Raw genomic sequence first — 57671 nt, forward strand, 5'->3', positions numbered from 1 at the left:
CGACCCACCCGGCCGACGTGGCGTTCCTGGTGCTGGTGTCCGCCTGCGGCATCTCCCCGGCCCGGCAGATGCGCTTCGGTACGGCCGAACAGCTCAGACGGGCCGGGTTCGGCGCTGCCGACGTAGCGGAGCTGCTCGACGTACGCCTGACGGTCGAGGGCTTCCTGCGGGGCGACGTCAGCCGGTCCGTCGCGCAGGCCGCGGTCGACCGGGTCGCCGGACGTGCCTGGTTCCCGCTCAGCTACCTACGCCGGACCATGCCGGACCAGCCGGGCAGCTGGGTGGACATGGACGTCGACCCAGCGGTGTTCATCGCCGGGGTGCGGTGCCCCACCCTGCTGTTCTACGGCGAGACCGACGACTGGATGCCCGTCGACGAGAGCATCGCCGCCTGGCGGCAGGCGAACACCCCCGACGGAACACCGTTGCCGGAGATCTGCCGCCTGCCCGGCTGCGGCCACCTGCCCGGCCCCGACGGGAACACGACCATCGACGGCATCAGCCCGTTGTACACCGAGACGATGTCGAGGTGGCTCGACAGTCAGCTCCCCCACCGCAACGGTAACAACCACGACTGATGTCTGGCGCTGTCGACGCGCTCGGCGACAATCATCCAATGGAGACAGTCGCGCACCCCGAGTCCGGCCTCTGGAAGGCCACCCTGACGGCTCCGGATCTGGATCTGGTGGAGACACCATGGGGACACTGCCGGATTCACGCGCTCGCCGTCACCAACGACGACGAGGGCCGGCCCTGGGACGACGAGATGGACGACCTCGACCCCACCGCGCCGTCGGCCCTGAAGCTGCATTTCGACCTCGACTACATCGTGCGTGAGGTCCAGTCGGGCCCCCCGCGGGGCATCGAATTCTGGGTAGCGCCGGCCACGCTGGTCTTCAGCTGCGTCTGGGGCATCGTCGGCAGCCTGCGCTCGGTGTGCATGCCGCTGGAGCTGACGAACCTGCGTCAGATACCCAGCTGGCACGACTGGCCCGTGGATGAGCCCTGCTGGCACCTGGAGGGGCGCGAAATGGACTTACGGTTCCAGGCCTTGACCTACACCCTGTACGTACGCAGACCCCCGCGCCTCGGCCACCGGGTGCTTTGGATGGACGAACGGGGCGGCATCAGCTTCGACCCGCACCCGTTCGCCTGATCACTGTCACCTCGTCGGGGACGATGAAGGCGTGGCGTTCATCGGACGGGGTGCACCGCGACCGACGGGCCATACTGGTGCGATGACCACGCACTTCGACCAGGCTTCAGCGGAAGCGGCCGAAGCGCGCGGTGACTGGGCCACGGCGATCGCCATCGTCAGCGAGTTCGCCGAATGTCACAGCCATGACCCCTACCGGCACAACGCACACCTCTGGCACATGGATCTGTTCGTCAAGGCCGGGCTGCTGCGTGAGTTGGCCGATCGAGCCGAGATCGACGTGAGCGCGTCCAGCGCGGCGACAAAGCCGCCCTGTACCTCCTGGTGCGCCTGCTCCGCGACCGAGGAAGGCGCGGGGCCGCCATGCAGGCGGTCACCGACATCGACAACACCTATGCCACCGAGCTGGCACATCGGCCGCTGGCGAACGAGCGGTGAGCTGTCGACTGGCGGACGTGTCCAGTGCCCCGCCCGCAGGGCGAGGTGCCCGGCCGGGGAATATTGGATGGCAGTGTCGACATCGTGTGATCGACAAGCGGCTGGGCTGAACGCTCGCGTCTGCTGAAGGATGACGCCGTGAGCTGGGTTACCAACATCCTGCTGTCGGTGGACATTACCGAGGACAGCGCGCTGGTCCACGAGTTCGACCGTTGGCTCCAGACCCTCGCTCCTCGGCGAGGGCAACCCGAGGTCAAGGGCGTCGGTTCTCTTCGATCCCTGCACGACAGCCCGGAGTCATGGGGCGGCGTGAAGGATCCGGAGGCGTTGATGTGGGCCGGCGTGTTGAACAAGGCCGACGTTGCCGCCGTTGTCCAGCGGTTCGGCGCCACCGACTGGCGCGTTCCCCACCTCGTTCAGCTCTTCGTACAGGACCAGGAACAGGGCGCGTTCCGGCTCTGGATGATCCGCGACGGAGGAGTCCGTCAGTACGCACCCCTCCCGGACTTCGACGCGGACGAGTGAGACCCACGCCGGAGACGTTGGACCGGAACTACACGTTGAAGCGGAACTCCACGACGTCGCCGTCCTGCATGACGTACTCCTTGCCCTCGATGCGGACCTTGCCCGCCGCCTTCGCCGCCGCCATCGATCCGGCCGCGACCAGGTCGCCGAAGGAGACCACCTCGGCCTTGATGAAGCCGCGCTGGAAGTCGGAGTGGATCACCCCGGCGGCCTCCGGCGCGGTCGCGCCGACCGGGATCGTCCAGGCCCGCGCCTCCTTCGGCCCGGCGGTCAGGTACGTCTGGAGCCCGAGCGTGCGGAATCCGACCCGGACGAGCTGGTCGAGGCCCGGCTCGGACTGGCCGATCGACTCCAGCAGCTCGCGGGCCTCCTCCTCGGGCAGGTCCACCAGCTCCGACTCGATCTTGGCGTCCATGAAGACCGCCTCGGCGGGAGCGACCAGGGCACGCAGCTCGTCGAGGAACGCCGCGTTGGCCAGCTCCTCCTCGTCGACGTTGAAGACGTAGAGGAACGGCTTGGTGGTGAGCAGGTGCAGCTCACGCAGGTGCTCCAGCTCGATACCGGCGTTCTTGGCGCCCGCGTAGAGCGTCGTACCGGCGTCGAGGACCTCGACCGCCTGCTTGGCGGCGGTGACGGCGGCGGCCCGGTCCTTGCGGAGCTTGGCCTCCTTCTCCAGCCGGGGCAGCGCCTTCTCCAGGGTCTGGAGGTCGGCGAGGATCAGCTCGGTGTTGATCGTCTCGATGTCGTCGGACGGGGAGACCTTGCCGTCGACGTGCACCACGTTCGGGTCGGAGAAGGCCCGCACCACCTGGCAGATCGCCGAGGCGTCCCGGATGTTCGCCAGGAACGCGTTGCCCCGGCCCTGGCCCTTGGAGGCGCCCCGGACCAGCCCGGCGATGTCGACGAACGACACCGGCGCGGGAAGCACCTTCTGCGAGTCGAAGATCTCGGCCAGCTTGGCCAGCCGCTCGTCGGGCAGACCGACGACGCCGACGTTCGGCTCGATCGTGGCGAACGGGTAGTTCGCCGCGAGCACGTCGTTCTTGGTCAGCGCGTTGAACAGGGTGCTCTTGCCGACGTTGGGCAGGCCGACGATCCCGATGGTCAGACTCACGACGAGCCAGCTTACGCCGCTGCCGCCGCCCCGGTCGCGCCGGGCGGGCCCGGACGGGGGCCGGAAATCGACGTCCGGGACGCCAGCCGCGTTGCTAGCCTGCGCTGTCGAGATCGACCGGGGAGGCACGATGGCACGGCGCGACCAGGGGGAGCCGCCCGAGCTGTACGTGGCCGTGGACGTGGAGGCCGACGGGCCGATCCCCGGCCCCTACAGCATGATCTCGCTCGGCATGGCGGTCGCCGGCCGTCCCGGGCTGACCTTCTACACGGAGCTGAAGCCGATCTCCGACGAGTACGTCCCGGAGGCGCTCGCCGTGTCCGGCCTGGACCGGGACCGACTGTTGCGGGAGGCGCCCGCCCCGGCCGTCGCGATGGCCGCCGCCGCCCGCTGGGTGGAGGGGTTACGCCGGATCGGTCGACCGGTCTTCCTCGCCGCCCCCGCCGTCTGGGACGGCATGTTCGTGCACTGGTACTTCGTCCGGTTCCTCGGCCGGAGCCCGTTCGGGGCGACCGGCTCCGGGGTCGACCTGCGCAGCTACTACATGGGGGCGACCGGTCGCCCGTGGTCGCGCAGCCACAAGAGCACGGCCAAGCGGGAGCTGGGGCTGGCCCACCTGCCACACACCCACCACGCCGGTGAGGACGCCGCCGAACTGGCCCAGGTCTTCGACGCCCTGCGCCGCTCCGGGCAACGGCGGGAGATCAGCTCAGCAGACGAGGGACGATCGGGGTCTCGGTGACCGTGCCCTCGGCGTCGCGGCGCACCTCGTACGCGAGCGCCCCCTCGCGGTCGGCGACCGCCTCGACCAGCGTGGTTCCCCGGTAGACCAGCCCGACTCCGTCGTCGGTGCAGTGGGCGACGGGCGGCAGGGTGCCGTCGGCGACCAACTGCTGGACCAGCGGCCGGCGCTGTTCCTCGCTGTCGTAGTGCACCCCGTTGCCGTACGGCAGGAAGCCCAGCCCGGCGGTGAACGGACGCAGCGTCGGCCCGTAGCTGTCGGTGGCTCCGCCCACATGCCAGCAGACCGACCCGGCGGAGACCCCGCCCAGCACCACCCCGGCCTCCCAGCACTCGCGCAGGATCTCGTCGAGCCCGTGCACCCGCCAGACGGCGAGCAGGTTGGCGACGCTGCCGCCGCCGACCCAGACGACGTCCTGGGCGAGCAGGTGGGCGCGGATGTCCTCGACGTTGGGCATCGGGAAGAGGTTGAGGTGGGACAGGCGGAACGGGGTGCCGGCGAACGCCCCGTAGAGGGCGGTCAAGGTGGTCGGCTGGTCTCCCTCGGCCTGGCCGAGGAAGCACATTCTCGGTTCCGGTCCCGCCCCGGCCAGCTCGGCCGCGAGGTCGAAGACCGGTCCGGGTCGCCAGTCCCAGGGGCCCCGGCGACGGCTGAAGAAGCCGATGCTGGTGGCGAGGATGGTGGGTTCGCTGGCGGGCACGGGCTCCCCCTTCGCTCCGGATTACCGGGACCCGCTCATCCTGCCGTACCACGACCGGTCCGTGTCGTCCGCGCCGAAGGCGTCGAACTCGGGAAGGTCGACGTCGTCCAGTTCGGCTGCGGCGGCACGGGGCAGGGTGAGCCGGTCACCGGCGGTCGGCGGGGCCGCGTACGACTCACCGAGCATCCAGCGCACCTCGTCGACCGTCCAGCCGAGCCCGGCGCGACCGGCGATCTCCCCGATCAACCGGCGACCGACCCGGGTGTCGTCGTCGTAGAACCGCAGGCACCAGTGGTGCGTCCACATGCCCAGCGCCCGCAGCGCGGCGTCGTCGAGCGACCGGACGAGCCGTCCGCACGCCGTGTCGGCGAACCCGCGCCCCGGATCGTCGGCGCGGTCCCGCTCGATCGCGCCGACCGCCGCCGGGGCGACCGCCCGCATCCGGTCGTAGAACCCCTGAACCACCGCCAAATCGAGCCCGGGACGCGCCGACCGCGCCTCCACCCGCCCCGGCCCGGCCACGCTCCCCATCGACGCACCCCTTCTTGAGTTGGCCCCGGACGGTACCCGCCCCCTCCGACACTTTCGACGCGGACGGGTCGCGGGCGGGCTGAGGTGGTTGCAAGGGCACCTTGCACGACAAAAAGCGGTAACAGGGGACCCCTGCTACCAACAACAGCGGGCGAGGTCCGATTTCCGCGAGCCGTGGGGCCGGACGTCGGGGCAGGATCGGTGGCGTGGAGTTGGACTTCGAGCGGTGCTACCGGGCGGTCGACAGCCGTGACCAGCGGTTCGACGGCTGGTTCTACACCGGCGTGACCTCGACCGGGATCTACTGCCGGCCGTCCTGCCCGGCGACCACCCCGAAACGGGAGAACGTCCGGTTCTTCCCGTCGGCCGCCGCCGCACAGGGCGCCGGGCTGCGCGCCTGCCGCCGGTGCCGGCCGGACGCCGCGCCGGGCTCACCGGAGTGGGACGTCCGGGCCGACGTGGTGGGGCGGGCGATGCGGCTGATCGCCGACGGGGTGGTGGACCGGGACGGCGTGCCCGGGCTGGCGTCCCGACTGGGCTACACGGAACGGCACCTGCACCGGATGCTCCGCGCCGAGCTGGGCGCCGGCCCGCTCGCCCTGGCCCGCGCGCAACGTGCGCAGACCGCCCGGGTGCTGATCGAGACGACCGGGCTGGGTATGACCGAGGTCGCCTTCGCCGCCGGCTTCGGCAGCGTCCGGCAGTTCAACGACACGGTGCGGGAGGTCTTCGCGCTCGCCCCGTCCGAGTTGCGGGCCCAGAAGCGGGGACCGGTCTCCGGTGGCGCGGGCACCATCACGGTACGGCTGGCGTACCGGCCGCCGCTGCACGTCGGGGCGTTGCTGGAGTTCCTGGCGCTGCGGGCGGTCCCCGGCGTCGAGGAGGTGCGCGACGGGACGTACCACCGGGGGTTGTCCCTGCCGCACGGCCCCGGTGAGGTGGCTTTGACCCCGGCGGCCGGGTACGTCTCGGCCACGCTCCGCCTGGCCGACCTGCGTGACCTGGCCCCGGCGGTGGCCCGTTGCCGCCGCCTGCTGGACCTCGACGCCGACCCGGTGGCGGTGGACGCCGCCCTGGCGGCGGATCCGGCGCTGGCCGCAGCGGTCGCGGCGGAGCCCGGCGTCCGACTCCCCCGCACCCCGGACCATCCGTTCGAGGCGGCCGTGCGGGCCGTCCTCACCCAGCAGGTCTCGCTGCGCAGCGCCATCCCGCTGCTCGCCCGCCTGGTCGCCCACTGTCCGTCCCGTCCGGCGGGGGCCGACGCCGACGTCCCCGGGAGGCACCGACAGGACCGCGACGGAGGCGACGGCGGCCGGAAACTGCGGGGGTTCCCGCAGGCCCGGGAGGTGGCGGAGGTGCCGGACGCGGCCTTCCGGGGGCCGGTGGCACGTCGGGAGACGATCCGGGCGCTCGCGCGGGCGGTCGCCGACGGTGACCTCTCCCTCGACGGCGACTGGGTCCAGACCCGCCGTCAGTTGGTGACGGTGCCGGGCATCGGCCCGTGGACCGCCGGCTACGTCGCCATGCGCGGGCTCGGTGACCCGGACGTCTTCCTCGCCACCGACCTCGCGGTCCGCCGGGGTGCCCGCGCCCTCGGCCTGCCCGACGCCCCGAAGACCCTCGACGCGTACGCCGAACGGTGGCGTCCCTGGCGCTCGTACGCGGCGACCCGACTCTGGAGAGCAGCAGCATGACCGGAACGAACACGATCGACAGCAGCACGGTGGACACCCCGGCCGGACCGTTCAGTGTCCTGGTCACGCCCGACGGGGCGGTCCGGGCGGCCGGGTTCACCAGTGACCTGGACGGGCTGCTCGGCCTGGTCCACCCGACGCTGCGCGGCCCGGTGCGCAGCCGGACCGAGCTGGGGACGGTGACCACCGCGGTGGCCGCCTACCTCGACGGCGACCTCGCCGCGATCGACGCGGTGCCGGTCGAGCAGCACACCGACGGGCTCTTCCTGGCGCACGCCTGGCAGGTGCTGCGGGACGTCAAGCCGGGCGACCCGGTCACGTACACCGCCTTCGCAGGGCTGGCCGGTCGTCCGGCGGCGGTACGCGCGGCGGCGGCGGCCTGCGCGCGCAACGCCGCCGCCCTCTTCGTCCCCTGCCACCGGGTGCTACGCACCGACGGAAGCCTCGGCGGCTACCGGTGGGGGCTGGACGTGAAAAAGTGGCTTCTCGGTCACGAGCGGCGGTTGACGGCAAGTTGACCGTCGTGGAAGTCACGTTTACCGATACCGTCGGGGGGTGGCTGCGGACGGTGACCGCGTTCCCGCCACCAGGGGGAGCATGCACAACCTGTGGCGGTTGCGTGGTTACCTGCGCCCGCACGCCACCGAGTTCTGCTGGCTGCTGGTCGCCGGGCTGACGGCCACCGCAGCCGGGCTCGCCGTGCCGCTGCTGGTCCAGCGGGTGGTGGATGGCCCGCTGGCCCGGCGCGAACCGGCCGGGCTCGTGCAGCTCGGTGGCCTGGTCCTGCTGCTCGGCCTGGTCGAGGCGGTGCTGATCTTCGTCCGGCGGTGGACGCAGACCTCCTCGTCGGTGGGCATGGAGGCGGCCATCCGCGCCGACCTCTACGCCCACCTGCAACGCCTGCCGGCGAGCTTCCACGACCGGTGGCAGTCCGGTCAGCTCATCGCGCGCGCCACCGGCGACCTGTCGATGATCCGCCGCTTCCTCTCCTTCGGGCTGCTCTTCCTGGTCCTCAACCTGGTCACCTACCTGGCCGTGGTGGTGCTGCTGATCCGGCTGCACCCGCCGCTCGGGCTGCTGGTCGCGGCGAGCGCCGTGCCACTCTTCCTGATCAGCCGGCGGTTCGCCCGGGCGTACCACGTCGCCGCCCGGCGGATGCGCGAGCAGCAGGGGGACGTCGCGACGCTGGTCGAGGAGACCGCGCAGGGGATCCGGACGGCCCGCGCGTTCGGCCGGGGACCGGAGCTGGCCGCCCGGTTCGGTGCCGGCGCGCGGGCCCTGCACGACACCGCCGTCGGCAAGAGCCGGCTGCTGGCCCGCACCTCCGCGCTGTTCGACCTGGTGCCGAACCTGACCCTCGGCGTGGTGCTGGTGACCGGGGTGGCCGCCGCCGCGCGGGGCACGCTCACCGTCGGCGAGCTGCTCGCCTTCGTCAGCCTGCAACTGATGCTGATCTGGCCGGTCAACTCGCTGGGCTGGATCATCGCCAACGGGCAGGAGGCGGCGACCGCCGCCGACCGGATCCAGGAGGTGCTGGACACCCCACCGGCGATCCGGGACCGGCCGCACGCGGTGGCGCTCACGCGCAGCGAGGTACGCGGGCGGCTGCGCTTCGAGCGGGTCGGCTTCGGTTATCCGGGCAGCCCCGCCCCGGTGCTGCGGGGCGTCGAACTGACCGTCGAGCCGGGCGAGACGCTCGCCCTGGTCGGCGCGACCGGCTCGGGCAAGAGCACGCTGCTCTCCCTCGTCCCCCGGCTGCACGAGGTGGGTACGGGACGGATCGCCCTGGACGGTCACGACCTGCGCGACCTGCGACTCGCCACGCTCCGCCGACTGGTCGGGGTGGCCTTCGAGGAGCCGGCGTTGTTCAGCATGTCGGTCTGGGAGAACCTCACCCTGGGCCGTCCCGACGCCGACGAGGACGAGGTGCACACGGCCCTCACGCTGGCCCAGGCCGACTTCGCGTACGACCTGCCGTGGGGACTTGCCACCCGGGTCGGTGAGCAGGGACTCTCCCTCTCCGGCGGGCAGCGGCAGCGGCTGGCGCTGGCCCGGGCGGTGCTCGGCCGCCCGGCCGTGCTGGTGCTGGACGACCCGCTCTCCGCCCTGGACGTGCACACCGAGGCGTTGGTCGAGCAGGCGTTGCGCCGGGTGCTGCGGGGCACCACGGCGCTGCTGGTGGCGCACCGCCCCTCGACGGTCGCCCTCGCCGACCGGGTCGCCCTGCTCGACCGGGGCCGGATCACCGCCGTCGGCACCCACACCGGACTGCTCGCGACCGAGCCGGCGTACCGTGCGCTGCTCCGCCCGGAGCCGACGACCGCAGCGGTCACGCGCGAAGGGCCGACGACGGCAGCGGTCCTGCCCGAGGAACCGACGACGGCAGCGGTCCCGCCCGAGGAACCGACGGTGGCCCGGACGACGGCCGTCACGGCGGCACCGCCGTGACGGCACCGGAACCCGTCGGGGCGGAGCAGCCGGTCGGGGCGGAACGGAACGCCGGGGCCGAGCAGCCGGTCGGGGCGGAACGGAACGCCGGGGCCGAGCAGCCGGTCGGGGCGGAACGGAACGCCGGGGCCGAGCAGCCGGTCGGGGCGGAACGGAACGCCGGGGCCGAGCAGGCGGTCGGGGCGGAACGGAACGCCGGGGCCGAGCAGGCGGTCGGGGCGGAACGGAACGCCGGGGCCGAGCAGGCGGTCGGGGCGGAACGGAACGCCGGGAGGGAGCCGGTGGTCGGGGCGGAACGGAACGCCGGGAGGGAGCCGGTGGATCTGGGGCGCTGGCGGGGGCGCGGCACCGATCCGGACGCCGACCCGGGCCCGGGCGAGGAGAACGGTCCGGAGGCGCTCGCCCGGCTGCGGGCCCGCAGTCGCGCTCTCCTGGCGGACCTGTTGCGACCGCACCGGGGGCGACTCGCGCTGGCCATCGCCCTGCTGCTGGCGCAGAACGCCGCCGGGTTGGCGGGCCCGTTCCTGGTCATGTACGGCATCGACCACGCGATCGCGCCGTTGCGCGCCGACGAGCCGGGGCCGCTGGTCGCCGTCGCGGCGGCCTTCGCGGCGGCCGCCACCGTCGAGTACGCGAGCAAGCGCGGCTTCCTCATCCTCTCCGCGCGGATCGGCCAGGCCGTCCTGCTCGACCTCCGGCAGCGGGTGTACGGGCACTTCCTGCGCCTGCACGTGGCCTTCCACGAGCGGTACACCTCGGGACGGATGGTCTCCCGGCTCACCAGCGACCTGGACTCGATCGCGGAGCTGCTCGACGGGGGCGTGGACAATCTCGTGCTCGCCGTGCTGTCGATCCTGTCGGTGGCCGGCGTGCTGCTCTGGCTGGACCCGCCGCTGGCCGTGGTGACCCTGCTCGCCTTCCCCCTGCTGTTCCTGCTGTCCCGCTGGTTCGCGCGGGCCTCGGCCGCCGCGTACCGGCGCACCCGGGAGTCGGTGGCGCTGGTGATCGTCCACCTCGTGGAGTCGCTGCGGGGGATCCGGGCCGTGCAGGCGTACCGGCGGGAGGCCCGCAACCAGCGCATCTTCGAGGCGGTGAACGACGACTACCGGCGCTCCAGCGTGCACGCGTTCCAGTTGATCGCGGTGTACTCGCCGGGCATCAAGCTGGTCGGCAACGTCACCGTGGCAGGCGTGCTGACCTACGGCGGCTGGCGGGTGCTCGGCGACCGCCTCGACCTCGGCGTGCTCGCCGCGTTCCTGCTCTACCTGCGCCGCTTCTTCGAGCCGATGCAGGAACTGAGCCAGTTCTACAACACGCTCCAGTCCGCCACGGCGGGACTGGAGAAGCTCGCCGGGGTGCTCGACGAGCGGCCCGGGGTGGCGGAGCCCACCCATCCCCGGCCGCTGCCGGTCGGCGGGGTCCGGGGCGCGGTGCGGTTCCGCTCGGTGACCTTCGGCTACCGGCCGGGGGCACCGATCCTCACCGACCTCGACCTGGAGGTGCCGGCCGGGCAGACCGTCGCCCTGGTCGGGGCGACCGGAGCGGGCAAGTCCACGGTGGCGAAGCTGCTCGCCCGGTTCCACGATCCGGACGCCGGCGCGGTCAGTCTGGACGGGGTGGACCTGCGCGACGCGGCCGACGCCGAACTGCGCCGGGCGGTGGTCCTGGTCACCCAGGAGAACCACCTGTTCAGCGGCACGGTGGCGGAGAACATCCGGTTCGGCCGTCCGGACGCGGACGACGCGGCGGTACGGGCGGCGGCGCGGGCGGTCGGGGCGCACGACTTCATCGCCGCGCTTCCCGACGGGTACGCCACCGAGGTGCACCGGCGGGGTGGCCGGCTCTCCGCCGGGCAACGGCAGCTCGTCGCGTTCGCCCGGGCCTTCCTGGCCGACCCGGTGGTGCTGATCCTGGACGAGGCGACCTCGTGCCTGGATGTGCCCACGGAACGGGTGGTGCAGCACGCGCTCGGCACCATCCTGCGGGACCGGACCGCCCTGGTGATCGCGCACCGGCTCTCCACGGTGCGGATCGCCGACCGGGTGCTGGTGCTCGACCGGGGCCGGATCGTCGAGGACGGCCCACCCGACCGGCTGGTCAGCGCCGACGGCCGGTACGCGCGGTTGCACCGGCAGTGGCGCGACTCGCTCACCTGAGCAGGTCAGGGCGTACGCGCCACGACCGGTTCGGGAGCGGCACGACGGTCGACCAGCAGGCCGAGGCCGAACAACAGTGCGAGCAGCACGGCGGCGGCGACGGTGAGCAGCGGGAGGGTGAGCGGCGGAACCAGTCCGGGCGGCGTGACCTGCGCCCGGATCGCCAACGGGGTGGCGGCCTGCGCGGCGAGCACCAAGCCGGCCGCCCCGACCAGCAGCGTGGCGCTGCGCCAACCCTTGTCCACGTCGGCGCGGGACACCGCCCCGGGACGGGGGACGGGCTCGGGGGCCGGCGCGGGGTGGGAGACGGGCCCGGGAGCCGGCGGGGCAGCCTCGGGCCGACCGGGTGGGACGGCTCCCGGCTGCCAGGCCAGGCCGGGTTCACGGGTGACGACGAGGGTGAGGCCGGAGCCGAGCGCCAGGCCGAGGCCGAGGGCGGTGAGCACCACACCGGCCCCCGCGGCCACCGGCGACTCCAGGCGGACCGCCGGGGTGGCCAGTGGCAGCGCCACGGCGGCCAGCACGATCCCGAGGGCTTCCCAGGGCAGGATCCGTTCGGCGTACCGGGTCAGGGCCACGCCGCCCGCCACCGCGGCGAGCCCGATCAGCGCGGCCAGGAAGGTCACCGTCGGCGCGACGACGCCGGTGGGCCCGCCGCCGGTCACGGCGATCGGGCCGGCCGCGACGGCGAGCACCACCCAGCGCGCGCCGACCACACCGAGCGCGCGGAGCGCGTACCCGAGCAGGAGCAGCCCGGCCACCACCGTGAGGGGCACGACCAGCAGCCGGGCGGCGGTCACGGCGGCCTCCTCCAGTCCCGGTCCCGGCCGGAGCCGGGCCCGGACCACCGACCAGCGCACCGCGAATCCGGCGGCGACGAGCAGCCCGACGGCCGCCACCACCGGCACCGGGGTCCAGCGCAGCGAACCGCCGGCCGGCCCGGGGCCACCCCGCCGCCAGGAGAGCAGCAGCGCGGCGGCGACCAACACCACGGCCAGCCAGAGCGAGATCTGGTACGGCTGGACGCGGCCCGGCACCGGCGGGGTCGCCCGGAGCAGCGCGCCGTACGCCGGTTGCCCGACCAGGCCGGCGGCGAGCCCGACCGCCACCGGCACCCGCACCGGGCGGACCGACCCGCCGGCCACCAGGAGCACACCGCCGAGGGCCAGGCCGACCCCCACCGCCCCGACCAGGAAGGCCGGCACGTGCCCGGCGGCGACCGCGTTGGCGGGCAGCAGCATCCCGCCGGCCGTGACCAGGTCGGTGACCCCGGCGAGCAGCAGCCCGACGAGGGCGACCGGCCAGCCGCCGACCCGGTACGGCAGGGCGCCGGCCGCCACCGCGAGGGCCAGCGCCACCGGGGCGAGCACCCCGGCGCGCACCGGCGCGAACGGCGTCAGGTCGGTGTAGCCGGTGAGCATCGTCATCGCCGGCAACGCGGCCGCGGAGAGCACCCCCGCCGCGAAGGCCGCCACCGCCCCGACCACACCGGCCGCCCCGACCACACCGGCCGCCCCGACCACACTGGCCGGCTCGGGTGCCCGCCCGGCCGGCGACGGTCCGCTCCCCGGCGCTCCGCTCACCCGGTCGACCCGCACGCCCGCCTCCTCTCCGGCCGGCGGCACGCCACCGGCGTCCGGTCGGCGACGTGGTCACCCGTCGTCGCGCGTCGATGCTGCCACAGGCCGCCCACCGGGCACCCCGCCCGCGACGGCCGGATTTACTCCCGGCGGGCGGAGCCGGTCCGGATCTACGATCGACCGATGACTGATACGGCGAGGACGGCCCGCGCCGGAGTCCCCGAGCGTCCGACCCTGGACGGCATCGAGGAGACCTGGGCGCGCCGCTGGCAGGAGGAGGGCACGTACGCGTTCGACCGCAGCAGGGAGCGGGCGGACGTATACGCGATCGACACCCCGCCGCCGACCGTATCCGGCGAGCTGCACATGGGACACGTCTTCTCGTACACGCACACCGACACGGTGGCCCGCTTCCAGCGGATGCGTGGCAAGGCGGTCTTCTACCCGATGGGCTGGGACGACAACGGGCTGCCGACCGAGCGCCGGGTGCAGAACGTGTACGGCGTGCGCTGCGACCCGTCGTTGCCGTACGACCCGGACTGGACGCCGCCCGACGCCCCGGTGGACGACGCGGCCCGGAAGAACCCGACCTCGATCTCCCGGCGCAACTTCGTCGAGTTGTGCGAGCGGCTCACCGGCGAGGACGAGCAGGTCTTCGAGGCGCTGTGGCGGCGGCTCGGGTTGTCGGTGGACTGGTCGCTGACGTACACCACGATCGGGCGGGTGGCGCGGGCCACCTCGCAGCGGGCGTTCCTGCGCAACCTGGCACGCGGCGAGGCGTACCAGGCGGAGGCACCGACCCTCTGGGACGTCGGTTTCGCCACCGCGGTGGCCCAGGCGGAGCTGGAGGATCGGGAGCGGCCCGGCGCGTACCACCGGCTGCGGTTCCACGCGGCCGGCGGGCGGGAGGTGCTGATCGACACCACCCGGCCGGAGCTGCTGCCGGCCTGCGTGGCGCTGGTCTGCCACCCGGACGACGAACGCTACGCCGACCTGGTCGGCACGCTGGTGCGTACCCCGGTCTTCGGGGTGGAGGTGCCGGTGCGCGCGCATCCGCTGGCGGACCCGGCCAAGGGCACCGGCGTCGCGATGGTCTGCACCTTCGGCGACCTCACCGACGTGACCTGGTGGCGGGACCTGGACCTGGACACCCGGGTCGTGGTCGGCCGGGACGGGCGGCTGCTGCCGGAACCGCCGGACGACGTGCCGGCGGCGACCTACGCGGCGCTGGCCGGGCAGACCGTGAACGGTGCCCGGCGGGCGGTGGTGGAACTGTTGACCGGCACGGGTGACCTGGTCGGCGAGCCGCGTCCGATCACCCACCCGGTGAAGTTCTACGAGCGCGGCGACCGGCCGTTGGAGATCGTCTCCACCCGGCAGTGGTACCTGCGCAACGGCGGTCGGGACGCGGAGCTGCGCGCGGCGCTGCTCGACCGGGGCGCGGAGCTGAACTGGGTGCCGGGGCACATGCGCCACCGCTACGAGCACTGGGTGGGCGGCCTGACCGGCGACTGGCTGGTGAGCCGGCAGCGGTTCTTCGGCGTGCCGGTGCCGGTGTGGTACCGGCTCGACGACGCTGGCGAGCCGGTCTGGGCCCAGCCTCTCACACCGGAGGAGTCCACGCTGCCGATCGACCCGTCCAGCGATCCGCCGCCCGGCTTCGACGAGGCGCAACGCGGGAAACCGGGCGGTTTCATCGGTGACCCGGATGTTCTCGACACCTGGGCCACCTCGTCGTTGACGCCGCAGATCGTCGGCGGCTGGGAGACCGACCCGGACCTGTTCGCCCGGGTCTTCCCGATGGACCTGCGCCCGCAGGGGCAGGAGATCATCCGTACCTGGCTCTTCTCCACCGTGGTCCGCGCCCACCTGGAGCACGGGGTGCTGCCCTGGCGGGACACCGTCCTCTCCGGCTGGATCCTCGACCCGGACCGGAAGAAGATGTCCAAGTCCAAGGGGAACGTGGTGACCCCGATGGCGCTGCTGACCGAACACGGCTCGGACGCGGTGCGGTACTGGGCGGCCAGCGGCAAGCCCGGCATGGACCTGGCCTTCGACCCGGCCCAGATCCGGATCGGGCGACGGCTGGCCACCAAGATCCTGAACGCGTCGAAGTTCGCCCTCGGGCTGGGGGCCGCCGACGCGTTGCGCGCCCCGGCGACGGAACCGCTGGACACCGCCATGCTCGCCGAACTCTCCGGCGTGGTCGCCACGGCGACCACCGCCTTCGACGGGTACGACCACACGGCCGCCCTCCAGGCGACCGAGGCGTTCTTCTGGCGGTTCTGCGACGACTACATCGAGCTGGTGAAGGAACGCGCCTACGGCACCGGGCCCGGGGCGGACTCGGCCCGCGCGGCGCTCGCCACCGCGCTGTCGGTGCAGCTGCGGCTCTTCGCCCCGGTGCTGCCGTACGTGACCGAGGAGGTCTGGTCGTGGTGGCGGTACGGCTCGGTGCACCGCGCGCCCTGGCCCACCACGTACGAGGTCCAGCGGGCGGTCCGGGGCACCGGTGACCCGGCGCTGCTGCGGCTGGCCGGGGACGCGCTCAGCCAGGTGCGGCGGGCCAAGTCGGAGCGGAAGCTCTCGATGCGGACCGAGGTGCCGCTCGCCGAGGCGCTCGCCCCGGCCGCCGTCCTCGACCAGCTCGCCCTGGTCGCCGACGACCTGCGCGCGGCCGGCCGGATCACCACCCTCGACCCGGTCCCCGACCGCACCACGGAACTCGTCATCGCCTGCGCCTTCTGACGCCACCGCCCACCGCCCGCCGACCGCCAACTGGCGTCCGACGCCCGCTGGGCGGGCGGCTTGGTTGGTAGCAGGGGACCCCTGTTACTCCTTTTTGATGAGCAGGGGACCCCTGTTACCACCTCAGCTGGTTTCGCCGGCGACGCTGAAGGAGCGGAGCCGGTTGACGGCCAGCACGGTGAATCCGACGACGACCAGCGTGGTCATCACCGCCGACACCGACACGGTGACCGTGGTGGACAGCAGTGCGGTGGGGGCGATCCGGTCGGCCAGCGCGATCACGTACTGCTGGATGGAGAGCACCTTGGTGCCGCTCACGAAGTTGCCGAGCAGCCCCTCCCAGATCAGCACGTAGACCAGGCCGAGCAGCACCGGCCGCCGGGTGACCAGGCTGAGCGCCACGAACAGTGCGGAGTACGCCAGCGCGCCGATCGCCGACGCGAGCGCCAGCGCCAGTCCGAACCGGACCGAGTGGGCGAGCACGCCCCCGACGTACAGCGGCACGGCGCAGGAGACCGCGGTGACGCCAGCCGCCACCGCGAGCTTCGGCAGCACGATCTGCCAACGGGGCAGCGGCTTGGTCAGGATGTGCACCACGGTGCCGTCGTCGATCTCGGCGCCGAGCACGCCGGTGCCGACGATCAGGGCGACCACCGGCAGCACCACGGCCAGACCGAGCCCGACCAGCACCGGCGGTGCCCACTGGCCGGGGTCGACGCCGAGCGACCGGGACAGCACCGCCAACGCGACCAGGATCAACGGCAGCGGGACGAGCATCAGGGACCGGCGGCGGCCGAAGAGGCCGCGCGCGGTGATCCAGGTGACGGTCGACATGTCAGCTATGCCTCCACCAGGTAGGAGAAGACGCTCTCCAGGGACTCGTCCTCGGGCAGCAACCGCCGCACCCGGATGCCCTGGTCGAGCGCGATCCGGGGCAGCGCCCGGGTGAACGCCCCGTAGTCGCCGGCCCGTACGGTCAGTCCGGACCGGTCCAGCTCGACGCCGTTGACCGACGGCTCGGCCATCAGCGCCACGGCCAGCGCCCGGTCGTCGGTGGACTGGACGGCGAAGACGTGCGGCCGGTTGGTCATCAGCCGGCGGATGGTGCGGAAGTCGCCGGAGGCGGCCAGCCGACCGGCCACCATCACCTGCACGGTGCCGGAGACCTGCTCGACCTCCTCCAGGATGTGCGAGCTGAACAGGATCGTCCGGCCGTCGTCACCGAGGCGGTGGAGCAACTGCATCATGTGCAGCCGCTGACGTGGGTCCATGCCGTTGAACGGCTCGTCGAGCAGGAGCACCTGTGGGTCGTGCACCAGCGCCGCGGCCACCCGGGTCCGCTGCCGCATGCCCTTGGAGTAGGTGCCGATCCGTCGGTCCTGCGCGCCCTCCAGCTCGACCAGGTTGATCGCGCGGCGGGCCGCCTCCGCCGGGTCGGGCAGCTTGTGCAGCTTCGCACTGGCCAGCACGAACTCGTACGCGGTGAGGAAGGTCTGCACCGCCTCGCGCTCGCTGACCAGGCCGAGCCGCCGGTAGACGTCGGGGTGTCGCCAGGTCGGCTCGCCGTCGAGGGTGACCGTGCCCCGGGAAGGGGCCAGGAACCCGGCCATCATGTGCAGCAGGGTGGTCTTGCCGGCCCCGTTCGGACCGAGCAGGCCGGTCACCCCGGGGCCCAGGGACATGGTGACGTCGTTGACCGCCACCACGTTGCCGTACCAGCGGGAGACGCCGGTAAGGGTCAGTTCACTCATGCGGAGGCGACCTTCCGGTATCGGGCGAGCAGCAGCGCGACGGAGCCGGCCACCAGGAGGACCGCGGCCACGGCGTAGAGCGGGCCGAACCCGCCGATCGGGAGGTCCGTGGAGCCGCCACCCGGCGAGGCGAGCAGGTCGCCGAGGGCCCAGCCGCCGATCGACTGCACCAGCGTGGACGGGGAGGCCAGGAAGGCCAGCTCGTTGACCGTGGTCGAGGGCATCACCTGGAGCGTGCCGACGATCGGGGTGGTCATCAGGAACACCGCGACCACGCCACCGGCGGCGAACGCCCGCTTGCCGGTGAGCGAGGCGACCAGCAGCCCGACCGAGGCGAAGACGACCGCCCACAGCCCGGCGTAGAGCAACCCGGGCAGCAGGTCGAGCAGTTCGTCCCAGGCGCCCCGCCAGCCCTTGCCGGTGGTGAACGCGGCCCCGACGAACATCAGCAGCTGCGGCGCGCCGAGCAGCAGCCAGAGCGCGGTCACCAGGGCGGCGAGCTTGGCCAGCGGGTAGTCGGAGCGGGGCAGCGGTCGGGAGAAGTAGAGCGGGAGCACGCCGCTGCGCAGGTCGCGGGAGACCAACTCGGGCGCGACCACCGCGACGAAGAAGATCACCAGCCAGCTCATCGCGTCGGCGAACTGGGCGTACGTGAGCACGACCTCGCCGATCTGGGTCCGCACCGCGGTCGCCCCGGCGGCCACCACGACGACGATCGCCACGATCAGCCACGGGAAGATCTTGGCCTTGGCGCTGCGGCCGAGGCCGAACGCGGTCCGCAGTCCGTGCCCGTAGAGCGCGCCGAAGACCTGGCGGCGGCCGAGGCGGGGCCCGGCGTAGCGCTGGTAGCCGATGTCGTGGATGACCCCGGTCGGCTCAGGCATTGATCGGCTCCCTCGGTGCGAAGAGTTCGGCCACCCGGTGCCGGCGCTGGTCGAGCCGGTGCAGCGGCAGGTCCAGCTCGGCGACCGCGCCGAGGATCAGGTCGTAGGTCCGTTCGTCGGCGAGCGGGACGAGCAGCATCCGGCCGTCCCGGCCCACCGGCAGGTCGAGCGCGGCGAGCCGGGCCGCCAGCTCCTCCGTACCCTCGCTGACCTCGACGGCGAGGATGTCGGTGGCGGAGGTCATCGCGGAGATCCGGTCGGCGCGCAGCAGCCGTCCGCCGTCGATGGCGACCAGGGTGTCGCAGATCCGCTCGACCTCGCCGAGCAGGTGCGAGCAGACCACCACGGAGATGCCGAACTCGTTGCCGATGCGGTGGACGAGGTTGAGCATGGCGTCCCGGCCGGCCGGGTCGAGGCCGTTGGTCGGCTCGTCGAGCAGGAGGAGGTCCGGGTCGTGCACCAGCGCCTGAGCCAGCTTGACCCGCTGCTTCATGCCGGTGGAGTAGCCGCCGACCGGCCGGTACCGCTCCTCGTAGAGGCCGACGTGGCGCAGCGCCTCGGAGGCCCGTTCCCGGGCGACGGTGCGGGGCAGTCCGCTGATCCGGCCGAGGTGGGTGACGAACTCGGCGGCGGAGAGGTCCGGCGGGAGGCAGTCGTGTTCGGGCATGTAACCGACCCGGGCCCGGACGGCGGCCGGGTCGGCGGTCGGGTCGAGGCCGAGCACCTGGACGGAACCGCTGGTCGGGGCGAGCAGGCCCAGCAGGATCTTGATGAGGGTGGACTTTCCGGCGCCGTTGGCACCGACCAGCCCGACGATTCCCGGTTCGACCGCGACGGTCAGGTCGGCCAGCGCCGTGACCCGTCCACCGTAGGTCTTGGTCAGCGACTCGGTCGCGAGCAGTGTCACACCGCTCAGCCTAGGGAGCCGGCGCACGGCGGGACATCAGGTCCGCCCCTGATCCTGTGTCGCACGCTCCACTAGGGGGCAACCGACGCACGTCCTCGCAGGTCACACAGGGTGCGGACGGCGGGACGAGGAGTCACGTGCCGGCCCGGGTGGGCGGCCGGTGGCCCGACCGCGCCGGCCGGGGCGGTCGGGATGACGGGTTCCCGACGGCGGACGTCCCACGGAGATCGGCCGTTCGACATCCGGACGGCACGATTCGGCCGCCGGGTGCCGCCCGTGGCAGGCGGCACCGCGCTGACCAGCGTCGCTGTTCACGGCGAACGGTCCGCGCCGTGGCACCGGACGGCGGCGCGGGCAGCCGGACGACGGCCCGGGGAGCGTGATCGTGGGGTGGCACTCTCGACCGATCGCCGGTCTGCTGCGAAACTGTGTGCCGGTCAGCGAGTGGGGGGTGTGATGAGCAACGGCTGGGTGCTGCCCGACGACGTGCTCCGGGACGCGCCGGTGTTCACACCGCGCCCGGTCGAGCTCGCCGACCTGGAGCTGCTGCTGAGCGGGGCGTACGCGCCGTTGACCGGCTTCATGACGCGGGCCGACCTGACCTCGCTCAGTCGCCGGGGACGGCTCGCCGACGGTACGCCCTGGCCGGTGCCGGTCACCCTCCAGGTGCCGGCGGCCGTGGCCGAGGGGCTGCGGCTGGACGACCCGGCGGGCCGGGTGCTGGTGCTCACCGACGGCGAGGGCGCCCCGCTCGCCGCGCTCGACGTGCGGGACGTCTGGTCGGGCCGGGACGGCACCGCCGGGCTGGGTGGCCCGGTCCAGCGGATCGGCGACGGTGGCCATGCGCCGTTCCAGCGGTTGCGGCGCACCCCGGAGGAGGTCCGGGCGCTGCTGCCTCCCGGGCGGGTGCTCGGGGTGATCGCCGACCGGCCGCTGCACCGGCCACAGCTCGCCCAGATCGCGCACGCGGCCCGGACGCTCGGCGCGCACCTGCTGCTGATGATCCCGGTCGGCGAGGAGGCCACCGGCGGCCTGCCGTCCGAGGCGCTGGTCCGCGCGGTCTTCGCCGCCCGGGACCGGATGCCCCCGGCCACCCTGATCACGGTGCCGCTGACCCGGCGGCGGGACGAGATCAGCGACGCGCTGCTGCGGGCCCGGGTCTCCGCCGCCTACGGCGTGACGCACCTGCTCTCCACCGAGGAGACCCTCTCCGGCGCCGGACTGCGGGTGCTGGTGCCCCGGGAACTGGCCTACGACAACCGGGACGGGCAGTGGCGCTGGCGGGACGACATCCCGCCGCGCAACCGGCGGCTGGCCTTCACCCAGGAGGAGATCGACGACCACCTGGACCGGGGCTTCCCGCTGCCGGAGTGGCACACCCCACCGGCGGTCGCGAAGGAGCTGGCCCGTGCCCGGCCGCCGCTGCGGCACCGCGGCCTGGTGGTCTTCCTGACCGGGCTCTCCGGGTCCGGCAAGTCGACGATCGCCAGCGGGCTCGCCGACGCGCTGCGGGAGGCCGGGGACCGGACGATCACCCTGCTCGACGGGGACGTGGTGCGGCGGGAACTCTCCGCCGGGCTGACGTTCAGCCGGGCGGACCGCGACCTCAACGTGCGGCGGATCGGCTGGGTGGCCGCCGAGATCGCCCGGCACCGGGGGGTGGCGATCTGCTGCCCGATCGCCCCGTACGCCCAGGCGCGGGCGACCGCGCGGGAGATGGCGGAGTCCGCCGGGGCGGGTTTCGTACTGGTCCACGTCGCCACCCCGCTGGAGACCTGCGAGCAGCGGGACCGCAAGGGTCTCTACGCCCGGGCCCGGGCGGGGCTGCTCACCGGGATGACCGGCGTCGACGACCCGTACGAGGAGCCGACCGACGCGGACCTGGTGGTGGACACCTCGGACATCTCGATCGAGGAGGCGGTGCAGCGGGTGCTGCACCTGCTGACCGAGGTCGGCTGGGTGGAGCCCCGCCTGGCTCCGGCCTGACCTGACAGTCCGCCCTCCGGCCCGTCCCGGGGCCGCCGCGCCTCCGCCCGTCGGCCCCGGGACCGCTCGACCCGGGGCGGCCGGACACAGGACGGCTCGACCCGGAACGGCCCGACGCCGGAACAGCCGGATACGGAACGGCCCGACAGGGGACCGCCTGCCCGGGAACTGCCTGCCCTGGGACCGCCCGGCCCTGGACTGTCCGACCCGGCGGGACGCCGAGGGTCGCCGGTGGCAGCCGGCCGGGGCGGAGCCTCCGCCACACCGTCGGCGAACGCCGGCCGCCGCACGCCCGCCGGCCGCCTTCCGCATCGTGCACGCGTCGCGCTAGTGTTCATCTTTGTTGGAACACGTTCGGGAAAGTCGGGCGGCTCGGGAGCGGAGGCTGGAGATGCTGGCGCGGCAGCGACAAGCAGCCATCCTGGAGCGGGTGCGGGCGACCGGCGGCGTACGGGTCAGCGACCTCGCCGCCGAGTTCGGCGTCTCCGACATGACCATCCGCCGCGACCTGGACGCGCTGGACGCCCAGGGCCTGCTGGCCAAGGTGCACGGCGGAGCCACCGTGGCCGACCCCTCGGCGGCCGACGAACCCGGCTTCGACGCCAAGTCGGTACGCCAGCCGGCCGAGAAGGCGATCATCGCCGCGCACGCCGCCCGGTTGGTCCGCCCCGGCGCGGCCGTCGCCCTCTCCGCCGGTACGACCACCGCCGCGCTGGCCCGTCGCCTGGTCGACGTACCGGCGCTGACCGTGGTCACCAACTCGTTGCCGGTGGCGGAGGTCTTCCACGCAGGCGGCCGGCCGGACCAGACGGTGATCCTCACCGGCGGCATCCGGACACCCTCGGACGCGCTGGTCGGGCCGCTGGCCGTGGCGGCGATCCGGTCCCTGCACCTGGACGTGCTCTTCCTCGGGGTGCACGGCATCAGCGAACGGGCCGGCTTCACCACGCCGAACCTGATGGAGGCGGAGACCAACCAGGCGTTGATGGCCTCCGCCGACCGGCTGGTGGTGCTCGCCGACCACACCAAGTGGGGGCTGGTCGGTCTCTGCTCGATCGGCGGGCTGGACTGCGCGGACGTGGTGGTGGTCGACGACCGGCTGCCCGAGGAGGGCCGCCGGGTGCTCGGCGAGCAGGTGACGGAGCTGATCGTCGTGGAGCGGTCGCCCGGCGGTCGCCCGGCGACGGAAGGGACACCGGCATGAGGCGTACGGTCACCAAACTGGCCGACGGTCGTGAACTGATCTACTTCGACGAGCGGGACGACGTCGTCCGCGACGAACCGGACCGGCGGGAACTCCCCCCGCCCCCGCCCGCGTCGCAGCTACGCTACGACCCCCTGCTCGACGAGTGGGTGGCGGTGGCGGTGCACCGGCAGGCACGCACCTTCCTCCCCCCGGCCGACCAGTGCCCGCTCTGCCCCTCGAAGGGTGACCGGCAGAGCGAGATCCCGGCCTCCGGGTACGACGTGGTGGTCTTCGAGAACCGCTTCCCCGCGCTCAGCCAGCGGATCGCCGACGAACCGCCGGCCATCACCCCGTTCACCGAGATCCGGCCGGGGCTGGGCCGCTGCGAGGTGGTCTGCTTCACCGACGACCACCACGCCGCGTTCGTCGACCTGCCGCCGGAGCGGGTGCGGACCGTCCTCGACGCGCTCGCCGACCGGACCACCGCCCTGGCCGAACTGCCCGGGGTCGAGCAGGTCTTCTGCTTCGAGAACCGGGGCGTGGAAATCGGGGTGACCCTGCACCACCCGCACGGCCAGGTCTACGCGTTCCCCTTCGTCACGCCCCGGACCCGGACGATGCTGGCCGCCGCGCGCCGGCACGCCGAGCGCACCGGTGGCAACCTCTACGCCGACGTGCTCGCCGCCGAACGGGCCGCCGGTGACCGGGTGGTGGCGGAGAACGAGCACTGGACGGCGTACGTGCCGGCGGCGGCCCGCTGGCCGTTCGAGGTGCACCTGGCCCCGCACCGGCCGGTGCCGGACATCCCGGCGCTCGACGACGCGGAGCGGGACGCCTTCGGCCCGCTCTACCTGGACGTGCTGCGCCGCTTCGACGGACTGTTCGACCTGCCGATGCCGTACATCGCGGCCTGGCACCAGGCCCCGGTCCGTGTCGACCGCGAGCTGGCCCACCTGCATCTCCAGCTGTTCAGCATCCGGCGGGCGGCGGACAAGCTGAAGTACCTCGCCGGGACGGAGTCGGGGATGGGCGTCTTCATCAGCGACGTCGCCCCGGAGCGCGCCGCGCAGTTGCTGCGCGAGGCCTGAGGCACCGGCGGCCGGTCACCGTTCGGGCGGGACCGGGCACCCGACCCGTCGTCCGCTGCGGGAACAGGGCGCGGGGGGCCCGGGACAGGGCCCCCCGCTGGGAAGGGACGGCTGGCTGCGCACGACAGCCGGGAAGGCTGGCTGGTCGGCGCTCACATGTCGCATGCGACCGTGGTCAACCTTCCTGGACGCGACTGGCATCACGTCCACCCTGTCAACGACCGGACGCCCCGTCCGGTGACGCGGGCACGCGGCGCGTGGGCTTCTCCGGCGGGACGCACGGAGCCCGCCGGCTACGGCCGACGGGCTCCGGGGTGGGCGTGATCAGGCGCCGAGGCGGCGGGCCAGGTTCTCGTCCAGGGCGTTCATGAACTCGTCGGTGGTCAGCCACGGGGCGTCCCGCGAGATGAGCAGCGCGAGGTCCTTGGTCATCTGGCCGCCCTCGACGGTGTCGACGATGACCTGCTCCAGGGTGTTGGCGAACTCGGTGACCGCCGGGGTGTTGTCCAGCTTGCCCCGGTGGGCCAGGCCCCGGGTCCAGGCGTAGATGGAGGCGATCGGGTTGGTCGAGGTCTTCTCGCCCTTCTGCCACTGCCGGTAGTGCCGGGTGACGGTGCCGTGCGCGGCCTCCGCCTCGACGGTGCGGCCGTCCGGGGACAGCAGCACGGAGGTCATCAGGCCGAGCGAGCCGAAGCCCTGGGCCACCGTGTCGGACTGCACGTCACCGTCGTAGTTCTTGCAGGCCCAGACGTAGCCGCCCTCCCACTTCAGCGCGGCGGCGACCATGTCGTCGATGAGCCGGTGCTCGTAGGTGATGCCGGCGGCGTCGAACTCGGCCTTGAACTCGTTCTCGAAGATCTCGGCGAAGATGTCCTTGAACCGGCCGTCGTACGCCTTGAGGATGGTGTTCTTGGTGGACAGGTAGACCGGGTAGCCGCGGTCCAGGCCGTACCGGAACGAGGCACGGGCGAAGTCCCGGATCGACTCGTCGAAGTTGTACATGCCCATGGCGATGCCGCCGCCGGTGAAGTTGGCGACCTCCATCTCGACCGGGGCGCCACCGTCGGTCGGGGTGTAGGTGACGGTCACCTTGCCCGGGCCGGGGACGACGAAGTCGGTGGCCTTGTACTGGTCACCGTGGGCGTGCCGGCCGATGATGATCGGCTTGGTCCAGCCCGGCACCAGCCGCGGCACGTTCGACATGATGATCGGCTCACGGAAGACGACGCCACCGAGGATGTTCCGGATGGTGCCGTTGGGCGAGCGCCACATCTTCTTCAGGCCGAACTCCTCGACCCGGGCCTCGTCCGGCGTGATGGTGGCGCACTTGACTCCGACGCCGTGCTCCTTGATGGCGTTGGCGGCGTCGATGGTGACCTGGTCGTCGGTCTCGTCGCGGTACTGGATCGAGAGGTCGTAGTAGTGCAGGTCGACGTCGAGGTAGGGCAGGATCAGCTGCTCCCGGATCTGCTTCCAGATGATCCGGGTCATCTCGTCGCCGTCGAGCTCTACGACCGGGTTGTTTACCTTGATCTTCGCCATCGGCCGGCGCTCCTCTCGGGGGACACGTGCTCAAGCAGTACGAGCGTACTGGAACTTGCCCGGTCCCTCGCAGCTGGCCCTCCACCTCCCCCGGAAGAGCAACGATCCTCCGGCCCGCCGTGGCGATCGGAGATCGGCTCAGGAGGGCGGACCGGAGGATCAGCGCGTCGACCGGGGCGGCTGGCGCCGCGCCACCGTCCGGGTCACCGACCGGCCGCCCGAGGGCTGGTCGGGGCGTCGGCGACCCGGACGGTCGCGACGTCACATGTTGGCGACGTCGGCCTGCTTGGCCCGGACCGCCTCGGCGGCCTCCTTCAGGCTGGCCAGCTCGTCGGCGTCCAGCTCGGTGGTGACGACCCGCTTCACGCCCTCGGCGCCCAGCTCCGCCTCGACGCCCAGGTAGACGCCGGAGATGCCGAACTCACCGTCGACCCAGGCGCAGACCGGCATGACCTCGCCGGAGTCCTCGGCGACCGCCTTGGCCATCCGGGCGGCGGCGGCGGACGGGGCGTAGTACGCCGAACCGGTCTTGAGCAGGGCGACCACCTCGGCGCCGCCGTTGCGGGTCTTGACGACCAGGTCCTCGATCTGCTCGGCCGGCATCACGTCACGCAGCGGCTTGCCGTCGACGCTGCTGCGCGACGGAACCGGGACCATGGTGTCGCCGTGCGAGCCCAGGGTGAGCGTCGTCACCGACTTCACCGGTACGTTGAGCGCCTCGGCGACGAAGTTGCTGAACCGGGCGGTGTCGAGCATGCCAGCCTGGCCCAGCACCCGGTTCTTCGGGAACCCGGTGGCGATCTGGGCCAGCGCGGTCATCTCGTCGAGCGGGTTGGAGACGACGATGACCACGGCGTTCGGGGCGAAGCGGGCGACGTTCTCGGAGACCTGACGGACGATCTTGGCGTTGGTCTCCAGGAGGTCCATCCGGCTCATGCCCGGCTTGCGGGGCAGGCCGGCGGTGATCACGACGACGTCCGAACCTTCGATCGCCTCGTAGCCCTCGCCGTTGGGGCCGGTGGTCGCACCGACGATCTTGGTCTCGAAGCCCTCGATCGCCCGCGACTGGTTGAGGTCGAGGGCGAGGCCGGCGGGCTTCCCCTCGACGATGTCGGTGATCACGACGGTGTCGAAGATGTCGTACTCGGCCAGGCGCTGTGCGGTGGTGGAGCCGTAGAAGCCGGCCCCGACGACAGTGACCTTCTTACCCATGGTCGTCCCACTCCCTGCTACCAGTCGGTTTTCCGGACCGTATCAGCCATCCTGGCACCGGACCGGCCGGGTCGGACGGTTATGACGTAGTCGGCACCTCGCGCTCGGCGCGCTCGACCACGTTGGTCAGCAGCATCGCCCGGGTCATCGGCCCGACACCACCGGGCATCGGGACCAGCGCACCGGCCGTCTCGGCGACCTCGGGATCGACGTCACCGGTGTAGCGGCCCTTGCCGTCCGCCCCGATCACCCGGGTGATGCCGACGTCAACCACCACCGCCCCCGGGCGGACCATGTCGGCGGTGAGCAGGCCGGGGACCCCGGCGGCCACGATCACGATGTCGGCGGCCCGGGTGTGCGCGGCCAGGTCGAGGGTGCCGGTGTGGCAGAGGGTCACCGTCGCGTTCTCGCTGCGCCGGGTCAGCAGCAGGCCGAGCGGACGACCGACCGTGTTGCCCCGGCCGACCACGGCGACGTTCGCCCCACGCAGCGGCACGTCGTGCCGGCGCAGCAGTTCCACGATGCCGCGCGGCGTGCAGGGCAGCGGCCCGTCGTAGCCGAGCACCAGCCGGCCGAGGTTGACCGGGTGCAGGCCGTCCGCGTCCTTCTGGGGGTCGATCATCTCCAGCGCCCGCTGGGTGTCCAGGTGCGCCGGCAGCGGCAGCTGGACGATGTAGCCGTGGCACGCCGGGTCCGCGTTCAGCTCGGCGAGCACCGCGTCCACCTGCTCCTGCGTGGCGTCGGCCGGCAACTCGCGCCGGATCGAGGCGATGCCCACCTCCGCGCAGTCCCGGTGCTTGCCGTTGACGTACGCCTGGGAGCCCGGGTCGGCGCCGACCAGCACCGTGCCCAGCCCCGGGGTGATGCCCCGCTCCGCCAGTGCCTTGACCCGCACCCGCAGCTCGTCCTTGATCTCCGCCGCGGTCGCCTTGCCGTCCAGGATCGTCGCCGTCACTCCCCGATCGTCTCACGCCCGGCACCCGACGTTCCGCCGACCCGTTCCTTGTCCCCGTGCCACCCGCGCCGACCTGGGGTGATCCGGACCCGCGGCACACGGCCGGGCCACGTACCAGCGCTCACCCTCCGTCACCTCCCCGGCCCGACGTGCGGGGCGTGGGGTGCCGGCCGGTGTGGTTGCAGGGGTCCCCTGCTCGGCGGAATCCGGTAACAGGGGACCCCTGCAGGCACCGGAGAAAGCACGCCCGCCACCAGCGGCGCCGGCAGAGGCCGGCGACCGTGCGCGACCGCCGGCAGAGCGCCGGCGTCCATCGGTGGAACGCCGGCGCTCTGCCGGTGGCGGGTCAGTGGAAGAAGTGCCGGGTGCCGGTGAGGTACATGGTCACGCCGGCCTCGGCGGCAGCGGCGATCACCTCGTCGTCCCGGATCGAACCGCCGGGCTGCACGACGGCGCGGACCCCCGCGTCGATCAGCACCTTGAGCCCGTCAGCGAACGGGAAGAACGCGTCCGAGGCGGCGACCGCACCCCGGGCCCGGTCCGCACCGGCCCGGTTCACCGCGAGGTGCGCCGAGTCGACCCGGTTGACCTGCCCCATGCCGACCCCGACGGTCGCCCCGTCGGCGGCGAGCAGGATCGCGTTGCTCTTGACCGAGCGGATCGCCCGCCAGGCGAAGGCCAGGTCGCGCAGGAGGTCGCCGTCGGCCGGTTCGCCGGCCACCAGCCGCCAGGCGGCCGGGTCGTCGCCGGGGGCGTCCACCCGGTCGGCCATCTGCACCAGCACACCGCCGCTGACCTGTCGCCACTCGGCCGGCGGCGGGGCCCAGACCGGGGCACGCAGCAGGCGCAGGTTCTTCTTGGCCTGGAGCACCTCGACCGCGCCCGCCTCGAACTCCGGTGCCACCAGGACCTCGGTGAATATCTCCGCGACCTGCTTGGCCAGCTCGACGGTGACCGGCCGGTTGACCGCGATCACCCCGCCGTACGCGGAGACCGGGTCGCAGGCGTGCGCCCGGCGGTGCGCGTCGGCCACGTCGACGCCGACCGCGATGCCGCACGGGTTGGCGTGCTTGATGACCGCCACGGCCGGCTGGTCGGCGAAGTCGTTCGCCGCCCGCCAGGCGGCGTCCGCGTCGACGTAGTTGTTGTACGACATCTCCTTGCCGTGCAACTGCTCGGCCTGGGCCAGCCCGACCGGGGTGTCCGGGTCGGTGTAGAGGGCGGCCTGTTGGTGCGGGTTCTCGCCGTAGCGCAGCGCCCGCTGGGCGCGCAGTCCCAGACCGGCGAAGGCGGGCCAGTCCGCCTCCTCCGGGTCGAGCTGCGCCGCGCACCAGTTCGCCACCGCGATGTCGTACTCGGCGATGTCGGCGAAGGCGCGGGCGGCGAGCGCACGACGCTGCGCCAGCGAGAAACCGCCGCCACCGAGAGCGGCAACCACCGCCGGGTACGCGGCCGGATCGGTCACCACGGCGACCGAGGCGTGGTTCTTCGCGGCGGCCCGGACCATCGCCGGCCCGCCGATGTCGATCTGCTCGACGCACTCGTCGACGCCCGCGCCGGAGGCCACCGTGGCCTGGAACGGGTACAGGTTGGAGACCAGCAGGTCGATGCCGGCGATGCCGTGCTCGTCGAGCTGGGCGGCGTGCGAGTCCTTGCGCAGGTCGGCGAGGAGGCCGCCGTGGATCTTCGGGTGCAGGGTCTTGACCCGGCCGTCGAGGATCTCCGGGAACCCGGTCACCGACTCGACGGCGGTCACCGGCACCCCGGAGCCGGCGATCGTCGACGCGGTGCTGCCGGTCGAGACGATCTCGACCCCGGCGTCGTGCAGGGCCCGGGCCAGCTCGACCAGCCCGCTCTTGTCGTAGACGCTGACCAGCGCCCGCCGGATCGGCCGGCGCCCGTCGGAGGGGGTGTTCACGCCAACGGTGACCTTTCTTTCGGTGATCGTCCAACCTTCGCGGACCAGGCGGCCGACCTGCTCGACGAGCTGCCGCCGCTCGGCCACCTTGATGCGCTCGGTGAGCGTCTCCTCGTCGTCGTCGTCGCGCACCGGCACCGCGACCTGGGCGACGATCGGACCGGTGTCCATGCCCGCGTCGACGAAGAAGAGGGTCGCGCCGGTGACCTTCACGCCGTAGGCGAGGGCGTCCCGGGGCCCGTGGATGCCGGGGAAGGCCGGCAGCAGGGTGTTGTGGGTGTTCAGGTAGCGGTCGGCGAAGGCGGCCAGGAACTGCGGGCCGACGAGCTTCAGGAAACCGGCGGAGACGACCAGGTCGGGGCGGTGCGCGGCGACCTGGGCGGTGAGCGCGGCGTCCCAGTCCGCACGGCTGGGATGGTCCTTCAACCGCTCCACGAAGGTCGGCACCCCGGCGGCGGTGGCCCGGTCCAGCCCGGCGATGCCGTCCCGGTCGGCGCCGACCGCGACCACCCGGGCTCCGTACGCCGGGTCGGCGCCGGCATCCAGCAGGGCCTGGAGGTTGCTGCCGGAACCGGAGACGAGGACGACGATGCGGGCGGTGGACGCGGGCTCGGTCACCCGGTCACCCTATCGGGCCGGCGACGGCCCCGTTCCGCTGGCCAGACCCTCCGCCAGCCGGTCCTCACCGTGGGACCACGCCCCGCCGGTCACCCCGGACGTCGCCCCGAACAGGTACTCTGCCCCCGCTCGATACTCGACACGCGAACGGCCCACCCCACCTGCGGGCGGCCCGGCTCGCGGTCACCGATCAAGGAGTTCACCCCATGCAGCCCGGATACCCTCAGCAGCCGCCGCAGCAGATCGACAACAACATGACCATGTCGATCGTGGCCATCTTCCTCTTCTGGCCGCTCGCCATCCCCGCGCTGATCAACGCCTCCAAGGTCAACCCGCTGGTGCAGCAGGGTAACTACGCGGCGGCCCAGGCCGCCGCGGCGGAGAGCAAGAAGTGGTCGAAGTGGGCCCTCATCGTCGGCCTCTCCTGGTACGTCATCGTCCTGATCTGCTGCCTGCTGGGTGGCCTCGGGTCGCTGATGGGTACCGACACAACCGTCTGACCCTCCCAACGCCGCACAGCAAGGAGCGCAGCCCGTGCAGCCCGACAACCCCGGCCAGGACCCGTACGGCCAGCAGCCGCCCTCGGATCCCACCTCGCCGCAGTACTCCGACCCGTACGGTCAGTCGGCGCAGCCGTCCTACGGCCAGCCGTCGCACGACCCGTACGGTCAGCAGCCGCAGGACCCGTACGGGCAGCCGCCGGCCTCGGGCCAGCCGTACGGGCAGCCGACTTCGGGGCAGCCGTACGGGCAGCCGACCTCCGGTCAGCCCTACGGGCAGCCGCCGACTTCGGGCCAGCCGTACGGGCAACCCGCCTCCGGTCAGCCGTACGGGGACCCGTACGCGCAGCAGCAGCCCTACGGCGCGGCGCCGGGCTACCCGGGCGGACAGTACGGCCAGTACGGTGTGACGCCGCAGAACAACAACCTCGGCCTGATCGGGATGATCCTCGGCATCACCTCGATCGTCTTCGCGATCTGCTGCGCCTTCCTCGGCATCATCCTCGGCATCGCCGGCGTGGTGCTGGGCGTGATGGGCCAGAAGAAGGCGGAGCAGGGGCTGGCCAGCAACAAGGGCCAGGCCACGGCCGCCCTGATCACCGGCGCGGTGGGCATCGTCCTCGGCCTGGCCAACGCGATCCTCGGCGCCGCACTGAACCTGAACTCGCTGAACCTGTCCTGACCAGCGACCTGTGGCCCACAGGCGGGGCGTCCGGAAGTCCTCCGGGCGCCCCGCCGCCGTCTGCCCCCCCGATCCGGGCGCACCGCGCGGGGCGGCGACCGACGCGACGGGCGGGAGACCGGCGGGGCCCCGCCCGGGCTCAGGGACGGGGGGTGGGCTGGCGGGTGAAGGCACGGGTGGCGGCGGCTCCGAGCAGCGCGCCGACCGCCACGACCGCGGTGGTCACGGCGGTCACCTGCCAGGCGACCGGCCCCACCTCGGCGAGCCGGCCGCCGCCGAGCGGGCCACCGGAGACCGCCGCCGCCGCGCCCACCAGCAGGCCGGCCACCGGCCCGGCGAGGGCCGCCGTGCCGAGCAGCGGCCCCCAGTGAAGCGGGGTCCGGTCGTCGGCCGCCGACCGGAGCAGGCGGCGGGCGAGCAGCCAGCCGGCCGCCATCCCGATCAGGACCGGCACCGCGAGCAGCAACGCGCCGAGCCCGTCGACCGGCCCGCGCGGCAGGCCGGCGAGCAGCGGTACGGCCGGCAGCGCGCCGACGGAGACCTCACTGGTGCGTACCGCCGTGTCGGTGCCCACCGCGAAGCCGGGGCCGAGCAGGTAGCTGGTCGCCCAGATCGCGGCGTTCGGCGCGTAGGCGAGGCTGACCAGGGTGATCCCGGCCTGCCCGGCCACCCCGGTCCGGTAGGCGCCGATCATGTCGGCGGCGTCGCCGCCACCGGTGGCGATGGCCAGTCCGGCGGCCCCCGCGCCCGCCCCGGCCAACAGCAGTCCGGCGACCAGGCCGGTGCGGACCCCGTCGTGCAGCGCGCTGGGCACCCGCCGGAGCAGCCGGTCGGGGGCACCGGTCGTCCGCAGCGCGCCCACCAGGGCGGCGGCCACGCCGACGAGCCCCAGGGTCACCCCGGCCCGTAGCGGGGAGAGCCCCGTCCCGGCGGCGAGTGCGGCGAGCACGCCGAGCAACGCGTACCCGCAACCGACCGCGCCGGCCGCGACGAACGCCGGACGGACCTCCCCGGCACCCCGCGCGCCCAGCGCCCGGGTGGTGTGCACCCCGGCCCGGGTCAACCGCCAGACGACCAGTGCGGTCAGGGCCAGCGGGGCGAGGCCGAGCGGGCCGGCGCTGGTGTCGAGCGGTACCCCGTGGCCGAGCAGCCAGCCGGCCAGGCCGGCGCGGAGCGCACCGACCACCGACGCGGCGTCCTCGCTGAGCTGCATCAACCCGAGCACCACGACTACCGGCAGGTACGAGGTGAGGGCGGCCCAGCCGGCGGCCACCACGGCGGCGACGGCGAGCGGGGCGCGCCGACGACGGGGGGCGGCCGCCCGGTCGGTCGCTCCGGGACGCCGGGGACGCGGCCGGGGAACCGCGGCACGACCACCCGGCCGGTCGTCGGGGTCGACGCCAGCGGAACGGCGAGGCTGATCAGGGGTGATGGAGGACATCGGGTTCCACTCTGGCACGCCGGACGAGCGGGGGCAGTCCGATAACCCGGCGGATCACCGATGAGTTCGGTGATCCTTCCGCCCGGGACGGTACACCCGGTCTAACCTCGGCGCAGGCGCGGCCTTCTGCGGTCGCGGCCCCGACCGTCCGGAGGAAGTCGTGTCCGCTCCCTACGCACCGCCCCCGCCGTCCGCAGCCGGCAAGGACCGGACCACTCTCTGGGGCGTGCTCGGCATCGTCCTCGGCCTGCTGTGCTGCGGCATCCTGGGGGTCATCTTCGGGTACCTGTCGATCCGGGACGCCCGACGGTACGGACAGTCACAGGTGCTGGGCTGGCTGGCCATCGCCTTCGGCGTGATCAACATCATCGGCAGCGCGGTCCTGCGGGCCACCGGGAACTACCCGATCGGCAACGACTGACGAGCGGGACGAAGTCGTCGGCGACACACCGGCCGCCGGCAGGGAGCGACGCCGCCGAGCGGGCCGCGACGCGGAGGGGGACGACCGTGTGGTCGTCCCCCTCCGTCGGTTCGTTCCCGGCTCAGCCGGCCGACATGATCTCCCGCATGAGCTTGGCGGTCTCGGTCGGCGTCTTGCCGACCTTGACGCCGACCGCCTCCAGCGCCTCCTTCTTCGCCTCGGCGGTGCCCGCCGAGCCGGAGATGATGGCGCCGGCGTGTCCCATGGTCTTGCCGGGCGGGGCGGTGAAGCCGGCGATGTAGCCGACCACCGGCTTGGTCACGTTCGCCTTGATGAACTCGGCGGCCCGCTCCTCGGCGTCACCGCCGATCTCACCGATCATCACGATGGCGTCGGTGTCCGGGTCGGCCTCGAAGGCGGCCAGCGCGTCGATGTGGGTGGTGCCGATGATCGGGTCGCCACCGATGCCGACGCAGGTCGAGAAGCCGATGTCCCGCAGCTCGTACATCATCTGGTAGGTCAGCGTGCCGCTCTTGCTGACCAGGCCGATCCGGCCGGAGCCGGTGATGTCGGCCGGGATGATGCCCGCGTTGGACGCCCCCGGCGAGGCGATGCCCGGGCAGTTCGGCCCGATGATCCGGGTGCGCTCCCCCTGGGCGGTGTTGTACGCCCAGAAGGCGGCGGTGTCGTGCACCGGGACGCCCTCGGTGATGACCACGGCGAGCGGGATGCCGGCGTCGATCGCCTCGACCACCGCGGCCTTGGTGAACTGCGGCGGTACGAAGATCACCGTGACGTCCGCCCCGGTCTCCTTCATGGCGTCCGCCACGTTGGCGAAGACCGGCAGCTCGGTGCCGTCGAAGTCGACGGTCTGCCCGGCCTTGCGCGGGTTGACGCCACCGACGACGTTGGTGCCGGCGGCGAGCATCCGCCGGGTGTGCTTGGAACCCTCGGAACCGGTCATCCCCTGGACGATGACCTTCGAGTCCTTGGTCAGCCAGATAGCCATTGTCAGACCCCCGCAGCCGCCAGCTCGGCGGCCCGCTCGGCCGCGCCGTCCATGGTGTCGACCCGCTCGACGAGCGGGTTCTTCGCGCCGTCGAGGATCGCCCGACCGGCCTCCGCGTTGTTGCCGTCGAGGCGGACCACGAGCGGCTTGGTGACCTTCTCGCCACGCTGCTCCAGCAGGGCGAGCGCCTGGATGATGCCGTTGGCGACCTCGTCGCAGGCGGTGATGCCGCCGAAGACGTTCACGAAGACGCTCTTCACCGACGGGTCGGACAGGACGATCTCCAGTCCGTTCGCCATCACCGCGGCGCTCGCGCCACCGCCGATGTCAAGGAAGTTCGCCGGCTTGACGTCGCCGTGCCGCTCACCGGCGTAGGCGACCACGTCGAGGGTCGACATGACCAGACCCGCGCCGTTGCCGATGATGCCGACCTCGCCGTCGAGCTTGACGTAGTTGAGGTCCTTCTCCTTGGCGCGCTGCTCCAGCGGGTCCACCGTCGCCTGGTCGACCAGGGCCTCGTGGTCCGGGTGCCGGAACGCGGCGTTCTCGTCCAGGGTCACCTTGGCGTCGAGCAGCAGCACGTTGCCGTCGGCCGTACGGGCGAGCGGGTTCACCTCGACCAGGGTGGCGTCCTCGGCGACGAACGCCTGCCACAGCTGGACCGCGATCGCGACGACCTGGTCGGCGACGTCGGCCGGGAACCCGGCGGCGTCGACGATCTCCCGCGCCTTGGCCTCGTCCACGCCGGTGTTGGCGTCGATCGGGGTCTTGACGACCTTGTCCGGGGTCTCGGCGGCGACCTGCTCGATGTCCATGCCGCCGGCCACGCTGGCGATGCACAGGAAGGTGCGGTTCGCGCGGTCGAGCAGGTACGAGAAGTAGTACTCCTCGGCGATGTCCGCGGTCACCGTGATCATGACCTTGTGGACCGTGTGGCCCTTGATGTCCATGCCGAGGATGTCGGTGGCCCGGGCCACCGTCTCGTCCGTGCCCTCGGCCAGCTTGACGCCGCCGGCCTTGCCTCGGCCACCGACCTTCACCTGGGCCTTGACGACCACCCGGCCGCCAAGCCGCTCGGCGATCGCGCGTGCCTCCTCCGGGGTCGTCGCGACGCCGCCGGCGAGCACGGGCAGTCCGTGCCGCTCGAACAGGTCCCGCCCCTGGTACTCGTACAGGTCCACGATTGCGCGTCCCGTCCCGTCTCCGCGGCGCGCCGTCGCGCCGCCACCAGCGTTGGAAAAAGCTTGACGCCTGCCGTCACAGAAGACAGGCCGTTTGCGGCAGCCTAACGAGAAGGCCACCGCCGGCAACCGAGCGGGTGCGTGGTGTGCGGAAACGCACAGCGACGTGCCGAACGCCGGGCTCCGCCGCCGGGGGCGGGAGTCGGGGAAAAGTTGCCGCGAGGGGGCGTAACCGCCGGTGTGCGGGGTCGTTGAGAGAAGTGTCGGAGCGCTGGTCAGCGCGATGACGGGAGACGGCCGATGCCCTGTCGGTCGAGGGGTGGCGGCGGGGCATCGTGCATAGAGGGGCCGGACGTGTGAGGGGTGCGTCCGGTCCCTCCCCCCGTCTGCCGATCGTTCGCCCCGGGCCGTTCACCGCCCGGCGTGCTCCCCACCGGGTTACGGCACGGTCCGACCTTCACCGCAAGCCGCCGGTTCGCTGCGGGCCGCCGGTTCGCCCGGGTCAGCCGACCGGCTGGGCGACGTTGCCCCGGACCCACTCGACGATCGCCTGGGTGGTGGCTCCCGGAGTGAAGATCTTGGCCACACCGAGCTTCTCCAGCTCGGGGATGTCGGCCTCGGGGATGATCCCCCCGCCGAAGACGACGACGTCCCGGGCGTCCCGCTCGCCGAGCAGTTCCAGCACCCGGCGGAAGAGCGTCATGTGCGCGCCGGAGAGGACGGAGAGCCCGACCGCGTCGGCGTCCTCCTGGATCGCCGTCTCCACGATCTGCTCCGGCGTCTGGTGCAGTCCGGTGTAGATGACCTCCATGCCGGCATCGCGCAGGGCCCGTGCGACCACCTTGGCGCCCCGGTCGTGCCCGTCCAGCCCCGGCTTGGCGACGACGACCCGAATACGAGAGCTCATCAGCGCACACCTCTCACAGGCTCAGCGGTTCCACAGACTCGGCGGCAGATCACCTGAACGAACGGTAACCGACGGACCGCGGCCGGGAAATCCGGCCGACGATCCATCGATGGGTGGCATGCCTCACGCCAGTCGGACATGCGCAGCGTAGTGATGACGGAGAGCAACGAAAAGGCGGTAACGAGGGCGAATAGCAAAGGTAACGAATCCCCCTAAGACGTCACTCAACTGGACAAAAGAAAACTTTAAGTTGGCGCTCCGGCTTGTGGGGCGTCCGGGGGTTGGCTACCGTGTCCACGGTTGTCATCAGGTCCACGGACGGGTGACGACGCGGCCAGCCGGAGTTCATCTCAGCGTCACGAACCCGACCAGGTCGCATCGGAAACCCGACAACGGAGGGTGTGCGTGCGCCAGCAGCTGTTGGATGAGCCCGATAGATATCGCGGCCGCCGCCGCGTACCCACCCCGCCCCGCAGCCGCTACGCCGCCGTCGTCACCACCGCCTTCGTCGGCGCGGGCGTCGTCGCCCTCGGCGCCAGCGCGATGCCCGACGCCAAGGGCGTCAGCCCCTCGGTCCTCGACGAGCTGCGGCAGGCATCGGTCACCAGCCAGGACTTCGCCGACCGGGCCAACGCCGACGACCGCGCCAGCCGCGACACCACCCGCCTGGCCGCCGACGACGCCGCCGAGCCCGAGGTCTGGCTGCTGCCCCTCCAGGGCTACGAGTTCACCACCCCGTACGGCATGCGCGGGGGCGAGCTGCACACCGGCGTCGACCTGGTCGCCCCGGAGGGCACCCCGTACGTCTCCATCCACGACGGCACGGTCACCAAGGCCGGCTGGTACGGCGGATACGGCTACACGGTGATCGTCCGGCACGCCGACGGCAGCGAGGCGATCTACGGTCACTCCGCCCAGCTCAGCGTCAAGGAGGGGCAGCAGGTCAAGGCAGGCGACCAGCTCGGCCTGGTCGGCAACACCGGCCACTCCTACGGCTCCCACCTGCATGTCGAGGTCCACGTCAAGGGCGAGCCACTCGACCCGGTGCCGTGGCTCCAGGAGCGCGGAGTGGACATCAAGCTACAAGTCGAGGCAATCTACAGCGACGTGACCGCGTCCTGACGCACGGCAACGACCGATCACCGCCCGGATCACACGATCCGGGCGGTTTTCTGTGCCCGCGGGACATCGAAAGTGTGCTGCGTCACTCGACGAGGTGTGACCGGGCCCACCCCACAGCATGATCATTTTTCAGTACGTACGGCGCGGTATCGGGACATAGTCGGGCACGGACGCTGTTCGCTCCCCGGGTCGCGGCCGAACCCCGGACCACCACCGTCGACGGGCCAACCGAGGATTTCCGGGTCCCGTAGCCCTCTCGACTGTGAAGGTCACCGTGCAGGAGAACAGCTTCAGCCAGAACCAGAACACCCGTGACGAGGCCACGGAACCCGGTGCCGGACGCCCCTGGCGGCACCGGATCCGGACCCGTTACCTCGTGGCGGGTGCGGCGGCCCTGGTCGGTCTCGGCCTCACCGGCGCCACCGTGATCGCCACCGGCTCCGACGACTCCCCCGCCCCCGCCCCGGTCGCGCTCGACGCGCAGGACCGCGCCGAGGCCGCCGCGCGAGCCGACCGCGCCGACCGTCCGCCGGTCACCCCCTCGGCGACCGCGACCACCCCGACGCCCGCCCCGACCTCGGCCAGCCCCACCTCGACCGCGAAGCCCACCAGGAAGGCCACCAGCGCCCCCAAGCCGACCAGGAAGGCCACCACCAGCGCGGCCAAGCCCAAGGCCGCCTGGGTCAACCCGATGCCCGGCGCGGCGGTCACGTCCTGCTACGGGCCGCGCTGGGGCACCCTGCACGCCGGCATCGACCTGGCCCTCCCGGCCGGCACGCCGGTCCGGGCCGTCGCCGCCGGCACGGTGACCAAGGCCGGCGACGCCGGTGACGGGTACGGCATCTCGGTCTTCGTCGACCACGGCAACGGCTACCTGACCCACTACGCCCACCTGAACTCGACGGCGGTCTCCGTCGGGACGAAGGTCAGCGCCGGCACCACCATCGGCCGGGAGGGCTCCACCGGCGACTCCACCGGTCCGCACCTGCACTTCGAGGTCCACCAGGGCGGCATGTGGAACCAGATCGACCCGGCCCCGTTCATGCGGGCGCGCGGCGTCGACCTGGGCTGCTGACCCGGGCCGCCCGGCCCCGGCTCGGCACGACAGCGTGCGGAGCCGGGGCCGGGCCCCGCCGGCAGAGCCGGTGCCCGGACGGCTCAGGCCCGCCAGGGGACGCGGTGTGGGGACCCGGTCACCCCCGTGGCCGGCGACCCGCGCCGGTCAGAGCTTCTCGATCGGGGCGTGCCGGAGCACCAGCCACAGTTTCTGGTCGCCGAAGTCGATCTGCGCCCGCGCGCCCGGCCCGTGCCCCTCGACCGCGGTCACCCGGCCCAGCCCGTAGCGCTGGTGGTTGATCCGGTCACCGACCGCCACCTTCGGGGCCTGGGGCAGCTCGCTGGCGGTGGCGAGGCGACTGCCGTCCACGCCGAGCCGCTTGGCGAGCTGCGCCGCGCGCGGCGTACCGCCGGTGAAACCACCGCCCCGGCCGGCGCCGAACCGGTCGCCGCCACCGGCCCGGCCGCCGACACCGCCGCCCCCACCGGCCCAGGAGGTGTACGAGCCCTCGGTCCGCTCCCAGCGGACCAGTTCGGTCGGCAGCTCCTCCACGAAACGCGACGGCGGGTTGTAGGCCGGCTGCCCCCAGGCCGTGCGGGTGACCGCCCGGGAGAGGTAGAGACGCTGCCGGGCCCGGGTGATGCCGACGTACGCGAGCCGCCGTTCCTCCTCAAGCTCACGGGTGTCGCCGAGCGACCGCAGGTGCGGGAAGACGCCGTCCTCCAGGCCGGTGAGGAAGACCACCGGGAACTCCAGGCCCTTGGCGGTGTGCAGGGTCATCAGGGTGACCACGCCCTGGTGGTCGGGGTCGTCGCTGGGGATCTGGTCGGCGTCGGCGACCAGCGCGACCTGCTCCAGGAAGCCGGCCACGGTGGCCCGCTCCCCCTCGGCGCCGAGCGCCTCGATCCGCTCGGTGTACTCCCGGGCGACGCTGACCAGCTCCTGGAGGTTGTCCACCCGGCCGGCGTCCTGCGGGTCCAGGCTCTCCTCCAGCTCGGCCAGGTAGCCCGAGCGGGTCAGCAGCGCCTCCAGCACCTCCTCCGGGGTGCCGGTGTCGGCCAGTTCGCGCACCCCGTCGAGCAGGGCGACGAACTCGGTGATCGCGTTCGCCGCGCGGGTGGAGATCCCCGGGGCGTCCTTCGCCTTCCGCAGCGCGGCCCCGAAGGAGATCCGGTCCCGGCCGGCCAGCGCCTCCAGGCACGCCTCGGCCCGGTCGCCGATGCCCCGGCGCGGGGTGTTCAGGATCCGGCGGACGCTGACCGTGTCGTCGGCGTTCACCACCGCACGCAGGTAGGCCAGTGCGTCCCGGACCTCCTTGCGCTCGTAGAAGCGCACCCCGCCGACGACCTTGTACGGCAGGCCGACCCGGATGAAGACCTCCTCGAAGACCCGCGACTGGGCGTTGGTGCGGTAGAAGACCGCCACGTCACCGGGGCGCGTCTCCCCCGCGTCGACCAGCCGGTCGATCTCGCGGGCCACCCAGTCCGCCTCGGCGTGCTCGGTGTCGGCGACGTACCCGACGATCTGCTCGCCGGCCCCGGCGTCGCTCCAGAGCCGCTTCGGCTTGCGGGAGGTGTTCCGGTCGATGACCGCGTTGGCCGCGCTGAGGATGGTCTGGGTGGAGCGGTAGTTCTGCTCCAGCAGGATCGTCCGGGCGTCGGTGAAGTCCCGCTCGAACTCCAGGATGTTGCGGATCGTCGCGCCCCGGAACGCGTAGATCGACTGGTCGGCGTCACCGACCACGCAGAGCTCGGCCGGCTCGATCCCCTCGGTGCCGGAGACCAGCTCCTTGATCAGCACGTACTGGGCGTGGTTGGTGTCCTGGTACTCGTCGACCAGCACGTGCCGGAACCGGCGGCGGTAGCTCTCCGCGACGTGCGGGTGCGACTGGAGCAGATGCACCGTCGTCATGATCAGGTCGTCGAAGTCCAGCGCGTGCGCCTCCCGCAGCCGCCGCTGGTAGAGCGTGTACGCCTCGGCGAGCGCCCGCTCGTTGGGCCCCTTGGCCCGGTCGGCGAACGCCTCCGGGTCGACCAGCTCGTTCTTGAGGTTGGAGACCTGGGCGGCCAGCCCCCGGGCCGGGTAACGCTTCGGGTCGAGGTCCAGCTCGCGGGCGACCAGCTGCATCAGCCGGCGGGAGTCGTCGGCGTCGTAGATGGAGAAGGTCGACTTCAGCCCGGCGTGCTCGTGCTCGGCCCGCAGGATCCGCACGCAGGCGGAGTGGAACGTCGACACCCACATCAGCCGGGCACGCGGGCCGACCAGGGCGGTCACCCGCTCCTTCATCTCGCCGGCGGCCTTGTTGGTGAAGGTGATCGCGATGATCTCGCCGGGGTGCACGTCCCGCGCGGCGAGCAGGTAGGCGATCCGGTTGGTCAGCACCCGGGTCTTGCCCGAGCCGGCGCCGGCCACGATCAACAGCGGTGACCCGGCGTGGGTGACCGCCTCCCGCTGCGGGCCGTTCAACCCGGCGAGCAGGCTCTCCGGATCGGACCGGGCCGGTCCGGAGCCCGCGCGGGAGGGCACGGCGGACGGGGAGGCCGGCGCGGACTGGGACGGCGGGATTTCGAAGAGAGCATGCATCGCAGGGCGAGTCTATGCCGCCGGACCGACACTTCCGCCCGCGGTGCGTCCCGCTGCGCCCCGCGCCGGTGCCGCCCGCGTGGTTGCAGGGGTCCCCTGCTACGCAAAAAGCGGTAGCAGGGGCCCCCTGCTACCACCCGGGCGCGAACGACCCGCACCTGTTGGTGATACGGCCGAATTGCGGAACGCTTGCGCGCCGGGTCGCCGGGTGGGCATACTCGACGGCGTGTTCGGTCAGTGCTTCTGCTTTTACTACGGCTCCGGGAGTCCGGCAGCCGCAGGTCGCGCCTGATCGATCAGACCTACGAATGCCCCGGGCTCCTGGAGTCCGGGGCATTGTCGTCCCGGGATCCGGGCACCGGGCACCACTGTGCGAGAGGTACCCGATGATGACAGACGTGGTGGAGCAGAACGGCGAGTCGGCCGGCACGGCGCGTCCGGGCGGCCAGGATGCCCCGGTCGAGGCACAGACCGGCACGCAGGAGCCGGACGCGGCGGCCCGGATCGTCGCCATCCGGGAGCGGATCGACGAGATCGACCAACGGTTGATCGAGCTCTGGCAGGAGCGGGCCGGCCTGTCACAGCAGGTCGGCAGGACCCGGATCGCCTCCGGCGGAACCCGGCTGGTGCTCTCCCGGGAGCAGGCGATCCTGGAGCGGTTCCGGACGGCGCTGGGGGCCGACGGCGTCCAACTCGCCCTCCTGCTGCTCCGCGCCGGCCGCGGACCGCTCTGACCGTCCGGGCGGCGTACGCCGCCGGGGTGCGGATCCTGCCGCCGGACACCTGTCGACTTCGGCGCGGGTCCGCCACGCCGCTGGTGGACGCGGTCGGCACAGATCCGGGGCGCCGGTCTGACGACCGACGCCCCGGATACTGAGGAGGCACTTCCTTTCACCGCTGGCCCGGTACGGGTGGCCGGATCAGCGGCGTCTGCGTGCTACTCGACCGCGTGCACCACGTCGCGGGGTTCCGCGAAGTGGCAGGCGCTCGGGTGAGCGGAGTGTTCGCGTGCCTCCAGGGTCGGCACCTGCTCGGCGCAGATGTCCTGCGCCTTCCAGCACCGGGTGCGGAACCGGCAGCCCGACGGGGGGTTGGCCGGCGACGGCACGTCGCCGGTCAGGACGATCTGGTCCCGCAGCCCACGGAGCTTCGGGTCGGGGACCGGCACCGCCGAGAGCAGCGCCTGGGTGTACGGGTGGGTCGGGTTCTCGTAGATCTCGTCCTCGGTGCCGATCTCGACGATCTTGCCGAGGTACATCACCGCGACCCGGTCGGCGATGTGGCGGACCACCGACAGGTCGTGCGCGATGAAGATGTACGACAGCCCCAGCTCGTTCTGGAGCTTCTCCAGCAGGTTGACCACCTGGGCCTGGATCGACACGTCCAGGGCCGAGACCGGCTCGTCGCAGAGGATGATCTCCGGGTTCAGCGCCAGTGCCCGGGCGATGCCGATGCGCTGCCGCTGGCCGCCGGAGAACTGGTGCGGGTACCGGTTGATGTGGTCGGGGTTCAGACCGACCAGGTCGATCAGCTCCTGGACCCGCTTCCGCCGCTGCCCCTTGGGCACCACGTCCGGGTGCACCTCGAACGGCTCGCCGATGATGTCCCCGACGGTCATCCGGGGGTTCAGCGAGGTGTACGGGTCCTGCATGACGAGCTGGATGTTGCGCCGGCCGCGCCGCCGCTCCGTCGCGCTGACCTTGGACATGTTCCGGCCCTGGACGAAGAGGTCGCCCGAGGTGGGCGTCTCCAGCCCGACCAGGAGCCGGGCCAGCGTCGACTTGCCGCAGCCGGACTCGCCCACGATGCCGAGGGTCTCGCCCCGACGCAGCTCGATGTTGATGCCGTCGACCGCGCGGACCGCGCCGATCTGCCGCTTGAAGACGATGCCCTTGGTCAGCGGGAAGTGCTTCACCAGGTCACGGGTCTCGAGCACGAGGTCACTCATCGCCCTTGACCTCCTTCCAGAAGTGGCAGGCCGCCGTCCGGTCCGGCGACACCGTGTACAGCGGCGGCGACGGGTCCTTCCGGCAGACGTCCTGCACGTACCGGCACCGGGGGTTGAACGCGCAGCCCGGCGGGATGTTCGTCAGCACCGGCGGGAGCCCCTTGATCGCGCTGAGCTCCTGACCCTTGAGGTCGAGTCGGGGGATCGACTCCAGCAGCCCCTTGGTGTACGGGTGCGCCGGGCTGGCGTAGATCTCGTTGACCCCGGCCTCCTCGATGACCCGGCCGGCGTACATGACCGAGATCCGGTCCGCCACGTCGGCCACCACGCCCATGTCGTGCGTGATGAGCACCAGGGCCATGTTCCGCTCCTGCTGGAGCTCGGCCAGCAGCGCCATGATCTGGGCCTGCACGGTCACGTCGAGCGCCGTGGTCGGCTCGTCGGCGATCAGCACCTCGGGGTCGAGGGCCAACGCCATGGCGATCATGACGCGCTGCCGCATACCGCCGGAGAACTGGTGCGGGAAGTCGTTCACCCGCTGCTTCGCCGCCGGGATCTTGACCAGGTCGAGCAGTTCGACCGCACGCGCCTTGGCGTCCTTGCGGGACATGCCCCGGTGCTTGCGGTACAGCTCGCCGAGCTGGAACCCGACGGTGAAGACCGGGTTCAGCGCGGAGAGCGCATCCTGGAAGATCATCGCGATCTTGTTGGCCCGGACCCGGCGGCGCTGCTCCTCGGGGAGCTTGAGCAGGTCCACGCCCCGGTAGAGGATCTCGCCGCCGGTGACGAAGCCGGGCGGGCTGTCCAGGATGCCCATGATCGCCTGGGCGGTCACGCTCTTGCCGCAGCCGGACTCGCCGAGGATCGCCCGGGTCTCGCCGGGTGCCACGTCGAAGCTGACCCCGTTGACCGCCTTCGCGATGCCGTTACGGGTGCGGAACTCGACCTGGAGGTTCTTGACCTGCAACGGCAGCGCGTTCGGGTCGAGGCCGGGCAGAGCGTCCATCTTGACGTTGACGTCAGAACTCATGCTGCTCACCGGAACTTCGGGTCGAGGGCGTCACGCAGGGCGTCACCCATGAGGATGAAGGACAGCACCGTGCCGACCAGCAGCCCACAGGGGAAGAGCAGAAGCCACGGGTCCTCCAGGAAGTAGACCTGGTGGGCGCTGATCATGATGCCCCAGGACTGCGCGGGCGGCTGGAGGCCGACACCGAGGAACGTGAGGGTGGCCTCGGCGGCGACGAACGATCCGAGGATGATCGTGGCGTAGACCATCATCGGCGCGATGGCGTTCGGCAGGATGTGCCGGAACATCAGCCGGCCGTTGGTGGCGCCGACCGCCTTCGCCGCGTGTACGTAGTCCAGGTCCTTCGAGGAGATCACGCTGCCCCGGATGATCCGGGCGATGGTGGGCCAGCCGAGCGCCACCAGGACGATACTCAGGGTGATCACGTTCTGCCGCTTGATGACGGTGAGGAACACGATCGCGCCGAGCAGGAAGGGCAGCGAGAAGAAGATGTCCATCACCCGGGAGATGACCGAGTCGACCCAGCCGCCGTAGTAGCCGGCGAGCAGGCCGAAGAGACCACCGACGAGCACGATTCCCAGGGTGGCGAGCAGTGCGATCGTCATCGACGGGCGGGCCCCGTAGATGGCGTGCGAGTAGTAGTCGCAGCCGAGGATGTCGAAGCCGAACGGGTGGTCGCCGCTCGGGGAGATCCGGGACCGGCCGGTGTCGCAGTCCCGGGGGTCCTGGCTGGTCCACAGCTTCGGGAAGAGCGCCATGGAACCGACGACGAGGATGTAGAGCGCGGCGACCATGAAGATCGGGTCACGGACCAACTGCCGCCGGGCGTCCGCCCAGAGACTCGCGCTACGCGCCTTGCCGCCCTCGTCCGGGCTCGGCGCACCGGCCACCGCGGCGGCGGCCGAGGAGTCACCGCTCATCGCGGTGCCGGCGCTGCTCAGGTCACTCATCTCCACACCTCGTTTCGCTTCGACCTGCCGACTGGCAGTACCCCGACGGTCCGCCGCGTGTCCGTCGCCGGTCACTCATAGCGGATCCTCGGGTCCAGCACCGCGTAGAGGATGTCGACCAGCAGGTTGGCGATCATGAAGACCAGGGCGAGCATGGTGACCACACCGACCACCACCGACGACTCGCCGGTCCGGGCGGCGAAGGCGGCCAGGCGACCGATACCCGGCACGTTGAAGATCGTTTCGGTGATCACCGCCCCACCCAGCAGGCCGCCGATGTCGACACCGATCAGGGTGATCACGGGGATGAGCGAGTTGCGCAGCGTGTGCACGCCGATGACCCGCTTGTTCTTCAGGCCCTTGGCCTTGGCGGTACGGACGAAGTCGGCCCGGATGTTCTCCATGATGCTGGTCCGGGTCAGCCGGGCGGTGGTGGCCAGCGCGGTGGCCCCCAGCACCAGACCCGGGATGACCAGGCTGGCCCACGGGTAGTCGGGCTTGAACCCGGGGCTGAAGACACCGTTGGCGAGCACGTCGGGCACCCAGTTCTGGTCCCGCAGCACGTTGCCGAACTTGACCCCGATGAACTCCCGGATCAGGACACCCAGCACGAAGATCGGGACCGAGATCATGAAGACCGTGGAGATCTTCACCAGGTAGTCGGTGAAGCTGCCGCTACGCAGCCCGGCCAGCACACCGGCGATGATGCCGACGACGGCCTCGAAGAGGATGGCGATGACGACGATCTTCACGGTGTACGGCATGGCGTCCGCAACCAGGTCGGTCACCTCGTACTGGCGGAGGTTCACCCCGAAGTCGAAGTGGAGGAAGATCCCCTCCAACCGGTCGAAGAAGAGCCCTGGCTCGTAACCGGTGCCGAGCCAACCGGAGCCGCTCTCGGCTGCGCGCCAGAGGCAGGGGTCGCCCCTCCGGTCCAGACAGGGGTCGTCGTAGCCCAGTCGCTCGGTCAGAGCGTTCAGGACCGACTCCGGCGGCGTCCGGTCGCCGAAGAGCGCCCGGACCGGGTTCCCGCTGAACTGGACCGCCAGCGAGGTGAGGTAGTGCAGCAGGAACATGGTGCCCAGCACGGTGGGTATGAACTGGAGCAACCGTCGGATGACGTAGCGCCCCATGTCTGTTTCTCCTCTCGGCGCTGACGTGGCGGCAACGTCCTCCCTCGTAGGGAGATCGTTGCCGCCACGTCGTGTCCTACGGCTAGATCAGGGAAGCGAGACTCAGTTCTGCTTCATCGTCATCTGGCCGTAGTCAGCGTCGGCGACGGCGTTCCAGACGAACTTGTCGACGTTCTCGCCGTAGACCGCACCGACCTTGCCCCACCACATCGGGATGACCGGGAGGTCCTCCAGGATCAGGTCCTCCGCCTTCTGGTAGAAGGGGATCGCCTCCTGGATGGAGTTGGCGGCGTCACCCTGCGCGAGCAGGGCGTCGAACTCGGGGTTCGCGTACGCGGAGTTGTTGCTGTCCGCGCCGGTGCTGTACAGCGGAGCGAGGTAGCTCTCCAGGAACGGGTAGTCGGCGCTCCAGCCGAGGCGGAACGGACCGGTGAACTTCTTGTTGTCCGCGGTCTCGAGGTACTCGGCGAACTGCAGGTTGACCTTCAGCTCGTAGTCGATGCCGAGGGCGGCCTTGATCTGGTCACCGACGGCCTGCAGCCAGGCGTCGTGGCCGGCACCGGCGTTGGCCCACAGGGTGAGCTTGCCACCCTTCCAGCCGCCCGCCTCGGCGAGGAGCTGCTTGGCCTTCTCGACGTCCTTCTTGCAGTACTGGCAGACGTTCTCACGGGCACCGTCGAAGGACGGCGCGACGTAGCCGGTCGCCGGGGTGAACCGGCCGTTGAAGACGGCGTCGATGATCGACTGGCGGTCGATGACCATCGAGATGGCCTGACGGATCCGCTTGTCCTTGAAGTTCGGGTTGTAGGTCGGCATGCCGACGTACGTGAAGCTGTCGCTCGGCTGCTCGTACATCCGGTCGCCGTAGGTGGCCTTGGCCTCCTTGTACCGCGCCGGCGGCAGGGTGTACATCACGTCCAGCTCACCGGCCTGGAAGGCGGCGTAGCCGGCGTCGACGTCGGCGAAGATCCGGTAGTTGATCTTGTCCGGCTTGCCCGGGTCGCCCTTCCAGCTGTCGCTGCGGACGACGGTGATGCCGACGTTGTGCTGCCAGCTGCCCTCGATCTTGTAAGGGCCGTTACCGATCGGCGTCTCGTTGCACTTGTCCTTGTCCGCGATGCACGCCTCGGCCATCGGGAAGAAGCCCGGGTAGCCGATCGTGGTCGGGAAGCCGGAGAAGGGCTCGCTCAGCTCGACGGTGAAGGTCAGGTCGTCGACCTTCTTCAGACCGGAGAGCTCCTTGGCCTTGGGCTCCGGGGCCTTCTGCGGGCCTTCGCCGTCCGGGTCGGTCGACGAGACCTCCTTGATACCGGCGATCCGCTTCATGAAGTACGCGTTGTTCTGGGCGTTCGGCCCGTACGCCGCGAAGTTCCACGACCGGATGAAGGAGTCGGCGTTGACCTTCTCACCGTTGTCGAAGGTGTAGCCGTCCTTGATCTTGATCGTCCAGGTCTTCTGGTCCTGGGACTCGACCGACTCGGCCAGGTCGTTCTCCGGGGCACCGGTCTCGGCGTTGTACTTGACCAGACCACGGTAGAGCTGACGGATCACGTACAGCGACGGCTCGTCGTCTGCGGCGGACGGCAGCAGGAACGCGGGCTCCGACGCGTAGACGCGGAGCTCACCACCGCTCTGGCCCGACTCCGACGAGTCTTCGTCGCCGCCACCGCTGCATGCGGTGGCCAACATGGCGGTGGCGGTCGCCGCGACCGCCACCTTCAGGAATTTCCCGCGCATGGGAGTGCCTCCTCAGGGCGCTCGGCTCACGAGGGGGTTGTGAGGTGGTTGCCACTGTGACACCCGATGCGCCACAGCGGAAAGCGGTGTTATCAAGCCGATACCCGGCCGGGACGGTGCCGACATCGGCCCACGCCGAGCCCTGATCCGCACCGATCGTCGCCCCGTGACCGGTTCCCCAGCGCTGCTCAGCGGGCGTCACCACAGACAACACCGGCGACGGAGAGTCTCACCACGTGAGCATCGTCACGCTCCGCAGCGGCACGGAAGCTCGCTGTTTTCACCCGTCCAGATGATGGCGGAATCGACTGTGCGGGCACCCTCCGCCCCTGGTCGGACGAGGGTACCGAGGTGACGTGACGTACCGCCGGGCACCGCGAATTGTCCGGCACGCCGCACCGTTCGGCATCCGATTATCGGCGTTCGGCCCGCCGGCACCGCACCGGGCGGTCCACCCGGTCACACCAGCCGGCGGTCGGCCGCCCAGCGGGACAGCTCGTACCGGTTGGACATCTGGAGCTTGCGCAGCACGTTCGACACGTGCGTCTCCACCGTCTTGATGGAGATGTACAGCTCCTTGGCGATCTCCTTGTACGCGTACCCCCGGGCCAGCAGCCGCAGCACCTCACGTTCCCGGTTGGTCAGCTGGTCCAGCTCCGGGTCGGCGACCGGGGTGTCCGGCCGGGCCGCGAAGGCGTCCAGCACGAACCCGGCCAGCCGGGGTGAGAACACCGCGTCGCCGTCGGCCACCCGGCGGATCGCCGCGGCCAACTCGTCCGGAGAGATCGTCTTGGTCACGTACCCCCGGGCACCGGCCCGGATCAGTCCGATCACGTCCTCGGCGGCGTCCGACACGCTCAACGCGAGGAACCGCACCTGCGGGTGGGAACGTCGCACCGCCTCCAGCACGGCCCGGCCGCCGCCGTCGGGCATGTGCACGTCCAGCAGCACCACGTCGGGACGGGCCGCCGCGATCCGGGCGACCGCCTCGGCGACGCTGCTCGCCTCCCCCACCACCTCGACGTGCGCCCCCAACTCGGCCCGGACGCCGGCACGGAACATCGCGTGGTCGTCGACGAGGAAGACCCGCAGCCGCCCGTCGTGAACGTCTGCCTGCTCGACCTGCTCGGACATGGTCACCTGTCCCTTTCCGCCGTTGCGCCGTTCCCGTTCCCGGAGACCGGCAGGATCAACCGGACCTCGGTCCCCTCCCCCGGCCCGGAACGGATCTCCGCCCGCCCGCCGTGCCGTTTCATCCGCCCGATGATGGAACCCCGTACCCCGTGTCGGTGATCATCCACCGTCTCCTGGTCGAACCCGACACCCCGGTCCCGGACGAAGACGCTTACCTGGTCCGGCTCCACCTCGGCGTAGAGCGAGACGGTCTGCACGCGGGCGTGCTTGGCCGCGTTCACCATCGCCTCGCGGGCGGCGGCGACCAGCGCGCCCACCCGCTCGTCGGTCTCCTGGTCGCCCACCACCACCGCCTCCACGGTGATCCCGAAGGTGTCCTCCACCTCGGCCGCCGCCTGTTCGAGCGCGGCGGCGAAGCGCTCGGTGGGTGAGGCGGTCGGCTTGTAGAGCCAGCTGCGCAGCGTCCGTTCCTGCCCCCGGGCGAGTCGCTGCACCGTCTTGACGTCGGCGGCGTTGCGCTGGATCAGGGCGAGGGTGTGCAGGACCTGGTCGTGGATCATGGCGGCCAGCTCGGCGCGTTCCTGTTCCCGGATCCGCCCCTCCCGCTCCGAGCGGAGCTGGTTGAACGTCCGCCAGAGCAGGGGCGCGGCCACCACCCCGACCCCGGCCAGCCCGACCAGCGCGAAGATCACCCCGTTGATGACGGCGTCAACGTTCTGCACCGGCGAGTAGACCGCCGCGACGCCGATGATGCCGACCGCGACGAGCACCCCGCCGCCGATGAAACGGAGCACGAAGGCCCGCCGGTCGGTCTCCTCCACCACCGCGCTCAGCCAGGGCAGCGGCAGGGACCCGTTGGCCTGGCCACGGCGTTCCGGGGACTGGTGCCAGATCACCCCCGCGCCGACCGCGATGATGGCGACCAGCCAGCCGGCGGTCCCGGCGACACCAACCGAGTCGAAGAGCTGCATCTGCACCAGCAGCACGGCCAGACCGATCACCACGAACGGCAGCAGCTGCGCGATGTCCCGTCGGGGCGGCGTGGCGGTGTCCCCCGGCCGGACCGGGACCACCGCCCAGAACGCGGCGTAGAGGAGCAGGCCGAGTCCGCTCAGGCCGAGCAGGACCATGAAGGCGATCCGCACCCGTACGACCGAGACGCCGATGTGGTCGGCGATGCCGGCGGCCACGCCCACGGCCATCCGGTGCTCGCGGGCCCGGTAGAGACGGGGTGGCTGGGTCACGGTACTGATCGCGGGCTCCCTGGTCGCGACGGTCCGACGCCGGTCGGTTCGCTGCGGCGCCGTCACCGATCGTCACACGCGCCACGGTCGCCGGGCCACGGGGACGCCCCCGAGTTTCCGGGTTCCCGGATCTCAGGGTGCGCTCAGGGTGGGTCCCGACGACGACCCGTCCCGACACCTAGCAGGATCTACCGGTATGACCGAGGAATCCGCCCGGTCGCCCCGCCCGGAGGCGACCCAGCCGGGCGTACCGGCGTCGCCGCCGGCCGGAGGCGCGACCGCGACGTCGCCCGCCGGGCCACCGCCCACGGGACCGGAAGCCGTTCCCGGCGGGGTCGGCTTCACCTCACGGTACGGCCTGGTCCGTCCCCGGGAGGGGCGTTACCTGGCCGGGGTCTGCGCGGCGGTCGGGCGGGCCACCAACACCGACCCGGTGCTGTGGCGGGTGCTCCTCGCCGTGCTCGGTTTCTTCGGTGGCGTCGGCATCCTGATCTACGTCTCGGCCTGGCTGATCATCCCCGGTGAGGGGGACAGCGCGTCCCCGGTGGAGTCGATGCTGGGCCGGGGCCGGTCGAGCATGTCGCCGATCACGGTGATCGTGCTGAGCATCCTGGTCGCGGTGAGTTTCGGCTACATCGTGACGGACGCCTTCCGGGCCGTGCTGCTCGGTGCGGCGATCCTGATCGGCGGGGCGCTGCTGCTGAACCGGGACCACCCGGCCCGCGACCGTTCCGGCCGCACCCCGCCGCCCGTCGGGCCGCCGACGACGCCACTGCCGGGGCCGGTGCCCCCGGTGGCCCACCCCGCCCCGGGTCCGGTACCGCCCACCGCGACCCGGCCGGAGGTACCGGTGTCCGCGCCGGCCCCCACCACGCCGTGGTCGTCGGCCCCCGGACCGGTGTTCCCCGAGGCCCCCCGCTGGCCGGCCCCGGAACCGTTGGCCGCCGCAGCCCCACCGGCGCCGCTGCCCCCGGCCGGGCCACTGCCACCGGTCGCCCTGGCGTCCACCCCGCCCGGCTACCGCCCGCCCTTCGCCCCGCACGGCCCGTACGCCCGCTCCAGCCCTCCACCGCCCGTACCGCCCCCGCCGCCCCGGCCGGCACCGAAGCGTCCCCGGGAGCGCTCACCGCTCGGCCCGGCGACGTTCTCGCTGGTCTTCCTCGCCTGCGGGGTGGTCGCCGTCCTCGACCTGGTCGGGGTGGTCCGGGTCAGCGCGTCGGCGTACTTCGCGGCGGCGCTGGCCACCATCGGACTCGGGCTGCTGGTGGGCGCCTGGTTCGGCCGGGCCCGCTGGTTGATCGCGCTGGGGCTGGTCACCTCCGCGGCGCTCGGCTTCGTCACCGCGGTCGAGTCGTTCGAGGAGTGGCGCAGGTTGAACGGAAACGTGACCTGGACCCCGGCGAGCTACGAGGATCTCGCCCCCCGGTACGAGAACACCTTCGGCGACGCGGTGCTGGACCTGCGCGCGGTGGACTTCGCGCAGCGGGACACCCGCACCACAGTGGTCATCTCCTTCGGGGACGCGACCGTGCTGGTGCCCCCGAACGTCGACGTGATCACCCACGCCGAGGTGCACGCCGGTGACGCGATCATCTTCGGTGTCGGCTCCAGCGGTCTCGACCGCCAGGTGCGGGAGTCCACCGACCTGGGTGCCGACGGCGCGGGCGGCGGCACGCTGCGGTTGTTCATCCAGGTCAACGCCGGCGCGTTGGAGGTGACCCGGTGAGAGCGCACCGCACCGACCTGCTCTCCCTGACCTTCGGGCTGCTCTTCCTGGCCGCCGCGGCCTGGTGGCTGCTGGCGCAACTGCTCGGCCTGGTGGTGCCGATCGGCTGGTTCCTGGCCGGCGCGCTCGTCGTGGTCGGCGTGCTGGGTCTGCTGGGCGCACTGCGCGCGGCCCGCTCGTCGGCGGACGCCGGTCCCACCGCCGGTTCCCCCGGCAACCCGCCGCCGCCCGCCTCGGGTGTCTCACCGGCTTCGCGCACCCCACCGACGGCCCACGTCCCGCCGACCTCGGACATCCCGCCGATCCCGACCGTCCCGCCGATCCCGACCGTCCCGCCGATCTCGGTCAGCCCGCCGTTGGCGGAGATACCGCCGATCCCGGAGACACCGCCGATCCGGGCGGTCCCGCCGGTCCCGGGCGTCCCCCTGCCCGTCGACCCGGACCGGCCGCCGGACGGCCGGGGAGAGGTCGGTGACGGTGCCCGCCGGGGAGACGGCGACGGTTGACCGGGCCGGGAGGGCCGGAGGCTGCCGCACCGGTGGGACCGTTGCTCCGTGCCGCCTATGCTGGCTGGTGGAGACTTCGCTTCCGCCGCCGGCACGCCCCGTCCGCGCCGTCCCGGCCCCTCCGCTGCGATTTCCGTCCCGATGCTGCTAGGAGCCCGTCCGACATGACTCAGTCCCCCGCCGTGCGCAGCCTTGGCCGATTCGGTGAGGTACGCATCGGCGAGCGCGCCGCGCGTACCCTCGCCGCCGAACTCGCCCGGTGCGACGACCGCAAGGCCGCCCTGCTGGTCGGAGTGACCCCGGACGCCCCGGTCCTCGCCGTGGCGATCGAGGCGCTGCTGCCCGGGGACCGCCTCACCGTGGTGCCGGCCGGGTCGACCAGCCCCGCCGAGCTGCGCAGCCACGTGGCGACGCTGGGCAGCTGGGTCGCCGACCGGGTCCGGGTCGTCGATGCCCTGGCCGAGGCCGAGCCCGCCGACGTCATGATCGTCGGCGAGGCGCTCGCCGGCACCGGAGAGGAGGCCCGGGCGACGCTGGACGGCCTCACCAAGTACCTCGCCGAGGGCGGTGTGCTGAGCGTGGCGACGCCGGCCGGGCCGGGCCGGACCGCGGGCGCGGCGGCCGAACTCGACCGGCAGGGTGCCCTGCACGGCGTCGGGGTCGACCTGGTGCTGCGCAACCAGCCGCCGGTCCGGGTGCACCGGCTCCGGTTCACGGCGGTCAACGCGGCGACGGCGGCCCGGCTCGCCCCGGCGTACCGGCCATCGAGCGTGCCGCTGACCCGTGACATGCACATCGACTCCAACGGGGTGGCCGCCGCCGGCATCGCCCTCGGGCTGGCCGCGTTGACCAGGGTGGTCCGGCCGAAGTCGAAGCTGTGGCTGGTGCCGGCGCTCGCCGCCGCCCCGGTGGCGGCGTTCTTCCGTGACCCCGAGCGGGACATCCCGGAGGACCCGTCGGCAGTGGTCGCCGCCGCCGACGGCCGGGTGCTCTCCGTCCAGCGGCTGCACGACGAGCGGTTCGGCGCGGACGAGTGGCTGCGGGTCGCGGTCTTCCTGTCGGTGCTCGACGTGCACGTCAACCGGTCCCCGGTGCCCGGCAAGGTGGTCGACTACTTCGTCGCCGACGGCGGGTTCGCCAACGCGATGAAGCCGGAGGCCGAGCACAACGTCGCGGCGTACACGGTGCTGGACACCGAGCACGGCACGGTGGTGGTCGCGCAGCGTACCGGCCTGATCGCCCGGCGCATCGTGCAGCGTGCTCCGGTCGGTTCGTTGCTGGCGCGGGGCGAGCGCTTCGGCCTGATCCGGTTCGGCTCGCGGACCGACGTCTACCTGCCGGCCGACGCGGCGGACCCGCTGGTGGGGCCGGGCGACAAGGTGGTCGGCGGTTCCTCGGTCATCGCCCGCTGGCGCTGAGCACGGAAAAGGGGTGCCGCGACGTCGCGGCACCCCTTTTCGTCGACTCGGTCAGGCGGTCCGGCGCTGGTGCAGCCAGAGCAGCGGTCCACTGGCCAGGTAGGCGACCACGACCAGGGCGAAGGTGAGCCGCGGGTCGACCAGGGCACCGATCACCGGGGCCAGCCACAGCCACGCCGGCAGCTTGATCAGTCGGGCCAGCTTGGCGTACGGGAAGCTGGAGACCATGGCGAAGGCGAGCAGGGCGACCCCGGCGACCTGGACCACCGGAGGCACCGGAAGGTCGATGGCGACGGCGAGCGCCAGCACCATCGCGGCCATGGTGGTCGGCACCCCGCAGAAGAACCGGCCGTCCTTCGGTGAGACGTTGAACCGGGCCAGTCGGATCGCGGCGCAGGCCGCGACCAGGGCGCAGGCGAGGGCGGCAGCCGCGGTGGGAACCGCGCCGGCCAGCGAGGCGTAGACCACCATCGGAGCGGCGATACCGAACGAGCACATGTCGGCGAGCGAGTCCATCTGCGCGCCGAACGGGCTGGCCACGTTGAGCTTGCGGGCCAACGCACCGTCGAGTCCGTCGAAGGCGACGCAGGCGATCAGGAGCACCGCCGCGAGGCGCACCTCGCCCTGCATGGCCAGGAAGATCGCGGTGACGCCGAGCATGAGGCTGGCCAGTGTGCACGCGTTGACCAGGGCGAACTTCGCCCGCCGAGCGACCGTGCGCTCACCGGGGAGCAGCGGGATCGACCGCGCCGGTGTGTCGTCCACCGGTGTCGTCGGGGCGATCGCCGGGCTGACCGGCATGACGGCCTCGATCTCGGCCCGGTTCAACCGGTCCGAGGCGTACCGCCGGCGCAGCCGGTCGGCGTAGCGGCGCTCGGGCAGGGCCACGTCGGTCGTGTGGCGGGGGTCGCCGTCCCGGCGTCCCACCCGGACCAGCAGCACCTGGCGGGCGAACGTACTGCTGCGTCGCAACGGCCCCGCCCAGCGGCGGCCCGCGGGGCGCGGACTGTCAGACGTACGACGCCGGCGCCATGGGGCTCTCGGCACGTTTCCTCCATCACCGGATCGACTCACCGCCTCGCAGGCGGGCGTCCGGCTCTCTCGTGCCGGGCCGCTTCTGGCCCGGCAGCCGTCAAAGCGGAGTACACCATTGCACAGTGGCACGGGACTTGGCGATAGCTACCGGCGGCACTTATCTCCTACAAACAGCGTGAATCGCCCGGTTATTCCCGATCGCGGGCTGAGAGCCCTTTTCTCCGCCAATCTCAACTGCCGACTCTACCGGAGCGGGTCGATGTCGGCTCGGCGAGCAATCGGCTATCCGACCAGACGAAGGGCCTGCGCGGCGATGTCGGTCAATGGCAGTTCGGCGGCGTCCCGGCGGTCGAACCAGGCGGCCCGCGCGGTGGAACCCCCGGCCAGTTCGGTCACCTCGGGCTCGGTCGGCGCCTCCACCACCACCCGGTAGAGCACCCGGACGCCGTGCCAGTCCAGCGGCCGGCCCTCCGGCCCGAGCGCGGCGGGGTTGTGCAGGCTGCTGGCGTCGAGCAGCGCGGTGACCCGGCCGAGCTGGCCGGACTCCTCGACGATCTCCCGCAGCAGCGCGGTCACCGGCTGCTCACCGTGGTCGGTCCCGCCGCCCGGCAGGTGCCACCGGCCGGCTCCCGGGTACCCCTCCGCGATGAGGGTGAGCAACACCCGTTCCGCCGGGTCGGTGACCAGCCCGTACGCCCCGAAACGCTGCCGCCGGTCCAGTGCCGGCGGGCCGTACGGGATACGCGGCGCGGCCGGGGGCACGTCCTCGGGCAACGGCGTGACCGGCAGTCCTAGCAGCTCGGCGGTGAACGGCATCAGCGGCAGGCCGGCCGCCTCCCCCGGTGAGATCCACGCCACCAGGTCGGTCGTTCCGTCCGGTTCGTGGCGGAGCGCACCGGACACGCCGGTGACGCGGTAGATGATCCGATCGGTGTGCAGAGCCTCCCCGATGTCGGGAAGGCGGACCACGTCGGCCACCACCGCTTCGAGCCCGGCGACCCCGACCGCGAGCCCCGTCTCCTCGGCGAACTCGCGGACCACCGCGTCCGCCGGGTGCTCGGCGTGCTCCAGCCCGCCACCGGGCAGCTGCCAGACGCCGGGAAAGTCGGCCAGCGCGGACGCCCGGGTCAACAGAACGCGCCCGTCCGCCCCGGTCAACAGCCCGTATGACCCGACCCGCCGCCGCGCCACCAGTTCCCCCATGACCCCTCCCCCGCTCACCCCGCCCCGCTGATCATGAGGTTAGCCGTGCCCGCGTCGACACGTCGGTGTCGTGCTCGGCATATCCGGGGTGCGGGGTGGTCGGGTCAGGCGAGGTCGGCGGCCTGCACGGCTTCGGCGGTCACCTCGGTGAGCCGGTCGGCGGGCAGGGTCTCCAGCTCGTCGCGGGCGAACCAGCGGGCCTCGCAGGTGGAACCGCCGACATCGGCCACGGTGGGCGGGGCCGGCCGGTCGACCACCACCCGGTAGAAGGCACGGACGCCGTGCCAGTCGATCGGATAGCCCTCGGGGCCGAGGGAGGCGGCGTCCCGGTGGCTCGCCACCCCGAGCAGCCCGACCAGGCGACCGGTCTGGCCGGTCTCCTCGACGAGTTCCCGGATCAGCGCCGCGCCCGGCTGCTCGCCGTAGTCGGTGCCCCCGCCGGGCAGGTGCCAGCAGCCCGCGCCCGGATAGCCGTCGGCCACCCGGGTGAGCAGCACCCGTCCCTCCGGGTCGGTGGCCACCGCGTACGCGGCGAAGCGCTGCGCCCGGTGCAGCCCGTCCGGACCGGGGACCGCGTAGAAGGAGGGGAACTCGGGAGCCTCGTCCGGCACCACGTCGACGGCACCCGACGGCAGCCCCAGGGCCCGCGCGGTGAACGCGCGCAGCGGCAGCCCGCGCGCCTCCTCCAGGGTGAACCAGCGGGCCAGGTCGGTCGGCCGGTCGACCCGGTCGGTGAGCGTCCCACCCCGGACCGAGACCCGGTAGATGAGGCGGTCGGTGTGGATGGTGATGCCCCGGTCGGGCAGGGCCCGCATGTCGGCGAGGACGTCCGCCAGGCCGGAGACGGCGACGGAGAGCCCGGTCTCGGCGGCGGTCTCCCGGACGACCGTGTGGTTCGGGTCCTCGCCGTGGTCGACCGCCCCACCGGGCAGGGACCACGTGCCGGGGGTGCCGGCGCGCTCCGATGCGCGGACCAGCAACACCCGGCCGACTGAATCGGCACAGACTGCGTACGCCGCGATCCTGCGGAGCGGCTCCAGCATGGTGGTCACGGGGCTGAATTCTCCCCCTGACCAGGTACGACATCGAAAAACAGTCAGATTCCTGACGGAAAGCTTCCCCCTCAGGGATCGATCAGGGTATAGATCCGGGCCCTCACCGAGGGCAACCGGGCGGCAACCGGAGAGGGTGGAGCCATGACATGGACGAGCCCCTCATCCCAGCAGGCCCCGTACAAGCAGCTCCGCAGGCCGACCACCGACCGGATGGTCGCGGGGGTCGCCAGCGGCCTCGGTCGCTACTTCGACGTCGACCCCACCCTGGTCCGGGTGGTCTTCGCGGTGTCCGCCCTGTTCACCGCCGGCGTGGCGCTGCTGGCGTACCCGGTCGTGTGGTTCCTCATGCCCGAGGAGCCGCCGGACGCGCCGGCCTGGCCGCACCCGACGGACACCAGGGCGTACCCGACCTCCGGCCCGCCGCCGGCCGGGTGAGCGTCACTCCCACTCGATGGTGCCCGGGGGCTTGCTGGTCACGTCCAGCACCACCCGGTTGACCTCGGCCACCTCGTTCGTGATCCGGGTGGAGATCCGGGCGATCACGTCGTACGGCAGGCGGGACCAGTCGGCGGTCATCGCGTCCTCGCTGGAGACCGGACGGAGCACCACCGGGTGACCGTAGCTGCGCCCGTCACCCTGCACCCCGACGCTGCGCACGTCGGCGAGGAGGACCACCGGGAACTGCCACACGTCCCGGTCCAGCCCGGCGGCGGTCAGCTCCTCGCGGGCGATCAGGTCGGCCTGACGGAGCAGGTCCAACCGCTCCCGGT

The 57671-nt window shown here is 72.3% G+C and carries 49 protein-coding genes and 1 pseudogene (2 of these 50 running past the window's edge); 22 read left to right on the forward strand and 28 right to left on the reverse strand.

Features of this window, described 5'->3' with window-relative positions:
- The 3 genes from QSK20_RS14620 to QSK20_RS14630 form a co-directional block, all read left to right on the forward strand.
- A protein-coding gene (locus QSK20_RS14620) for an alpha/beta hydrolase family protein (RefSeq protein WP_285789163.1) crosses the window boundary here: on the forward strand, positions 1 to 578 show its 3' portion. The gene continues 334 nt to the left of window position 1, outside the view; the window shows 578 of its 912 coding nt (coding positions 335-912); its start codon lies off the left edge, out of view; the stop codon is at positions 576 to 578.
- Between the two features lie 38 nt (positions 579 to 616).
- A complete protein-coding gene (locus QSK20_RS14625; RefSeq protein ID WP_285789164.1) occupies positions 617 to 1156 on the forward strand; it encodes a hypothetical protein in 540 nt (179 codons plus the stop codon).
- Positions 1157 to 1732: 576 nt separating this feature from the next.
- On the forward strand, positions 1733 to 2119 hold the full coding sequence (locus QSK20_RS14630; RefSeq protein WP_285789165.1) for a squamosa promoter-binding protein 15: 387 nt from the start codon (positions 1733 to 1735) through the stop codon (positions 2117 to 2119).
- A 28-nt stretch (positions 2120 to 2147) separates the two neighbouring features.
- Here QSK20_RS14630 and ychF read toward each other — a convergent pair whose 3' ends face one another.
- Positions 2148 to 3233, reverse strand: a complete 1086-nt coding sequence (gene ychF, locus QSK20_RS14635; protein ID WP_285789166.1) for a redox-regulated ATPase YchF — start codon at positions 3231 to 3233, stop codon at positions 2148 to 2150.
- Positions 3234 to 3363: 130 nt separating this feature from the next.
- On the opposite strand from ychF, the gene QSK20_RS14640 reads away from it, so the two are divergent.
- Complete coding sequence (locus QSK20_RS14640) at positions 3364 to 3975, forward strand: exonuclease (RefSeq protein WP_285789167.1); 612 nt, start codon at positions 3364 to 3366, stop codon at positions 3973 to 3975.
- On the opposite strand, the gene QSK20_RS14645 is transcribed toward QSK20_RS14640, so the two are convergent.
- Positions 3938 to 4675, reverse strand: a complete 738-nt coding sequence (locus tag QSK20_RS14645) for a Type 1 glutamine amidotransferase-like domain-containing protein (protein ID WP_285789168.1) — start codon at positions 4673 to 4675, stop codon at positions 3938 to 3940. The two genes, QSK20_RS14640 and QSK20_RS14645, sit on opposite strands and share 38 nt — an antisense overlap.
- Before the next feature lie 21 nt (positions 4676 to 4696).
- Positions 4697 to 5206: a hypothetical protein gene (locus tag QSK20_RS14650; RefSeq protein WP_285789169.1), complete on the reverse strand. Its 510-nt coding sequence runs from the start codon at positions 5204 to 5206 to the stop codon at positions 4697 to 4699.
- A gap of 206 nt (positions 5207 to 5412) precedes the next feature.
- Here QSK20_RS14650 and QSK20_RS14655 point away from each other — a divergent pair, with 206 nt between their 5' ends.
- The 4 genes from QSK20_RS14655 (at position 5413) to QSK20_RS14670 (ending at position 11504) form a co-directional block, all read left to right on the forward strand.
- Entirely contained in the window at positions 5413 to 6900 is a 1488-nt protein-coding gene (locus tag QSK20_RS14655) for a DNA-3-methyladenine glycosylase 2 family protein (RefSeq protein WP_285789170.1), read from the forward strand.
- Positions 6897 to 7418 (forward strand): methylated-DNA--[protein]-cysteine S-methyltransferase, encoded by a 522-nt coding sequence (locus QSK20_RS14660; RefSeq protein ID WP_285789171.1) that lies wholly within the window; start codon positions 6897 to 6899, stop codon positions 7416 to 7418. Before QSK20_RS14655 ends, QSK20_RS14660 begins: the two co-directional genes overlap by 4 nt.
- A 79-nt stretch (positions 7419 to 7497) precedes the next feature.
- The gene (locus QSK20_RS14665; protein WP_285789322.1) at positions 7498 to 9348 is read left to right on the forward strand and encodes an ABC transporter ATP-binding protein; all 1851 of its coding nucleotides are present in this window, start codon (positions 7498 to 7500) and stop codon (positions 9346 to 9348) included.
- A 281-nt stretch (positions 9349 to 9629) separates the two neighbouring features.
- The gene (locus QSK20_RS14670) at positions 9630 to 11504 is read left to right on the forward strand and encodes an ABC transporter ATP-binding protein (protein WP_285789323.1); all 1875 of its coding nucleotides are present in this window, start codon (positions 9630 to 9632) and stop codon (positions 11502 to 11504) included.
- Positions 11505 to 11509: 5 nt separating this feature from the next.
- Here the strand turns inward: QSK20_RS14670 and QSK20_RS14675 are convergent, their stop codons facing one another.
- Positions 11510 to 13102, reverse strand: a complete 1593-nt coding sequence (locus QSK20_RS14675) for a hypothetical protein (protein ID WP_285789172.1) — start codon at positions 13100 to 13102, stop codon at positions 11510 to 11512.
- A 165-nt stretch (positions 13103 to 13267) separates the two neighbouring features.
- Between QSK20_RS14675 and valS the strand changes: the two genes are divergently transcribed.
- Positions 13268 to 15832 (forward strand): valine--tRNA ligase, encoded by a 2565-nt coding sequence (valS, locus tag QSK20_RS14680; protein ID WP_285789173.1) that lies wholly within the window; start codon positions 13268 to 13270, stop codon positions 15830 to 15832.
- A gap of 123 nt (positions 15833 to 15955) precedes the next feature.
- On the opposite strand, the gene QSK20_RS14685 is transcribed toward valS, so the two are convergent.
- The 4 genes from QSK20_RS14685 to QSK20_RS14700 are packed head-to-tail and all read right to left on the reverse strand — an operon-like array spanning position 15956 to position 19374.
- Positions 15956 to 16666: an ABC transporter permease gene (locus tag QSK20_RS14685; protein ID WP_285789174.1), complete on the reverse strand. Its 711-nt coding sequence runs from the start codon at positions 16664 to 16666 to the stop codon at positions 15956 to 15958.
- A 5-nt stretch (positions 16667 to 16671) separates the two neighbouring features.
- A complete protein-coding gene (locus tag QSK20_RS14690; RefSeq protein ID WP_285789175.1) occupies positions 16672 to 17583 on the reverse strand; it encodes an ABC transporter ATP-binding protein in 912 nt (303 codons plus the stop codon).
- On the reverse strand, positions 17580 to 18467 hold the full coding sequence (locus QSK20_RS14695; RefSeq protein ID WP_285789176.1) for an ABC transporter permease: 888 nt from the start codon (positions 18465 to 18467) through the stop codon (positions 17580 to 17582). Before QSK20_RS14695 ends, QSK20_RS14690 begins: the two co-directional genes overlap by 4 nt.
- On the reverse strand, positions 18460 to 19374 hold the full coding sequence (locus QSK20_RS14700) for an ABC transporter ATP-binding protein (protein ID WP_285789177.1): 915 nt from the start codon (positions 19372 to 19374) through the stop codon (positions 18460 to 18462). The genes QSK20_RS14695 and QSK20_RS14700 overlap by 8 nt, the downstream gene beginning before the upstream one ends.
- Positions 19375 to 19830: 456 nt before the next feature.
- On the opposite strand from QSK20_RS14700, the gene cysC reads away from it, so the two are divergent.
- From cysC to galT, 3 genes are all read left to right on the forward strand, one after another.
- Positions 19831 to 21360 carry an adenylyl-sulfate kinase gene (gene cysC, locus QSK20_RS14705; protein WP_285789178.1) on the forward strand — a complete coding sequence of 510 codons (1530 nt, stop codon included), beginning with the start codon at positions 19831 to 19833 and terminating at the stop codon, positions 21358 to 21360.
- Positions 21361 to 21751: 391 nt separating this feature from the next.
- On the forward strand, positions 21752 to 22564 hold the full coding sequence (locus tag QSK20_RS14710) for a DeoR/GlpR family DNA-binding transcription regulator (RefSeq protein ID WP_285789179.1): 813 nt from the start codon (positions 21752 to 21754) through the stop codon (positions 22562 to 22564).
- Positions 22561 to 23634, forward strand: coding sequence for a galactose-1-phosphate uridylyltransferase (galT, locus tag QSK20_RS14715; RefSeq protein ID WP_285789180.1), 1074 nt, complete (start codon positions 22561 to 22563; stop codon positions 23632 to 23634). Before QSK20_RS14710 ends, galT begins: the two co-directional genes overlap by 4 nt.
- A 324-nt stretch (positions 23635 to 23958) precedes the next feature.
- On the opposite strand, the gene QSK20_RS14720 is transcribed toward galT, so the two are convergent.
- The 4 genes from QSK20_RS14720 to purH form a co-directional block, all read right to left on the reverse strand.
- Complete coding sequence (locus QSK20_RS14720) at positions 23959 to 25176, reverse strand: NADP-dependent isocitrate dehydrogenase (RefSeq protein WP_285789181.1); 1218 nt, start codon at positions 25174 to 25176, stop codon at positions 23959 to 23961.
- 261 nt (positions 25177 to 25437) lie between these two features.
- The gene (locus QSK20_RS14725) at positions 25438 to 26388 is read right to left on the reverse strand and encodes a malate dehydrogenase (RefSeq protein WP_285789182.1); all 951 of its coding nucleotides are present in this window, start codon (positions 26386 to 26388) and stop codon (positions 25438 to 25440) included.
- A 79-nt stretch (positions 26389 to 26467) separates the two neighbouring features.
- Entirely contained in the window at positions 26468 to 27343 is an 876-nt protein-coding gene (locus tag QSK20_RS14730) for a bifunctional methylenetetrahydrofolate dehydrogenase/methenyltetrahydrofolate cyclohydrolase (RefSeq protein ID WP_285789183.1), read from the reverse strand.
- Positions 27344 to 27689: 346 nt separating this feature from the next.
- The gene (purH, locus tag QSK20_RS14735; protein WP_502888898.1) at positions 27690 to 29879 is read right to left on the reverse strand and encodes a bifunctional phosphoribosylaminoimidazolecarboxamide formyltransferase/IMP cyclohydrolase; all 2190 of its coding nucleotides are present in this window, start codon (positions 29877 to 29879) and stop codon (positions 27690 to 27692) included.
- Positions 29880 to 30085: 206 nt separating this feature from the next.
- Here purH and QSK20_RS14745 point away from each other — a divergent pair, with 206 nt between their 5' ends.
- Positions 30086 to 30379, forward strand: coding sequence for a CD225/dispanin family protein (locus QSK20_RS14745; protein ID WP_088982147.1), 294 nt, complete (start codon positions 30086 to 30088; stop codon positions 30377 to 30379).
- 34 nt (positions 30380 to 30413) lie between these two features.
- On the forward strand, positions 30414 to 31061 hold the full coding sequence (locus QSK20_RS14750; RefSeq protein ID WP_285789184.1) for a DUF4190 domain-containing protein: 648 nt from the start codon (positions 30414 to 30416) through the stop codon (positions 31059 to 31061).
- 139 nt (positions 31062 to 31200) lie between these two features.
- Here the strand turns inward: QSK20_RS14750 and QSK20_RS14755 are convergent, their stop codons facing one another.
- Complete coding sequence (locus tag QSK20_RS14755) at positions 31201 to 32502, reverse strand: cell division protein PerM (protein WP_285789185.1); 1302 nt, start codon at positions 32500 to 32502, stop codon at positions 31201 to 31203.
- Between the two features lie 160 nt (positions 32503 to 32662).
- Here QSK20_RS14755 and QSK20_RS14760 point away from each other — a divergent pair, with 160 nt between their 5' ends.
- Positions 32663 to 32923, forward strand: a complete 261-nt coding sequence (locus QSK20_RS14760; RefSeq protein WP_088982144.1) for a hypothetical protein — start codon at positions 32663 to 32665, stop codon at positions 32921 to 32923.
- Positions 32924 to 33044: 121 nt separating this feature from the next.
- On the opposite strand, the gene sucD is transcribed toward QSK20_RS14760, so the two are convergent.
- From sucD to icmB, 3 genes are all read right to left on the reverse strand, one after another.
- Positions 33045 to 33932 carry a succinate--CoA ligase subunit alpha gene (gene sucD, locus QSK20_RS14765; protein ID WP_285789186.1) on the reverse strand — a complete coding sequence of 296 codons (888 nt, stop codon included), beginning with the start codon at positions 33930 to 33932 and terminating at the stop codon, positions 33045 to 33047.
- Between the two features lie 2 nt (positions 33933 to 33934).
- Entirely contained in the window at positions 33935 to 35113 is a 1179-nt protein-coding gene (sucC, locus tag QSK20_RS14770) for an ADP-forming succinate--CoA ligase subunit beta (protein ID WP_285789187.1), read from the reverse strand.
- A 502-nt stretch (positions 35114 to 35615) separates the two neighbouring features.
- On the reverse strand, positions 35616 to 36020 hold the full coding sequence (gene icmB / locus QSK20_RS14775; protein ID WP_145836917.1) for a coenzyme B12-dependent isobutyryl CoA mutase small subunit: 405 nt from the start codon (positions 36018 to 36020) through the stop codon (positions 35616 to 35618).
- A 405-nt stretch (positions 36021 to 36425) separates the two neighbouring features.
- Between icmB and QSK20_RS14780 the strand changes: the two genes are divergently transcribed.
- Together QSK20_RS14780 and QSK20_RS14785 are read left to right on the forward strand one after the other, a co-directional pair.
- The gene (locus tag QSK20_RS14780; protein WP_285789188.1) at positions 36426 to 37142 is read left to right on the forward strand and encodes a M23 family metallopeptidase; all 717 of its coding nucleotides are present in this window, start codon (positions 36426 to 36428) and stop codon (positions 37140 to 37142) included.
- A gap of 358 nt (positions 37143 to 37500) precedes the next feature.
- A complete protein-coding gene (locus QSK20_RS14785) occupies positions 37501 to 38217 on the forward strand; it encodes a M23 family metallopeptidase (RefSeq protein WP_502888904.1) in 717 nt (238 codons plus the stop codon).
- A 147-nt stretch (positions 38218 to 38364) separates the two neighbouring features.
- On the opposite strand, the gene pcrA is transcribed toward QSK20_RS14785, so the two are convergent.
- On the reverse strand, positions 38365 to 40782 hold the full coding sequence (gene pcrA / locus QSK20_RS14790; RefSeq protein ID WP_285789190.1) for a DNA helicase PcrA: 2418 nt from the start codon (positions 40780 to 40782) through the stop codon (positions 38365 to 38367).
- Positions 40783 to 41168: 386 nt separating this feature from the next.
- On the opposite strand from pcrA, the gene QSK20_RS14795 reads away from it, so the two are divergent.
- Entirely contained in the window at positions 41169 to 41516 is a 348-nt protein-coding gene (locus tag QSK20_RS14795; RefSeq protein ID WP_285789191.1) for a chorismate mutase, read from the forward strand.
- Positions 41517 to 41719: 203 nt separating this feature from the next.
- Here QSK20_RS14795 and QSK20_RS14800 read toward each other — a convergent pair whose 3' ends face one another.
- The 7 genes from QSK20_RS14800 to QSK20_RS14830 form a co-directional block, all read right to left on the reverse strand.
- Complete coding sequence (locus QSK20_RS14800) at positions 41720 to 42730, reverse strand: ABC transporter ATP-binding protein (RefSeq protein ID WP_285789192.1); 1011 nt, start codon at positions 42728 to 42730, stop codon at positions 41720 to 41722.
- Positions 42723 to 43760, reverse strand: a complete 1038-nt coding sequence (locus QSK20_RS14805) for an ABC transporter ATP-binding protein (RefSeq protein WP_285789193.1) — start codon at positions 43758 to 43760, stop codon at positions 42723 to 42725. The genes QSK20_RS14800 and QSK20_RS14805 overlap by 8 nt, the downstream gene beginning before the upstream one ends.
- 5 nt (positions 43761 to 43765) lie before the next feature.
- Complete coding sequence (locus tag QSK20_RS14810; protein WP_285789194.1) at positions 43766 to 44710, reverse strand: ABC transporter permease; 945 nt, start codon at positions 44708 to 44710, stop codon at positions 43766 to 43768.
- Positions 44711 to 44781: 71 nt separating this feature from the next.
- Complete coding sequence (locus tag QSK20_RS14815; RefSeq protein WP_285789195.1) at positions 44782 to 45843, reverse strand: ABC transporter permease; 1062 nt, start codon at positions 45841 to 45843, stop codon at positions 44782 to 44784.
- A 102-nt stretch (positions 45844 to 45945) separates the two neighbouring features.
- Entirely contained in the window at positions 45946 to 47580 is a 1635-nt protein-coding gene (locus QSK20_RS14820) for a peptide ABC transporter substrate-binding protein (protein ID WP_285789196.1), read from the reverse strand.
- Between the two features lie 459 nt (positions 47581 to 48039).
- Positions 48040 to 48714, reverse strand: coding sequence for a response regulator (locus tag QSK20_RS14825; protein WP_285789197.1), 675 nt, complete (start codon positions 48712 to 48714; stop codon positions 48040 to 48042).
- Positions 48715 to 48716: 2 nt separating this feature from the next.
- Positions 48717 to 49958: an ATP-binding protein gene (locus tag QSK20_RS14830; protein WP_285789198.1), complete on the reverse strand. Its 1242-nt coding sequence runs from the start codon at positions 49956 to 49958 to the stop codon at positions 48717 to 48719.
- A gap of 196 nt (positions 49959 to 50154) precedes the next feature.
- Between QSK20_RS14830 and QSK20_RS14835 the strand changes: the two genes are divergently transcribed.
- The 3 genes and pseudogenes from QSK20_RS14835 to QSK20_RS14845 all read left to right on the forward strand — a co-directional run bounded on the left by QSK20_RS14835 (position 50155) and on the right by QSK20_RS14845 (position 53608).
- Positions 50155 to 51684, forward strand: coding sequence for a PspC domain-containing protein (locus QSK20_RS14835; RefSeq protein WP_285789199.1), 1530 nt, complete (start codon positions 50155 to 50157; stop codon positions 51682 to 51684).
- Positions 51681 to 51876, forward strand: a pseudogene (locus QSK20_RS32125) (hypothetical protein); the annotation flags it as partial. The gene QSK20_RS14835 and the pseudogene QSK20_RS32125, both read left to right, overlap by 4 nt.
- Positions 51877 to 52354: 478 nt before the next feature.
- Positions 52355 to 53608 carry a phosphatidylserine decarboxylase gene (locus QSK20_RS14845; protein ID WP_285789201.1) on the forward strand — a complete coding sequence of 418 codons (1254 nt, stop codon included), beginning with the start codon at positions 52355 to 52357 and terminating at the stop codon, positions 53606 to 53608.
- Between the two features lie 51 nt (positions 53609 to 53659).
- Here the strand turns inward: QSK20_RS14845 and pssA are convergent, their stop codons facing one another.
- The 3 genes from pssA to QSK20_RS14860 form a co-directional block, all read right to left on the reverse strand.
- Positions 53660 to 54580 carry a CDP-diacylglycerol--serine O-phosphatidyltransferase gene (gene pssA / locus QSK20_RS14850; RefSeq protein ID WP_285789202.1) on the reverse strand — a complete coding sequence of 307 codons (921 nt, stop codon included), beginning with the start codon at positions 54578 to 54580 and terminating at the stop codon, positions 53660 to 53662.
- Positions 54581 to 54925: 345 nt separating this feature from the next.
- Complete coding sequence (locus QSK20_RS14855; protein WP_285789325.1) at positions 54926 to 55837, reverse strand: NUDIX hydrolase; 912 nt, start codon at positions 55835 to 55837, stop codon at positions 54926 to 54928.
- A 113-nt stretch (positions 55838 to 55950) separates the two neighbouring features.
- Positions 55951 to 56898: an NUDIX hydrolase gene (locus QSK20_RS14860; protein WP_285789203.1), complete on the reverse strand. Its 948-nt coding sequence runs from the start codon at positions 56896 to 56898 to the stop codon at positions 55951 to 55953.
- A gap of 144 nt (positions 56899 to 57042) precedes the next feature.
- On the opposite strand from QSK20_RS14860, the gene QSK20_RS14865 reads away from it, so the two are divergent.
- Entirely contained in the window at positions 57043 to 57336 is a 294-nt protein-coding gene (locus QSK20_RS14865) for a PspC domain-containing protein (RefSeq protein WP_285789204.1), read from the forward strand.
- Between the two features lie 3 nt (positions 57337 to 57339).
- Here QSK20_RS14865 and guaA read toward each other — a convergent pair whose 3' ends face one another.
- On the reverse strand, positions 57340 to 57671 hold the end of the coding sequence (gene guaA / locus QSK20_RS14870) for a glutamine-hydrolyzing GMP synthase (protein WP_285789205.1). It continues 1222 nt past the right edge of the window; only the last 332 of its 1554 coding nucleotides appear in the window; its start codon lies off the right edge, out of view; it ends in the stop codon at positions 57340 to 57342.

Source organism: Micromonospora sp. NBRC 101691 (genome assembly GCF_030269285.1).
Classification (GTDB): domain Bacteria; phylum Actinomycetota; class Actinomycetes; order Mycobacteriales; family Micromonosporaceae; genus Micromonospora; species Micromonospora echinospora.

Excerpts from the sequence above, each read along its gene's own strand:
- QSK20_RS14625 (WP_285789164.1), top strand. The coding sequence starts at position 617 with ATGGAGACAGTCGCGCACCCCGAGTCCGGCCTCTGGAAGGCCACCCTG.
- QSK20_RS14640 (WP_285789167.1), top strand. The coding sequence starts at position 3,364 with ATGGCACGGCGCGACCAGGGGGAGCCGCCCGAGCTGTACGTGGCCGTG.
- QSK20_RS14650 (WP_285789169.1), bottom strand. The coding sequence starts at position 5,206 with ATGGGGAGCGTGGCCGGGCCGGGGCGGGTGGAGGCGCGGTCGGCGCGT.
- QSK20_RS14660 (WP_285789171.1), top strand. The coding sequence starts at position 6,897 with ATGACCGGAACGAACACGATCGACAGCAGCACGGTGGACACCCCGGCC.
- QSK20_RS14665 (WP_285789322.1), top strand. The coding sequence starts at position 7,498 with ATGCACAACCTGTGGCGGTTGCGTGGTTACCTGCGCCCGCACGCCACC.
- valS (WP_285789173.1), top strand. The coding sequence starts at position 13,268 with ATGACTGATACGGCGAGGACGGCCCGCGCCGGAGTCCCCGAGCGTCCG.
- QSK20_RS14685 (WP_285789174.1), bottom strand. The coding sequence starts at position 16,666 with ATGTCGACCGTCACCTGGATCACCGCGCGCGGCCTCTTCGGCCGCCGC.
- QSK20_RS14690 (WP_285789175.1), bottom strand. The coding sequence starts at position 17,583 with ATGAGTGAACTGACCCTTACCGGCGTCTCCCGCTGGTACGGCAACGTG.
- QSK20_RS14695 (WP_285789176.1), bottom strand. The coding sequence starts at position 18,467 with ATGCCTGAGCCGACCGGGGTCATCCACGACATCGGCTACCAGCGCTAC.
- cysC (WP_285789178.1), top strand. The coding sequence starts at position 19,831 with ATGAGCAACGGCTGGGTGCTGCCCGACGACGTGCTCCGGGACGCGCCG.
- QSK20_RS14710 (WP_285789179.1), top strand. The coding sequence starts at position 21,752 with ATGCTGGCGCGGCAGCGACAAGCAGCCATCCTGGAGCGGGTGCGGGCG.
- galT (WP_285789180.1), top strand. The coding sequence starts at position 22,561 with ATGAGGCGTACGGTCACCAAACTGGCCGACGGTCGTGAACTGATCTAC.
- QSK20_RS14720 (WP_285789181.1), bottom strand. The coding sequence starts at position 25,176 with ATGGCGAAGATCAAGGTAAACAACCCGGTCGTAGAGCTCGACGGCGAC.
- QSK20_RS14725 (WP_285789182.1), bottom strand. The coding sequence starts at position 26,388 with ATGGGTAAGAAGGTCACTGTCGTCGGGGCCGGCTTCTACGGCTCCACC.
- QSK20_RS14745 (WP_088982147.1), top strand. The coding sequence starts at position 30,086 with ATGCAGCCCGGATACCCTCAGCAGCCGCCGCAGCAGATCGACAACAAC.
- QSK20_RS14755 (WP_285789185.1), bottom strand. The coding sequence starts at position 32,502 with ATGTCCTCCATCACCCCTGATCAGCCTCGCCGTTCCGCTGGCGTCGAC.
- sucD (WP_285789186.1), bottom strand. The coding sequence starts at position 33,932 with ATGGCTATCTGGCTGACCAAGGACTCGAAGGTCATCGTCCAGGGGATG.
- icmB (WP_145836917.1), bottom strand. The coding sequence starts at position 36,020 with ATGAGCTCTCGTATTCGGGTCGTCGTCGCCAAGCCGGGGCTGGACGGG.
- pcrA (WP_285789190.1), bottom strand. The coding sequence starts at position 40,782 with ATGCATGCTCTCTTCGAAATCCCGCCGTCCCAGTCCGCGCCGGCCTCC.
- QSK20_RS14795 (WP_285789191.1), top strand. The coding sequence starts at position 41,169 with ATGATGACAGACGTGGTGGAGCAGAACGGCGAGTCGGCCGGCACGGCG.
- QSK20_RS14800 (WP_285789192.1), bottom strand. The coding sequence starts at position 42,730 with ATGAGTGACCTCGTGCTCGAGACCCGTGACCTGGTGAAGCACTTCCCG.
- QSK20_RS14805 (WP_285789193.1), bottom strand. The coding sequence starts at position 43,760 with ATGAGTTCTGACGTCAACGTCAAGATGGACGCTCTGCCCGGCCTCGAC.
- QSK20_RS14810 (WP_285789194.1), bottom strand. The coding sequence starts at position 44,710 with ATGAGTGACCTGAGCAGCGCCGGCACCGCGATGAGCGGTGACTCCTCG.
- QSK20_RS14815 (WP_285789195.1), bottom strand. The coding sequence starts at position 45,843 with ATGGGGCGCTACGTCATCCGACGGTTGCTCCAGTTCATACCCACCGTG.
- QSK20_RS14820 (WP_285789196.1), bottom strand. The coding sequence starts at position 47,580 with ATGCGCGGGAAATTCCTGAAGGTGGCGGTCGCGGCGACCGCCACCGCC.
- QSK20_RS14825 (WP_285789197.1), bottom strand. The coding sequence starts at position 48,714 with ATGTCCGAGCAGGTCGAGCAGGCAGACGTTCACGACGGGCGGCTGCGG.
- QSK20_RS14835 (WP_285789199.1), top strand. The coding sequence starts at position 50,155 with ATGACCGAGGAATCCGCCCGGTCGCCCCGCCCGGAGGCGACCCAGCCG.
- QSK20_RS14845 (WP_285789201.1), top strand. The coding sequence starts at position 52,355 with ATGACTCAGTCCCCCGCCGTGCGCAGCCTTGGCCGATTCGGTGAGGTA.
- QSK20_RS14865 (WP_285789204.1), top strand. The coding sequence starts at position 57,043 with ATGACATGGACGAGCCCCTCATCCCAGCAGGCCCCGTACAAGCAGCTC.